The organism is Microbacterium sp., from assembly GCF_044508325.1.
Lineage (GTDB): Bacteria > Actinomycetota > Actinomycetes > Actinomycetales > Microbacteriaceae > Microbacterium.
Window position 1 is genome coordinate 48,375 of record NZ_JBIQHX010000004.1, and the last position, 54,149, is coordinate 102,523.

Sequence of the window (54,149 nt, forward strand, 5' to 3'; positions counted from 1 at the left end):
TCAACGTCATCCGGAGAGCGCTCGACCCGGAACGCCTGCGACCGGTGCAGCATCATCTGGTCACCGAAGGCGATTCGGTGCGATTGGAGCTCGCCCACCTCGACATCGACCTGGAGCGCTTCCTTCGGCTGGCGGAGCGGGACGACGACGAGAGCCGTCGTGCCGCGGCACGGCTGTACCACGGCGATGCGTTCTCCGACGAGCCCTATGCGGACTGGGCCCGTCACGTGCGGGAGGAGGCACTCCTCCTGCGCGCGCTGATCGACTGAGGCGCCCTAGGGCAGCACGTCCGCGCAGGCGAGCGTGCCGTTCGGGTACTCGATGACGCTGCCGTCGCCCTCGTTGAGAAGTTCCTGGAGCACGAGGCACTCGGTGGCTCCCGCGATCGTCGCGGTCGCATCGCCGTCGATCCGGAGCACGAGCGTGTCGCCGTCCCAGCGCGCCTCGCCGTTCTTCGACGCGAACGCCGCCGAGATCGAGGCGGCGATCTGATCGCGGTCGGTCCCGAACGCGTACTCGCCGTCACCGGGCGCTTCGACGGCGTCCGGCGCTGCGGCGTCGGGGGCCGGCTGCGGATCGGCCGACGGCGCCGGAGCCGCGCACGCCGCCACGGTGAACACCGCCGCGAGGGCGAGCGTGGCCACCGCGGACCGTGCGATCGTGTGGACTGTCATGAGACCTCCTCGATGCTGATCCTGCAGGCTATCCGCACGGATGAAAGTGTTCTGTGAGTCCGGCCACGGCGCCGGTGCCGGGATCCAGCCGCTAGCGTGACAAGCATGGACCTGCGCGTCGCCGCCTACGCCGTCGTCGTCGACGACGGCGGCCGGGTGCTCCTCGCGCACTGGAACGAGGGGCGCAAAGCAGCCTGGACCATGCCCGGCGGCGGCCTCGAGGAGGGTGAGGATCCGGAGCACGCGGCGCGCCGCGAAGTCCGCGAGGAGACCGGGTATCGGGTGCGCGTGGACGAGCTGCTCGGCATCCACTCCCGTGTGATCCCCGCAACCCGCAGGACCACCCCCGGCACGGCCGTCCCGCTGCACACCCTGCGGATCGTCTACCGTGCGACCATCATCGGCGGGCGGCTGCGCAACGAGGAGAACGGCTCGACCGATCGCGCCGAGTGGTTCACGCTCGAGCAGGTGCGCGGACTGCAGCGGGTGCGGCTGGTGGACATCTCGCTCAGGATGAGCGGGATGCTGTGAGATCCTTCGAGATGTCGGCCACCGTGGCCTGGAGGGAGGCGATGAGCGCGTCGGCGTCGACGAACAGGCTGTATCCGTGCGCGCCCGCACCCATCGCGACGCGCGTGCCGACGATGCGCTCGTCGGCGTAGACGGGCCAGGCGGTGGTGCTGCCGAGGGGGACGATCGTGCCCCGCTCGTACCCGGTCGCGGCGAGGGCCACGTCGCCCTCGGGGAGCTTCAGCCGGTTGACCCGCAGCAGCGCTCGCAGCTTCGGCCAGGAGATCGCCCGATCGCCGGGCACGAGCGCGAACACGAAGGTGTCGTCAGGCTTTTCGACCACCAGAGTCTTGACGATGTCGGCGGGCCGCAGGCCCAGCAGCTCCGCCGCCTCCGGCAGGCTCCTCGCGGCGGGCCGCTCGCGCAGCTCGATCTCGAGACCGAGGGCGGCGGCCGCCTCCCGCACCCGGGAGGTCGGGTCGGTCACGCGTCCGGCGCGCGCAGCGGGTCGTCGGCGACCCACAGCTCGTCGTCGGCGCGCAGCGTCTGCCACGCCGCGTAGAGCACGCCGACGGCGGCGGCGACGCCGAGGATGATCGCGATGACCCCGCCCGCGCCGATGCCCTTCTTCTCCGGGGCAGCCGCGGCCAGCTGGGCGGCGAGCCTCTTCGAGATCCCCTTCCCGCGCTTGTCCGCGCGCTTGGCGAGTGCCTCCAGATCCAGGTTGAGCTCGCGGCCGGCGGTCAGCCGCTGGCGTGTGTCGTTGGCGGCATCCCACACCGAGAGGGCGGAGCCGACGACCGCACCCGTCGCCGGGATGATGCGGTCGGTGAGCACCTGCTTGCCGACCTTAACGCCCTTGTCGACATAGGGTGCCGCGTACCGGTCGTACTTGGCCTGCACGGTCGGCATGATGTGCTCGCGGTTGTAGTTACCGAGCTGGCGGCCCGCCTCACGGGCGACGGCACCGGCCTCACCGACGAGCACCTGCTGGGATTCCCAGAGCTTGTTCGCCTGGTCCTGCAGCTTGCGGAGTTCCTTCTTGCGCTTGCGGCTGAGGCTCACGGGGCCCTCCCTATCCGTGGGATCGGTAGATCACCCATCTTGCCAGACCAGGCCCGACCCGCGAGGGGTTGCACGGAACTCTGAGACAATGTACCCATGCCAGTTCCCACTGCGGTCGCGACCCTGCACACCACCCACGGCGACATCGTCGTCAACCTCTTCGGAGACCACGCACCCCGCACGGTGCAGAACTTCACCGGTCTCGCCGACGGCAGCGCGGAGTGGACCGATCCGGCCACCGGCCGGCCCGGCGAGGGTCCGCTGTACAAGGACGTGATCTTCCACCGCATCATCCCCGGTTTCATGATCCAGGGCGGCGACCCGCTCGGCCAGGGAACGGGAGGACCGGGCTACACGTTCAACGACGAGATCCATCCCGAGCTGAACTTCGGCTCGCCGTACCTGCTCGCGATGGCCAATGCCGGACTGCGCCGCAACGCCATCACCGGTCAGGCCGAGGGCACGAACGGCTCGCAGTTCTTCATCACCACGGATCCGACGCCGTGGCTCAACGGCAAGCACACGATCTTCGGAGAAGTGGCCGACGCCGACTCGCGCGCAGTCGTCGATGCGATCAGCGCCGTCCCCACCGGGCCGGGCGATCGGCCGGTCGAGCCGGTCGTGATCAGCTCGATCGACATCGTCGCGGCCTGAGCGCCGACGCCGAGCCGCCGATGAGCTCTGCCGAGTTCTCGTCGAACCCCGACAACTTCTGCTACCGGCATCCCGACCGGCAGAGCTTCGCGCTGTGCCAGCGGTGCGGCCGGACCATCTGCGGCGAGTGCCAGACCCAGGCGCCGGTGGGCGTCATCTGCCCCGAGTGCATGCGCGAGCAGCAGAAGGCGATGCCCCGCGTGGCGCGCGCCGCCCGCCCGCGCGGAGCGAGCATGGCGCTCGTGCGCGACACCCGGCCCCTGGTGACCTACTGGATCATGGCCATCACCGCCGTCACCTACATCACGCAGCTGATCCCCGGCTCGCCCGTGCAGCAGTGGTTCGCGCTCAACAGCGCGCTGCTGATCCCCTCGATCGGCTTCGAGCCGTGGCGCCTGTTCACGGTGCTGCTCGTGCACGGCAGCTTCTGGCACATGGGCCTGAACATGCTCGCCCTCTACCTCATCGGCCGGAGCCTGGAGCCTCTGCTGGGGCGGTGGCGGTTCCTCGCCCTCTACCTGATCAGCGGTCTCGGCGGCTCGGTCGCCGTGGCCCTGCTGGCACCCGGGACCTGGGTGGTCGGGGCGTCCGGCGCCATCTTCGGGCTGTTCGGGGCCCTGCTGGTGATCGGCCGCCACATCGGCGCCAACGTCACCGGCATCGCGATCATCATCGGCATCAACTTCGCCCTGCCGTTCATCTTCGGCATCATCGGGGGCTCGCTGGCCGCGATCGCGATCTCGTGGCAGGCGCACCTGGGCGGATTCATCGTGGGTGCGGCTCTCGGCTTCATCTTCGCCCGCACGCGGGCGCTGCGGCAGCAGCGGCTCCAGCAGGGGCTGCTCGTCGGCGTGACGATCGTGCTGCTGGCCCTGCTCGTGATCCCGGCGACCCTGTACGTCTGACGCGGGGAATTACAGCGCTGTGATTCATCCCCAGCTGGGGATGAACCTGTGGATAACTCCTGCGGTCGGCCGCGACGCGCGTCGGCTACCGCCAGCGCGTGGTCATCAGGAAGCCGATGAACGCGATGCCGAAGCCGATCACGAGGTTCCACCCGCCGATTCCGGGGATGGGGTACGCCTGCAGGCTGAGGTAGAAGACGATGATCCAGAGCAGGCCGACGAGCATGAAGCCGACCATGAGCGGCTTGAACCACACGGGGTTGGGCGCGTCCTCGCGCTCACCCTCGACGATGGGCTCCTCGCCCTTGTTCGATCGTGCCATCCTCCCAGTCTAGGCCAACGGCCCGCTCAGGCCCGCTCAGTCCCGCGGGCTACACTCGCCGTGTGAACAGGGCGATCCGCGGCGTGACCGGCGTGCTGGGCGAGATCCTCATCACGGTCGGGGTCGTCGTCCTGCTCTACGTGTCCTGGCAGCTGTGGGTGGGCGACTGGATCATCGGCGCGCAGACCGACGCGCGGGGCCACGAGCTCGCGCAGGAGTGGGCCGCCGCCGACGATCCCGTGGTCGCGTCGTCCGAGCCCGCCGCGACGCCGGAGCCCGCGGAACCGGCCGCGGTCCCCGAGCCCGGGTTCGCCGACGAGTTCGCCCTGCTGCACGTGCCGCGTTTCGGCGACGGCTACGCCCGGACCATCGCCGCCGGGGTGGCGAAGGGCCGGATCCTCGACCAGGGGATGGTCGGCCACTACCCCGACACCCAGCTGCCCGGCGAGATCGGCAACTTCGCCATCGCGGCGCATCGCACCACCTACGGCGCTCCGTTCGCGCGGATCGCCGACCTGCGCATCGGCGACGCGATCGTGGTCGAAACACCCGACGGCTGGTACACCTACCGCTTCCGCACCCTCGAGTACGTGCGGCCGGATGCCGTCGAGGTGCTGCTCCCGGTGCCGCAGGCGCCCGAGGCCGTGGCCGCCGACCGCTACATCACGCTCACCAGCTGCTCGCCGCGGTACTCCAATGCCGAGCGCATCGTCGCCTACGGGCTGTTCGAGTCCTTTCAGCCGCGTGCCGCCGGCGCCCCCGCCTCGCTCGCCCCGGTGGGGGACGCCTGATGTACGCGGCACTGTGGCGGATCCTCCCCGGCCCGTGGTGGGTGCGGGTGCTCATCCTCCTCGCGCTGCTGGCGGCCGTGCTCTACGGCCTGTTCTGGTACGTCTTCCCCTGGGTGAGCCAGTTCGTGAACCCGCAGGAGGTCACGGTCGGATGACCCGCGTGCTCGTCGTCGACAACCGAGACAGCTTCGTGCACACCCTCATCGGGTATCTGCGCGAGCTGGGCGCTGACGTCGAGGTGGTCGAGGCCGACGAGATCGGGGATGGCCCATCCGGCGCCGGCGCCGTGATCGCCGGGTTCGACGCCGTCATGGTGTCGCCGGGGCCGGGCACCCCCGAGGGAGCGGGCGCCTCGGTCGACGTGGTGCGTGCCGCCGCAGAGGGCGGGATGCCGCTGCTGGGCGTGTGCCTGGGCCACCAGGCGATCGCCACGGCGTTCGGGGCGCGCGTCGGCCACGCGCCCGAGCTCATGCACGGCATGGTCTCGGCGGTGCACCACGACGGCTCGGCGCTGTACGACGGTCTGCCCGATCCGTTCTCCGCCGGACGATACCACTCGCTCGCGATCGCGCCCGAGACCGTGCCCGCCGACCTCATCGTGACCAGTCGCACGGACGGCGGCGTGATCATGGGCGTCGCCCACCGCACGCTGCCGATCGTCGGGGTGCAGTTCCATCCGGAGAGCGTGCTCACCGAGGGCGGGTACCGGCTGCTGGCGAACTGGCTGGCGAGCGTGGGGATGCCGGACGCCGTCGCCGCGGCGGAGGGACTGCGTCCCTAGCCCGGGTCAGCCCGAGCAGACGGTCAGCTGCACGGTCGCGTGCACGGGCGCCTCGCCGGGCGGGATCGACTGCGCGATCACCGTCGGCGGGTCCGTCGCGGCGCAGGACGGATCGTCGACGCGCTCCACGGTCAGACGCGACTGCGGGCCCTCGAGCTCTTCGGTGGCCGCCTGCAGGGTGAAGCCGGTGTAGTCCTTGATCACGACGCGGCCGGTCGCCACGACCAGGTCGACGGTGGCGCCCTTCTCCAGCTCGGTGCCCTCGGCGGGGTCGGTGGAGATCACGATGCCCGCCGCGAGGTCGGGGTCGTTGCGCTGGGCGACGACCCCGAGCGTCAGGCCCGCGGCCTCCAGCGCGGACACGGCGTCCGCCTGGGCAGAACCCACCACGCCGGGAACGGGGACGGTCTCCGCGCCCTCCGACACGTACACCGTGATGCGCTGCTCCGGAGTGACCGTCGCGCCCGCTTCGGGGTCGGTGCGGATGACCCTGCCGGCCTCGACCGTGGTGCTCGGCTGATCGACGCGGTACGGGATGAGGTCCTCGGCCTGCAGCATCTCGTTGGCGTCCTCGTAGGTGCGGTCGGAGACATCGGGCACGATGCGGGAATTGGCGGGCAGGCCGGAGTCCGGCTGGATGGAGATGACGAAGAAGACCACCGAGAGGATGAGCACGGCGAGCAGGGCGACGCCCGTCCAGATCCACGCCACCGGCGGGCCGGACTGCGTGCGCTTCATGGTGGTGTCGGTGCTCAGCTGCCGCAGGGTGCGGGCGGTCTCGGCGGCCTGCCGCGGATTCGGGCCGTACAGCTCGCTGGTCAGCGCACCCACCGCGCGCTTGGACGGCGACCGGCCGTCGACGGTCGCGTCGAGCGCCTCACGGAACTGCGCCGCGTCCTGGAAGCGCTGGAACGGGTCCTTGGCCAGCGCCCGCAGCACGAGCGCATCGAGGGCCCGCGGCACCTGGGGGTTCACCTCGGACGGCGGCACCGGGGTCTCGCTGACATGCTGATACGCCACCGCCACCGGCGACTCCCCGCGGAACGGCGGACGCCCGGTCAGCAGCTCGTAGAGGACCACCCCCGTCGAGTAGAGGTCCGCCCGCCCGTCGACCGGTTCGCCCTTGGCCTGCTCGGGCGAGAAGTACGACGCGGTGCCCAGGATCGCCGTGGTCTCGGCGACGGTCGACGACGAGTCGGACACGGCGCGGGCGATCCCGAAATCCATCACCTTGACCTGACCCGCCGACGTGATCATCACGTTCCCCGGCTTGATGTCGCGGTGCACGACGCCGGCGCGGTGCGAGTACTCGAGCGCCTCCAGGATTCCGTCGACGTACCGGACGGCATCCGCGACGGGGACCGGCCCGGCCGCGATCACGTCCTTCAGCAGGGACCCGTGGACGAGCTCCATCACGATGAACGGGACCGGGTGCGTCGAGCCGTCGGCATCCGTCTCGCTGTCCTCGCCCGCGTCGTACACCCGCACGATCGTGGGATTGGCCATCCGCGAGGCGGCCTGCGCCTCCAGCCGGAACCGGGTGCGGAACGTGCTGTCGCGCGCGAGGTCGCGTCGCAGCACCTTGATGGCGACCGGGCGGCCCAGCGTCAGATCGTAGCCGCGGTACACCGTGGCCATGCCGCCGCGGCCGATCAGCTCGTCGACGCGATAGCGCCCCGACAGCACGCGAGCCTCACTCGTCACGGACACTCCCCCTGAAACGGTGCCAGCCTAACGGACGGATCGTCTCGGCCCCGGCTCAGCCGTCGTCGCCGCCCTCATCGGCCGGAGCGACGATGGAGACATCCATCGGCGGCGACGAACCCGACTCGTTGCCGCCGCACGTGGCGGTGTAGGTGGCGCTCACCGTCGACCCGACTGCGCCGTTGACGACGATGTCGGCCTGACGCACGCTGGGCTCGAAGCTGCGCTCGCTGCCGCCGGCCGCGAACTGCGCGCCCGAGACGGTCACCGTGTAGGCGCTCAGGACGCCGGTGCCGGACGGGCAGGTGAAGTTCGCCCAGTTCAGCTGCACCGTCGCACCCGCCTCCACCTGGTTGGCGGGGTTGCCGCCGACGGTGATGTTCGGCGCGGTCTGCGGCGCGCCGATCGAGACCGGCGGACCGTAGTAGGTCACCGTGATCGTCGTGCCGGCCGGCACGCGGCCGGTCGGGTCGACGGAGTAGATCTGACCCTCCTGGTCGGAGGAGCCGGCGGCGTTGCCCTCGATGCACGAGGCGACGAGGTCGTTGTCCTCGAGCACGACGCGCGCCTCGTCGCAGGTCATGCCGATCAGGCCGAGCTCGCCGACGTTGACCCGGTCCTCGGTCGGGGTCGGCGTCGGAGTGGTCGAGGTCGGCGTGGGCGTGGGCGAAGTCGTGGTCGGCGCGGGACCGCCGCCCTGGTTGGCGAACAGGGCGAACAGGGTGCCGCCGAGCACCAGCAGGAGCAGCACGATCAGCGCGATGAGCGGCCAGGTCCACGGGCTGCGCTTGCGCTTGGCCGGAGTCTCGGTCGCTGTCGCCGTGGTCGCGGCGGTCGCCGCCGGCATGATCCGCGTCGCGTCCTCGGTGGCCAGGCCCGTTCCCAGCAGCTGGGTGACGTCGTCGCTGCCGGCGCCCCCGGCGATCGCCGGCACGGCGGCGGCCGCAGCGGCCACGTCGCCACGGCGCAGCGCGGTGGCGGCGCGGGCGACGGACGCGGCCGATGCCGGGCGGTCTTCGGGCTTCTTGGCGATCATCGCCATCACGAAGTTCTGCACGGGCTCCGCCACCGTCGGCGGCAGGGCGGGGGGCTGCTCGTTGATCTGCGCCATCGCGATGGCCACCTGCGACTCGCCGGTGAAGGGGCGCTTGCCCGCCAGGCACTCGTACGCGACGATCCCGAGGGAGTAGATGTCGGTGGAGGGGGATGCCGGGTGCCCCGACGCCTGCTCGGGCGACAGGTACTGCACCGTTCCCATCACCTGGCCGGTCGCCGTCAGCGGCACCTGGTCGGCGATGCGCGCGATGCCGAAGTCGGTGATCTTCACCCGCCCGTCCGGCGTGATGAGCAGGTTCCCGGGCTTGATGTCGCGGTGCACGAGCCCGGCCGCATGGGCCGCCTGCAGAGCGGCCGCGGTCTGGGCGACGACGTCGAGCGTCTTGTCCGTGGACAGCGAGCCGTCGCGCTCGAGGATCGTCGACAGCGCCTCGCCGGGCACGAGCTCCATGACCAGGAACGCCGAGCCGTTCTCCTCGCCGTAGTCGAAGACGCTGGCGATGCCCTCGTGGTTCACGAGGGCGGCGTGGCGGGCTTCGGCGCGGAAGCGCTCGAGGAACCCGGGGTCGCCCATGTACTCGTCTTTGAGGATCTTGATCGCGACCGTGCGTCCGATGACGTGATCGGTCGCCTCCCAGACCTCTCCCATGCCGCCGATCGCGATCCGCGACTGCAGCTCGTAGCGACCGCCGAAGGACACGCCCTGTGTTGGCCTCATCGGTTCAGCACCGCCTCCATGACCTTCTTCGCTATCGGGGCCGCGATGGTGTTGCCGAAGCCCGACTGACCCTGTCCCCCGCCATCCTCCACGACGACAGCGACCGCAACCTGCGGATCATCTGCGGGTGCGAACCCGGTGAACCACAGGGTGTAGGGGTCGGTGTCGCCGTTCTCTGCTGTGCCCGTCTTCCCCGCCACCTGGACGCCCTCTATTCTTGCATTCCCCGCCACGCCGTTTTCGACGTTGCTGACCATGAGCCCGGTCATCTCGGCGGCGAGGCGCTCGTCGAGGGCGCGGCCGAACTCGCTGGGGTCGAAGGTCTGCTGCACCGACAGGTCGGGACCGATCACCCGGTCGACCATCATCGGGTTCATCACGACGCCGCCGTTGGCGATCCCGGCCGACACCATGGCCATCTGCAGGGGCGTGGCCCTGACATCCCCCTGCCCGAATCCGGTGAGCGCCGTCTGGTCGTCCGACAGCGCCCTCGGGTAGGTCGACGGCGTCGATTCCAGGGGCATCGTGAACGACCGGTTGAAGCCGTACTTCTCCGCCTCGACGCGGATCGCGTCGTCGCCCAGCTCGACGGCGAGCTCGGCGAACGGGATGTTGCAGCTGAGCCGCAGCGCGTCGGCGATGGTCACGGTCGGCGCGCCGCCGCAGTCGCCGCCGCCGGAGTTCTGCACCTGCGTGTTCGTGCCCGGAAGGGTGTACCGGATCGGGTTGGGCAGTGTCGACTCGGGGGTCCACTCGCCGCTGGCGAACGCCGCCGAGGCGACGACGAGCTTGAAGGTGGACGCGGGCGGGTTGAGGTTGCCGCCGATCGCCCGGTTGTAGAGGGGATGCGTCGGGTCGGCGTCCAGCTCGTCGAACGCCGCATTGACCTCGGTCGTGTTGTGCGACGCGAGCAGGTTGGTGTCGTAGCTGGGGCTGGTCACCATCGCGAGGATGCGGCCGGTGTCGGGCTCGATCGCGATCACGGCGCCCTGCAGATCGCCCAGGGCCTCGAAGGCGACCTGCTGCACCGCCGGGTCGAGGCTCGTGACGACGTTCGAGCCGCGGGGCGGCTTGCCGGTGAGGATGCGCTCGATGCGCGAGAGGAACTGCGATCCGCCCGTGCCGCTGAGCTGCTGGCTCATCGCCTGCTCGAGTCCGGTCGCGGAGTTGAGGACGGGGTTGATGTACCCGGTCACCGGCGCCCACATCTCGGCGTCCGTGTACACCCGCTGCCAGCTGTACAGGTCGCCGGAGGGCACTGAGGTCGCGATCGGGATGCCGCCGGCGATGATCGCGCCGCGCTGCACCTCGTAGCTGTCGTAGAGAGCGCGCTTGTTGGCGGGGTTCGCCGAGAGCGCTTCGGCCTCGACCACCTGGATCCAGCTGGTCGCGCCGAACAGCGCGAGGAACATGATCAGCATGAGGATGCTGAGGCGTCGGAGCTCCTTCGTCACCGGTCCCGCCTCCTCTCCGGCGCGACAGCCGTCGGTCCCTGAGCCTGTCGAACGGTCATCAGCCGATCACCACCCGTGGGCGGCTGCGCACGGCGTCCGAGATCCGCAGCAGCAGCGCGACGATGATCCAGTTCGCCACCAGCGACGAGCCGCCTGCCGCGAGGAACGGGGTCGTGAGGCCGGTGAGCGGGATGAGGCGGGTGACGCCGCCGACCATGATGAACACCTGGAGCGCGATCGTGAACGAGAGGCCGGTGGCCAGCAGCTTGCCGAAGTCGTCCTGCCCTGCCAGTCCGATGCGGATGCCGCGGCTGGTGAACACCATGTACAGGCACAGGATCGCGAACACGCCGATGAGCCCGAGCTCCTCGCCGAGGCTCGGGAAGATGTAGTCGCTCTCCGCGAGCGGGGTCAGATACGGCCGGCCGCGCCCCAGTCCGGTGCCGATGAGCCCGCCCTGGGCGAGCCCGAAGATGCCGTTGACCAGCTGGAAGCTGCTGTCGTCCATGAGGTCGGGGTTGAACGCGTCCAGCCAGTTGGTGAAGCGCGCACCCACGTACGGGAGGATGCGGGATGCCGCGAAGGCCCCCGCCGCGGCGAGGATGACGCCGATCAGCACCCAGCCGGTCTTGCCGGTGGCCACGTACAGCATCGCGACGAACATGCCGAAGATGAGCACGCCGGTGCCCAGGTCGCGCTGCATCACGATGATGACCAGGGAGATCACCCACACGACCAGCAGCGGCGCGAACTCGCGCACGCGCGGCCACGTCATGCCCAGGAACCGGGTGCCGGTCGAGGTGAGGCTCTCGCGCGTGCGGACCAGGTAGCCCGCGAAGAACACCGCGAGGAAGAGCTTGGCCAGTTCGCCGGGCTGGAACGAGAAGATGCCGAAGTCGACCCAGATGTCGGCGTTGCCGCCGGCGCTCAGGCCGGGGATGATCGGCAGGACCAGCAGCACGATGCCCACGAGGCCGGACAGATACGTGTAGCGGAACAGCACGCGGTAGTTGACGAGGAAGTAGACGACGAGGATCGCGCCGACCAGGGCGATCAGCGACCAGGCGAGCTGTCGTGTCGAGTAGGCGGCCCAGCCGTGGTATCGATGGGCGATGTCGAGGCGGTAGATCATCGCGATCCCGAGCCCGGTCAGCAGGGTGGCGATGGGGAGCACGAACGGGTCGGCGGCACGCGCGCGCAGCCGCAGGAGGATGTGCAGCGCGATGGCGAGGGCAGCCGGTCCCCCGCAGTAGATGAGGAACTTCGCGTCGATCACGCCGGTGGCGCCCAGCTGCACGAGGGCCACGGCGCCGGCGTTGAGGATCAGCGCGAACACGAGCAGGGCGAGTTCGCGGTTGCGCTGGGTCTGCGGCACGCGGATCTTCTTCAGGGCCCGCACCACGGCGGTGTCGGCGGCCAGGTCGGGAGCGGTCATCCGGTCACCTCCCGTCCTTCGGGCGCAGGCGCTCGACGATCTCCCTGGCCTCGTCGAGCGAGCCGGCCGAGATCGTCTCCTCCACGGCGAGACGCTGGAAGTAGGTCAGGTCTTCGAGCGGGATCCCGGTGTCCTCGTAGGGACTGGACAGCGGGATGGGGCCGAGGTTCTGCTGGATGCCCTGGAACACCACCACCGTGTCGAGGTCCGCGCCGACGTAGAAGCGGGTCTGCGTCCAGTTGTAGGCGGCGATGAGGCCGCCGACGATGAGGGCGATGACGATGACGAACCCGACGATCCAGGTGATGCGCCGGCGCCGGGCGCGGCGCCGATCCTCTTCGATGAGCTCTTCGAGGAAGTCGGCGTCGGGCTCGTAGTGACTCGGCTCGTTCGCCGCCTGGCGGGCGGGGTGCAGCCAGCTCGGGCGGCCGGAACGGGCGGCCGGCACAGCGATGCCCTCGGGGTTGGAGGCGGAGCCGACGATCGTGGGGGTGCCCGTCAGGAGCGGATGCTGACCGCCCACGTCGACGATGACGACCGTGACGTTGTCGGGCGCGCCGGCATCCAGCGCCTGCTTGAGCAGGTTGTCGGCCGTGCGGGCCGGAGCCAGCCCCAGCCCCATGGTCTTGGCGGTGTGCGCATCGTCGACCACGCCCGACAGCCCGTCCGAGCAGAGCAGCCAGCGATCGCCCGGCTGGGTCGGCATGATGAACGTATCGATCTCGGGGTCGGTGTCCATGTCCCCGAGCACGCGCATGAGCACGGAGCGGCGAGGGTGGTAGCGCGCCTCCTCGGGTGTGATGCGCCCCGAGTCGACCAGGCGCTGCACGAACGTGTGGTCGGCGGTGATCTGGGTGAGCGCGCCGTCGCGATAGAGGTAGATGCGCGAGTCGCCGATGTGCGCGATCACCGCGTAGTCGTCGACCATGATCAGCGCCGAGACCGTCGTTCCCATGCCGGCCAGCTCGGGGCGGCGCGCGACCATGTCGATGAGGTCGGCCGCGGCGTCGGTGATCGCCTCCTGCAGCGTGCGCTCGGCCTCGGTGGTCGAGTCGAAGTGCCGGTCGAGATCCTCCAGGCGTGCGATCGCGATGCTCGACGCCACGTCGCCGCCGGCGTGGCCGCCCATGCCGTCGGCGACGACGAACAGGTTGGATCCGGCGTACCCGGAGTCCTGGTTGTTCGAGCGGACCTTGCCGGTGTGCGAGATCGCAGCGCTCGAGCCTTCGAAGACCATGCCGCCTTACTTCCGCAGCTCGAACGTCGTGGCGCCGACCTTGATCGGCGCGCCCACGAGCACGGGCACCGGGGTCGAGACGCGCTTGCCGTCGTGCCAGGTGCCGTTGGTCGAGTCGAGATCCTGCAGCATCCACTGGTCGCCCCAGAGCATGAGGCGCGCGTGCTGGGTCGAGGTGTAGTCGTCGCGGATCACCAGGCCCGACTCGCTCGAGCGGCCGATCGTCAGCGGCTCGGTGCCCAGCGGCAGCTCCATCCCGGCCTTGGGGCCCGACGTCACCACGATGCGCCCTGCGGTCGCCGTCGTCGCCTGGGTGGTGCTGTTCGAGCGCGGCGAAGGCTTCGCCGCGGGCGTGGGCGGCAGCGGGCCGGTGGCATCCACCCTTCCGGCGGCCGCGGGCTCGGGCATCTTCCGCACCCGGACGCCGAAGAGGTCGGCGCGCAGCGAGTAGACGACCGCGAACACGAAGAACCACAGCAGCAGCAGGAATCCGATGCGCAGCAGCAGAAGGGTCAGCTCGCTCACGAGGGGCGGCCCCTCTCGACGGTGGGAAGCGGCGGCTTCGGCGGGATGGGCGGCGTCGCCTGCGGCACGATCCGGAAGATCACGTCCGTGCGGCCGATGCGGACGACGGTGTCGGGCGCGAGCGGCGCTTCGCGGAACTTGCGGCCCTCGATCGTGGAGCCGTTGGTCGAGCCGAGGTCGCGGACCATGCCGCGCTCGCCGTCCCACAGGATCTCGATATGCTTGCGGCTCGTCCCGGCGTCGGCGACGGTGATGTCGGCGTCGCTGCCCCGGCCGATCACGGTGCGGGACTTGGTGAGGGGATGCCGCACGCCGTCGATCTCGACCACTGCGCGCCAGGAGACCTGGCCGGCGGCGGTGCCGGAGTCGACCTGGATCGTGCCGGTGGGCACCGTGTCGTCCTCGGTGATCGTGATCGACACGGGGCCGGCGAAGCTGTACCCCTGCGACTTCGCGTGCTTCTGGACCAGGGTGTCGAGCTCTTCGCCCAGGGTCGGGCCGAGGGCGCGCATCTTCTCGTCGTCGCTCGGCGAGAGCCGCACGGTCAGCGAGTTCGGGGCCAGGATGCGGTCCCGGCTGACCACTGCCGCCTTGGTGTCGAGTTCGCGGCGCAGCGCGGATGCGATCTCGACCGGCTGGATGCCGCTGCGGAAGGTCTTTGCGAACGCGCTGTTGACCGCGCGTTCGAGACCCTTCTCGAAGCTGTCAAGTAGTCCCACGGGGTTCCTCGTGCCGGGTTGGATGGTAGAGACATGCTAGTTGGCCTCGCTGAATCGTGCCGGGGTGCACGCCGGTCCGGGCCGGACCGGAGGGGACTGGATGCCGCCGCGCGCCGTGATATCCTCAGGAGGTTGATCCGCGGGCGACCGCGGTTCGCGCGAGTGGCGGAATAGGCAGACGCGCTGGCTTCAGGTGCCAGTGCCCGAAAGGGCGTGGGGGTTCAACTCCCCCCTCGCGCACACGACGCAGATGGCCCCGACCCGGGATACCCGGGCGGGGCCCTATCTGTTCCCGACGCGACGCTGGCTGCCGGTCTCAGCCGCTCACCGCCTGCCACAGCTCGGTGGCGGGAGCGAGGTACCGTTCGCGGGGACCGGCGACGTTCGGGGTGAACCAGGCCTGGAACTCGGTGTGCAGGATGTCCTGCACGTCCTCCGCCGACGTCGCTTGCGCCAGTCGCGGCGTGATCGTGCCTGCTTCCGGCTGGTACTCGTCGGCGGGGGCGCCGGCCTCGATCAGGCCGAGCGGGTCGTGCCGACGGAGGAGCACTGTCACGTCGGCGGCAGAGAAGTGGGTCATGCCCACACCATACGGCGGGATGCGGGCCGGTGAGCGTCCCGTCGGCACGCCGAGTTCACACCCCGTCGAGGGCGGGGGTCAGCACGTAGACGATCTCGTCGATCTCGCGGCCCAGTGCGGGCGCGTGCATCGGGGCCCGGGAGAGCTCGGTGAACCCGTTCCGCTCGAACACCGCGATGGCGCCGGCGTTGTGCGCGGCGACCCGTCCGAACAGGGGCCGCTCGGGCTCGCGGGCCACCAGCAGTCGCAGCGCCTCGGTCGCCACGCCGCGGCCCCAGGCGTGGCGGGCGAGCCAGAAGCTCACTTCGCGGTCGGCGCCCACCGCGAACGACGCCGCGGTGCCGGCGAAGCCGCCGTCCTCGGTGACCACGAGCAGGTCGACCTCGTCCGACGCGCGGCGTCGCGACATCCACTCGTCGAAAGCGTCGCGGTCGTCGGGGTCCTCGGCGCCGAAGGCGACCATCTCGGCGGCGTCGCGGTCGCGCATCATCCCGAAGATCGCGTCGAGGTCGTCGTCCTCGACGGCGCGCAGGTCGACGTGCCGCATGGACACACGATACCGAGGCGCGGTGTCAGGCGATGCCCTGCTGGCGGCGGACGATCGCCTCGGCGGCCGCACCGTCGCGCCGCGCGATCGCCTCGCGCAGCTGCCGAAGCAGGGCGGTCCGCTGTTCGGGGTCGCGCATGTACGGCGTCCACGACTCGACGCTGCGCTGGAAGAACAGCCCCGCCTCGCGCATGACCCGCAGATACACACGATTGCCCGAGGTCTTGCTCACCAGCTCGAACAGACCGGCGCTGGCCTGGGTGAGCGCCCGGTGGTCGTCGGCGATGGATGCCTCGATCATCCGATCCACCCAGTCCAGCTGCGTGGCCAGCTCGTCGTCGGTGCACCGGGTCAGCGACATCCGCAGGCCGAACCCGACCGCATAGACGAGGTACTCGTGGGCCTCGTGGATGAGAGCCTCGTCGTGCTGCGAGACGCGGGTGTAGCGGTTGGCGGAGACCTCCACGAGGCCGATGCGCTGCAGTCGCTGCAGGGCCTCGCGCACCGGTGTCCGCGAGACGCCCAGCGCCTCGGCCAGCTCGACGTCGCGCAGCCGCTGGCCGGGGGCCAGGCGACCGTCGCGGATGGCTGCGCCGAGCACGGCGTACACCTCGTCACCGAGGACTGCACCGCCGGGCTCCAGCGGCGAGAGGGGGAGCTCGGTACTCATCAGACGGTGCGATTGTATGCCTCCCACCTGGAAGCCCGTTTCGCCCTGTGCAAAGCCACAGAGGAATCTGCCGCCAGACTGATATATCGGCTAAAGTGGCAACGCCGCGCCACGCGCGGCCTATCCGGGGGGATCCGTCGACGCCCGGGCTGTGCGGCCGCAAGCCCCGCCCGGGCGTCGAATGGGCTTCAGGCGCCCCGTTGCGCGGCGTCCGATTCTCACATTTGTGTCACCATGTGCGGTCGATCCGCGTTCGTGTCGCCGTGTACGGCTAGCGTGGGACCATTCATCCCCTGCGGCCGTTCGCGGTCGCATACAACGAACGGCATGGAATGAGCACTACCGGCACCGTCAAGTGGTTCAACGCAGAGAAGGGCTTCGGCTTCATCGCACCAGACGACGGCGGCGCGGACGTCTTCGCGCACTACACCGCAATCGAGGCGAGCGGATACCGCTCGCTGGAAGAGAACCAGCGCGTCGAGTTCGAGACCGCTGAAGGCCCGAAGGGCCTGCAGGCGGCGAACATCCGACCGCTGTGAGCTAACCCCCGCGGACCAGCTCGATGCCGGCGCCGGCGAACTGTCGCAGCGTCGCATCGGGCAGGAACGCCTTGGTCAGCCCCACGCCGATGCGCGTGAGGTCGGCCTCGTCGCGGTAGACCAGATGCATGGTCTCGTACCGCGGATTGAACTTGCCCTTGAAGCGGTGCAAGGACTGGAAGCCGTAGACCGGCTCCAGCGCGGCGGCGAGCTTCTCGCTGAGCGCCGCGATCATGCCCGCGTCGGGCGGGTAGTCGTGCGTCAGCGGTGCGCCCGACAGCGACAGCAGCTGGGCACCCTCGTCGCGGAAGTGCGCCGCCGAGCTGCCGATCAGGAACTCCATCACCGGGCCGAACCCGCCCTCGCGGCGGCGCATGAGGTCGAGCGTCCAGCCGCGGACGACCCCGTCGCCGCCGTAGATCGGCAGCCAGGACAGGAACCCGTCGACATCGCCGTCCGGCGAGATCGCGAGCGCCAGCCGGACCTCCGGATCCTCGGCCTCGGCGAGTGTGCCGAGGGTGAAGCCCATCTCAGGCAGGCCCTTGTCGCCCACCCACATCTCCGAGATCGCCCGCAGCTGCGCCTGCACACCCCATGACTCGTCGTGCAGGTGCGTCATCCGGAAGGTCATCTCCTCGCGGCCGGCCCGGTTCAGCGACGTGCGCACCGTGGCCCACCGCTTCCCGGTGAACTCGAGTCCGGGCAGGTCGACGATGGTGTCGTCGGCGACGACCAGGCTGTGCCACCCCTCGGGAGCGGCATCCCTGGTGGCATCGCTGCAGCTGAAGAAGCAGGGGGTCAGCCCGGCGCGCTGGGCCATGTCGATGAACTCGCGCACCGACTGCGCGCGTCCCTCCTCCGGGCCGAGGGGGTCGGCGAGGGCGAGGGCGACGCCCGCGCGGCGCTGGTACGCCACGATCCCGGTCGATGTGCGAGCGTAGGTGTTCCCCTCCCACGTGGTCATCCACGACAGCGTCCCGCCGCCGTGGGCGCGCAGCATGTCCTTCACCTCGTCGAGGGACGGGGTCTCGCCCCGGCCGACCGTGCCCTTGCGCTTCCATCGGAATGCGTGGCGCACCCAGATGAGGTAGACGAGCATGAACAGCCACAGTGTCGAGGTCGCCAGCAGCAGCGACGGGTCGCCAGAGATGTCGACCTCGGCCTCCTGCCAGCGGACGACGGTGAGAACGAGCAGCAGCAGGGCGCCCGTGGCGATGTTGAAGATCGCGAGGATGATGCTGACCACCCACGCCCACCGGCGGGCGCGCCGCAGGCCCTCGGCGACGACGAGGATGACCACGACGTCGATCGCGATGTCGATCCACGACCCCGAGCCGGGCTCGGTCTCGCCGAACAGCCCGTCGGTCGGCACGAGCAGCACGATGACCTCGAGGGCGCCGAGCAGGATCAGGCCGAGGAACGCCACGAACCGCTGCTCGCGCACGGTCGCGCGCTGGACGTGGAGCGTGCGGTCCACCGCCAGCACCAGGAAGACCGCCAGGGCGTGCTCCAGTTCGGCGATCTCGCCCCAGAAGATGAGCGCGACGATGACGAAACCCAGCAGCACGAGCCACGCGCGCGCGCGCCACGGCGCCCGGAAGAGCCCGACCGACGCCGCGATGCAGGCGAAGGCCCCACCGCTGAAGCCGACATCGAGCAGCGTCGCCCCGTGCACCGCCCACGGCCAGCCCGTGAAGCTGAAGGCCCAGAAGATCAGCGCGGCGCCGAGGACGGCGAACAGCTGCCCGACCCAGAAGTAGGCGAACATGACCCGCCAGCCGCGCTTGTACTCCAGGAACACCATGCCCAGCATCGCGACCGCGACGATGGGGTAGACCCACGGATGGCCCTGGAAGAACGTGCCGGTGATCGGCGTCCACCATCGCCCTGCCTCGAGCGCCGGAAGACCGTAGGCGAAGGTCTCCCACGCCGGGCTGTCGGCGAACGGCGTCCACAGCGCTCCGCTGACCACGCCGACGATGAGGATCACGACGATGAACGCGATCGTCCCCGGCAGACGACGCACGACGGCGAGCACGGGGTTCCTCTTCTCTGCGGTCGCTTCGGCAGGGGGTGCGGTCATGGCTTGCCTCCGCTGGTCAGTCTGTCGTAATCGGCCAGGGCCTGGGAGTCCTCGGCATGCCGCATGGCGCGCCGAGCCGCATCCAGCGCCTCGACGGGATCGGCTGCCTGCCGGGCGGCGGCCAGCTCGCGCTGGGCGGCGGCCAGGCGCACGCGGGCGTCGGCGGCGGGGTGGGTGTGGGCGGCGGATGCCTCGGCCCGGGCGACTGCCCCGCGCGCCGCGGCGAGGGTTCCGGGCAGGGCGCTGCGCGCACCGCGCAGCCGCTGCTGGGCGGTGCGCGCGTCACCGAGCGCCATGTCGAGCCGGTCGCGCAGCCGCGCGATCCGGTCGACCGTCTCGGTGGGCCGGCGCGGCGCCGCCGGAAGCAGCGCGTCGAGCGACTGCTCGGCCTCGGCCACGGCGACGCCGAGCCGGTCGCTGTCGACCGGCTCGAGCGACTCGCGGGTGACCGTCGCCTGACGGATCGCGGATCGTGCGGCGGCGATCTCGTCGGGCACCGCCTGCGCGGCCTGCGTCACCAGCCGGTGCGACTCCTCGAGGGTGCGGGCCGCCTCCTGAGCGGCCCGCAGCGCCCGCTCCGCCTCGGCGAGGGTCGACAGGGCCGAGGCCGTGGGGTCGTCCGCCTGTTTCGCGGCGGTGCCCAGCAGCTGCTCGGCGCGCTCGGCCTCGGCGAGCGCCGTCGCCGCGGCGTGCGAGGCATCCGTCCACTCCGTCTCGTCGAACCGGGCCGACAGATCGGCGACGAGGGCCGACGGGTCGCCCATCGCATCGCGCAGCGCGTCGAGTCGGCGCCACGCCGCGGCGACCTGATCTCTGGCCGACACGTTGGCGCGCATCCAGGCGGTGTGCTCGGCGCGTGCGGCCGCCACCTGCGCGAGAGCCTTGTCCGCGGCGGCGGAGATGCGGTCGGAGGTGTGCGAGATCTCGCGCGGGAGCAGATCGGCCGAGAGCAGGGTGCGGTACTCCTCGAAGAGGGCGTCGCGGGTGTGCTGGGTCGACATGCGGGCCCGGCGCAGCGACGGCGGGGCGTCGCCCCCGTACAGGGCGCCGGACAGACCCACCTCGAGCTCGAGATCGTCGACGGCGTCGTCGAGGGCCACCAGCTTGGCCCCGGCTACCTGGCGTCGCGCATCGGCGGCGGAGCGCGCCTTCGGTCCGCGCGCGGCGCGCCGCAGCCCCCAGATCAGCGCCGCGACGGCGATGGCGGTGACACCGAACACGACCGCGGCCGGGATCGCCCAGCCGAGGATCGCGGCGACCGCCTCAGGCATCCAGCCCCTCCCGCAGGAGCAGGGCGCGCAGCTGGTCGACGTCGTCGACGGATGCCTGCGCCCCCTCGGCCTCGTGCGGCCAGCTGAACCCCCATCGCACGAAGATGACGGGCACGCCGTGCACGGCGCCGCCGTCGATGTCGTGGTGGCGATCGCCGACGAGCACGGCGCGGTCGACCGGGGCCCCGGCCGCCTCGAGCCGGCGCAGCGCCTCCCCCACGACCTCGGCCTTCGAGCTGCGGGTGCTCTCGTCGGCCGCGGCCCCCACCACCGCGCTGAAGTACGGCGTCAGGTCGAAGTGGTCCAGGAGCGCCTCGACCTGCACCTCGGGCTTCGAGCTCGCGATCGACTGCGGCACCCCGGCGGCGTGCAGCTCGTGCAGCAGCTCGGCCATGCCCGGCATCAGCCGCACGTCGGTGGTGTACCCGTCCTTCAGGGCGAGCTCGCGGTAGTAGATCAGCGCCTCGGCCGCCTCGGCGGGGCTCATGCCCAGCTGCACCTGGAACGACTCGAACATCGGCGGCCCGATCCAGTGCGCCAGCTCGGCGCGGGTGATCTCGGGGCGCCCGAAGCGCTGCAGCGTGATGCCGAGCCGGCGCAGGATGCCGTCCGAGGCATCCACGAGCGTGCCGTCCAGGTCCCACAGGACGCATGAGAACGGTGAGCGCAGCGCCATGTCACCACCTTATGGGGCAGTGCGGCCGCTGTTCAGAAAAGGCGCGGGGCGCCGGATTCCACGCCCTTCATCTGGTCGTAGTCGAGCGTGACGCAGCGGATGCCGCGGTCGGTCGCCAGCACGCGCGCCTGGGGCTTGATCTCCTGAGCGGCGAACACGCCGGTCACCGGGGCGAGGTGCGGATCGCGGCCGAGCAGCTCGAGGTAGCGGGTCAGCTGCTCGACGCCGTCGATGTCGCCGCGGCGCTTTACCTCGACCGCGACGGTGCCGCCGGCCGGGTCGCGCAGCAGCAGGTCGACCGGCCCGATCGCGGTCGGGAACTCACGGCGCACGAGGGTGAGTCCCTCGCCGACGAGGTCGACCTGCTCGGCGAGCAGGCGCTGCAGGTCGGACTCGACACCGTCCTTCTGCAGCCCCGGGTCCACGCCCAGCTCGTGCGAGGTGTCGTGCACGATCTCGTGGATGCGCACCAGCAGCGCATCGCCCGTCTTGGTGTGGGTGACCCGCCACACCTCGACGACTCCCGATTCGGATGCCTCGGCATCCGGCTCCTCGACCGTCAGCACGCACGGCGGGCTCATCCAGTTGAGCGGCTTGTAGCTGCCCCCGTCGGAGTGGACGAGGAGGCTGCCGTCACCCTTGTGGACCAGCAGGCGGGTGGCCAGCGGCAGGTGCGCGTTGAGCCGGCCGGAGTAGTCCACCGAGCAGCGGGCGATCACGAGGCGCACCCGACGAGCCTACCCGGGGCGTCGGGGGTGGGAGGATCGAGGGATGGCGGAGCGCGGGGCGGGCGGGGCGGCGCGGCGACGCGCCAGCCTCACCATCACCGCGCTCACGGTCGGCACCGCGCTGAACCCGCTGAACTCGTCGATGATCGCCGTTGCGCTGCTGTCGCTGCAGAGCGACTTCGGTCTCGATCTGGCCACGGTGACCTGGGTCATCACCGTCTTCTACATCGCCGCGATCATCGGCCAGCCGCTGATGGGGCGCATCATCGACGCCCTGGGGGCGCGCCGCATCTTCCTGGTCGGCATGGTCGTGGTGGCGATCGCCGCGGTGCTCGCGCCGCTCGGCGGCTCGTTCGTGCTGGTGTGCGTCTCGCGGGTGCTGCTCGCGATCGGCACATCGGTCGCGTTCCCTGCCGCCGTCGCGCTGGTCGGCCAGCTCTCGGCGGCCGGAGGCATCCCGGTCCCGCGGCTGCTGGCCCGCATCCAGGTGACCAACACCGCGGGCGCCGCGGTGGGGCCCGTGCTGGGCGGGGTGCTCGTGCTGCTGGCGGGATGGCAGGCGGTGTTCCTCGTGAACGTCCCGCTCGCGGTGGTGGCGTTCGCGGGAGTCGCCGTGCTCGCTCCGCGCGATTCCCCGCGCGAAGGGGTGTCGCCGGGGCGGCTGTTCGTCAACCTCGATCCGGCGGGCGTGCTGGCATTCGCCGTGGGGATGTCGGCGCTCGTGGTGTTCGCCCTCGACACCTCCGCGGGCCTGGACTGGTGGCTCCTGGCGGTGGGCATCGTCGTGCTCGCCCTGTTCGTCTGGCGGGAGTGGCGCGCGAAGCTGCCGTTCATCGATGTCCGGATGCTGGCGCGCAGCGCGACCCTGCGCACGGTGTATCTGGCCTTCACGCTGTTCAGCGCCCTGTTCTACCTCGCGTTCTTCGGGCTGCCGCAGCTGCTCGAGGACCGCGGCGGGTACTCCACGGCCATCGTGGGCGTGCTGATGCTGCCGCTGGCGGCGTTCACGGTCGTGCTCGCGCCGCTGGTCGCCCGGATCGTCGAGCGGCGCGGCGCACGGGCGGTGTTCATCGGCGGCGCGGTGATCCTCGTGCCCGCCGCGGCGAGCCTGGGGCTGGGGGTGGTGACCACCGACGCGATCTGGATGCTGGCAGCCGCCGCCGCCATGGGGATCCCGTACTGCGTGATCGGGCTGGCGGCCACGCAGACCATGCAGCAGGCGGCCCCGGCCGGGCAGATCGGCGCGGCGTCGGGCCTGCTGCAGTCGACCCGCTACCTGGGGGCGATCATCGCGACGGTGGTGCTGGGGCAGGCCATCGGCACCGGCATCACGCCCGAGGGGTGGGCGGTGGTGGCCGTGGCGGCGACGGTGCTCGGGCTCGCCCATCTCGCTATCGTGGTGATCGGAACGCGGCGGATGCCGCGGACGGCGGAGTGATGGACGCACTGGGATGGTTCGTCGCCGCCATCGTGGCGGCGACCGTCGTGCTGCCCTTCGTGTGCATCGTCGGGTTCGTGTCCGCGCGGCGCAGGGCGCGGCGCGGCGCGGCGCCTTCGGGAGCCGCCGTGCTGGGCGGCGCGTTCGACGAGTTCTTCCACCCGTCCGCCGCCGACGCCCGCCTGATCATCGAGGAGCAGCGGCGCGCGCGGGTCGCCGTCCCGGCACCCGGCGATCCCCCCGGCGAGGTCTTCGACGGCCGAGTGGTGATCGAGGTCCCCGAGCCCTGACCTTCCCGCCGGGCGACACCGGGCGCACTGTGACGAAATGTGTACCCGGATGACGCTGTGTGCAGCCGTGTGTCGGCGTGTGTCCGCGGCGGTGCGTCCGGCTGCTGCTGCTGGCTACCTTCGCGGCATGACCAGCACAAACGACACCATCGCCACCCCCGACACCGCCCTCGACCCCCAGCTCGACGCCGAGCTCGACGCCGCCGCGGAGCGCGCCCAGCGCCTCGCGGCCGCGGGAGCCGCGTGGAGCGAGCGCATCGACGCCGACCGGTCGGTCGCGCAGCTCACCTACCGGGTTCGCGGGGTGGGTCAAGGGGCGGTGGCGACCCGCGTCACTGCGGGCAGCCACGAGTTCGTCGTCGACGAGCCGGCAGCCCTCGCCGGTGACGACGTCGCCGCGAGCCCGGTCGAGTACGCGCTCGGCGCCCTGATCTCATGTCAGGTCGTGGTGTACCGGCTCTACGCGGAGGCCCTCGGCATCCCCTTCGACGAGATCAGCATCACCGCCGAGGGCGACCTCGACGCGGCGCGGCTGTTCGGCAAGGACGACACGGTGCGCGCCGGATTCAGCGACGTCCGTCTCGCGGTCGAGGTGACCGGGGGCGAGGCGCAGGAGCGCTATGAAGAGCTGCTCGAGGTCGTCGAGCGGCACTGCCCGGTGCTCGACCTGTTCGCCAACCCGACTCCGGTGACCGCGACGCTCACGACGAGGCAGCCCGCCTAGTCCTCGAGGTCGGCGCGGACATGGCCCGCCCCGACCTTCGAGCCGGCGATCGGCCTTGCCGCGCCGGAGGCGAACCCGGACAGCGCGGTGAGTCCGACGATGATCCACAGGGTGCTCAGGATGCCGACCTGGTGGCTGATCCAGCCCAGCACCGGGGGACCGAGCAGGAACGCGAGATAGCCGATCGTCGCCGCAGCCGACACCGAGGCGGCCGCCTTCGTCGGGTCGTCGGCGGCCGCCGACATCCCCACCGGGAATCCGAGCGAGGCGCCCGCGCCCCACAGCGCCACCCCGACGAACGCGAGCGGCATGTTCGGGGCCAGGATGAACAGCACCAGGCCGGCCCCGGCGGTCACGGCGAGCACCCGCAGCGTCCACACCCGTCCCATGCGGTCGACCAGCGGCCCGCCGAGGATGCGGAACACCGTCATCGCCACCGAGAAGACGGTGAGCGCGATCGCGCCCATCGCCTCGGTCTGGGCGTGCCCGTCGACCACGGCGATCGCGAGCCAGTCGTTCGCGCTTCCCTCCGCGAACGCCATGCCCAGCATGATCGCGCCGAGCGCGTAGGTGCGCGGATCGCGCCACACGGCCACCACCTCGGCGAAGCGCTGGCGGCGCGTCGGGGCCGGCGCCTGGTCGTCGTAGGCGATCTCACGGTCCGGCACGAAGACGAGCGAGACGAAGCCGACCGCCACCACCACCAGGCCCGCCGCCGACAGGTGCCAGCCGAGCCCGACCCCCCACGCGGTCATCGCGACGCCCACGCCGGCCCCGGCGACCGTGCCGATGCTGAAGAACGCGTGGAACAGCGGCATGAGCGTCTTGCCGAACGAGCGCTCGACCGCCGCCGCCTCCACGTTCATCAGCACATCGGTCGAACTCATGCCGAGGCCGAACAGCACGAGGCCGGCCGCCGTCAGCGCGAACGATTCCGCGAGCTGGGTGCCGAGTCCGATGACCACCAGCGCCGCTCCGATGACCGAGAACGTCAAGATCATGCCGCGGCGTGCGCCCCAGCGCGCGACGATGACGTTGGCCAGCGACAGGCCGACGATGGCGGCCGCCCCCGCCACGAACAGCAGCACGCCGATCCCGAAGTCGTCCACGTCCAGGGCGGTCTTCACCGCCGGCAGCCGCGAGGCCCACGAGACCAGTGCGATCCCGTTCGCCAGGAAGATCGCGAAGATCGCGGTGCGCCAGCGGACGAGCTGCGCGCGGGTGAGCACGGGATCCATGGCGGCGAGTCTATCGAATCGATTCGATCGCTGTCACCGTGCGGGCTACCATCAGGGAGGAGGAGGTGCCGATGACCCGCAGGCCGACGCTCGCCGACGTCGCCGCGGCGGCGGGCGTGTCGCCGTCGACGGCATCCGTGGTCTTCAGCAGGAAGGCGCCGGTGGCGGATGCCACGCGCGCCCGCGTGCTCGTGGCGGCGGCCGAGCTCGGCTACACCGGGCCGGACCCGTTCGCAGCCTCGCTGCGCACGGGCCGCAGCGGCATCGTCGGGGTCGTGCTCGAGGAGCATCTCGGCGTCGCCTTCCTCGATCCGGTCATGACGCTCACGATGGACGGGCTCGCCGACGCGGTCGCGCCGCTGGGCGCAGGGCTGCTGCTCCTGCCGCGCGGCAGCGGACTGGCCACGGCGCCCATCGACGCCGCCGTGCTCATCGGGGTGGGCGAGGCGACGCGCGGCTCGGTCGAGACGCTGCGGGCGCGCGGCATCCCTCTCGTCGCCATCGAGGGCGACGCGGGAGAGGGCGTCCCCCGCATCGAGCTCGACAACCGCGATGCCCAGCGCCGCGCCGCCGAGCACCTCCGCGATCTCGGCCATGCGCACGTGGCGATCGTGACCCTTCCGCCGCACCTCGATCTCACCCGAGACCGACTCGCAGGCGCCCGTGAGGTCTACCCCGACGCCCCCGTCCACGCGGCCGGCGGCAGCCTCATCGACGAGGGCCTGGCCGCCGGCCGCGCGATCCTGGCCGATCCGCGCGATCGCCCGACCGCGGTCATCGCGCAGAGCGACCTGCTGGCGGCGGGCGTCATCCGCGCGGCCGAGGAGCGCGGTCTGCGGGTGCCCGCCGACCTCAGCGTCACCGGGTTCGACGGCATCACCGTCGACGGCCTCGCACCCTACGAGCTCACCACCCTCGTGCAGCCCGCTGCCGAGAAGGGCAGGGCGGCGGGGGCGGCAGTGGCGGCGCTGCTGGAGGGGAGGGATGCCGCGGGCATCCGCTTCACCTGCGCCTTCCGGGCCGGTGGCACGACCGCGCCGCCGGCGGCGCGCCGGTAGACTTCACCCGTACCCGCCGCCCGCCGCCACGCCAGGCCGTCGAGCCCCTGAGGAGCCGCCGATGCTGATCCTCCTCGCGGCGTTCGCGGGGGTTCCGCTCGTTCTTCCGTGGCTCGTCCACCGCATCGGCACGCGGGCTTTCCACGTCGCGGCGGCGCTGTCGGCCATCGCCTTCGTCCACACGCTCGTGCTCACGCCCGCCGTGCTCAGCGGCGCGACGCCGTTCGAGACGTTCGCGTGGATCCCGGAGCTGGGCATCGAGCTGTCCATGCGCATGGACACCCTCTCGTGGCTGCTGACCCTCATCGTCACCGGTGTCGGCGCGCTGGTGATGCTGTACTGCCGGTGGTACTTCCACCGCAAGGACGAGGGCCTGGGCCAGTTCTCGGCCGTGCTGCTCGCCTTCGCCGGGGCGATGTACGGGCTCGTGCTCACCGATGACCTCGTCGTGCTGGTGATGTTCTGGGAGGTCACGAGCATCCTCTCGTACCTGCTCATCGGCTATTACCATCGCCGCGGGGCGAGCCGGCGTGCCGCGCTGCAGGCGCTGCTGGTGACCACGATCGGCGGGCTGGTCATGCTCATCGGGGTCGTGCTCCTGGTCGTCGAAGCCGGCACCTCGAGCCTGTCCGGCATCCTCGCCCTGGCTCCGCAGGGGCCCGCCGTCGACACGGCGCTCGTCCTGATCCTCGTCGGGGCGCTGAGCAAATCGGCGATCTTCCCGTTCCACTTCTGGCTGCCCGGCGCGATGGCCGCGCCCACCCCGGTCAGCGCATACCTGCACGCGGCGGCGATGGTGAAGGCGGGCATCTACCTCATCGCGCGCTTCGCCCCGGTGTACGCGATCGCCGCGCCGTGGCGTCCGATCGTCATCTCGCTCGGGGTGTTCACGATGCTCCTGGGCGGCCTCCAGGCGATGCGCGAGTCCGACCTCAAGCGCCTCCTCGCGTTCGGGACGGTGAGCCAGCTCGGCTTCCTGACCGTGGTGCTCGGCTTCGGCACCCGTGACGCCGCCCTCGCCGGGCTCGCGCTGCTGCTCGGTCACGCGCTGTTCAAGTCGAGCCTGTTCCTCGTGGTGGGCGTCATCGACCGGCAGCTGTCCACCCGTGATCTCGGCGAGCTGTCGGGCCTGGGCCGTCAGGCACCCGCGCTCGCGACGTTCTCGATCATCGCCGTGGCCTGCATGGCCGGCATCATCCCGACGATCGGGTTCGTCGCCAAGGAGGGTGCGCTGGCGGCGCTGCTGCACGAGGCGGTGGGCGGCTCGCCGTGGGGCATCGTCGCGCTCATCGGCGTCCTCCTCGGGTCCGTGCTGACCGTGGCATACGGCCTGAGGTTCGTCTGGGGCGCGTTCTGGACGAAGAAGGATGCCTCGGGCGCACCGAAGCCGGTCACGGAGTGGCCCCGCCCCCCGCTCGGCTTCGTCTCGGCGCCGATCGTGCTGTCGGCGCTCACCGTGGCCGCCGGCTTCGCGGCCCCGGCGCTGGACGCCGCGTTCGCGCGGTACGCCGACACGGCGCCGGAGGCGACGCCCGGGGTTCCCGCACCGGCGCATCCGGCGCATCTGGCGCTGTGGCACGGGCTCGAGCCGGCGCTGTGGCTGTCGCTGGGCACCATCGCGCTCGGCTTCGCCGTGTTCGTCGGGGCGCTCGCGATCTCGTGGGCGAGGTGGCGCCGCGTGCTGCCGTTCACCGCGCCCGAGGCGTACAACCTCACGCTGCGCACCGTCGCGCGCATCGCGGTGACCGTCACCAGTCTCACCCAGCGCGGCTCGCTGCCGGTGTACGTCGGCACGATCTTCCTGGTCTTCGTGGCCGCCGAGGGCAGCGTCCTGCTCGCCGACCCGGACTGGCGCGCCCAGCTGGACGCGTGGCAGTCGCCGACGCAGCTGTTCGCCGCACCGCTCATGATCGTCGCGGGCCTCATCGCGGTGCGGGCGCGCAAGCGCTACACCGGCGTCGTGCTCGTCTCGGTGACGGGCCTCGGCATGGTGATGCTGTTCGCCACCAGCGGCGCCCCCGACCTCGCCCTCACCCAGATCCTCATCGAGACGGTCACGATGGTGGCGTTCGCGCTCGTGCTGCGCCGGCTCCCGTCGCGCCTGGGCGAGCACAACGCATCGGTCGCGCCGGTCGCGCGTGCGGTGCTGGGGGCCGCCGTCGGACTCACCATGGCGATCGTGGTGATCATCGCCAGCGGCGCACGGGTGACCAGACCCATCTCCGAGGGCTTCCCGTCCCTCGCGTACGAACTCGGCCACGGCCGCAACGTCGTCAACGTGGCGCTGGTCGACCTGCGCGGCTGGGACACGATGGGCGAGCTGTCGGTGCTCATCCTGGCGGCCACGGGCGTGGCATCCCTCGTGTTCGTCACCCACCGCGCCGACCTGCTCTCGTCGACGTCGGCGCTGCCGGACCTGCGCACCCGGCGTCCGCTGGTGGAGACCGCGGAGGGTCTGCGCCCGCAGACCGGAAGCACCGGCCGCCGTGCGTGGCTCGTGGGCGGCCAGCGGGTGCTTCCAGAGAACCGCTCGATCATGCTCGAGGTGATCGTGCGGGTGCTGTTCCACACGATCATCGTCGTGTCGCTGTACGTGCTGTTCGCCGGGCACAACCTGCCCGGCGGCGGGTTCGCGGGCGGACTCATCGCGGGGATGGCGCTGGTGATGCGCTACATCGCGGGCGGGCGATACGAGCTGGGCGCGGCGGCACCGACCGATGCCGGCTGGTTCCTGGGGACGGGGATGGCGGTGTCCATCCTGTGCGCGATCGTGCCGCTCGCCTTCGGCCAGGCGCCGCTGACGAGTTCGTTCTTCGAGATCGAGCTTCCGCTGCTGGGCCACCTCGAGTTCGTGACCTCGACGATCTTCGACATCGGCGTGTACCTCGTGGTGATCGGCCTCGTGCTCGATGTGCTGCGCAGCCTCGGCGCCGAGGTCGATCGTCAGATCCAGGCCCTCCGTCCCGCGCACGGGCGCGCCGGGGGGGTGCGCGCGTGACCGTCTCCGGAGTGCTCGTGGTCATCATGGCCGTGCTGTTCGCGTGCGGCGTGTATGCGATGCTCGAGCGCAGCCTCACCCGCGTGCTCATCGGCTTCCTCCTGCTGGGCAACGCCGCGAACCTGCTGCTGCTCATCGTCATGGGCCAGCCGGGAGCGGCGCCGTTCTTCGGCGACGCCCAGCCCGACGAGATGACCGACCCGCTCCCCCAGGCGCTGACCCTCACCGCCATCGTGATCACGTTCGGCGTCTCCGCGTTCCTGCTGGCCCTCATCTACCGCTCGTGGCAGCTGGGTCAGGCCGACACCGTCACCGACGACGTCGAGGACATCGCGGTCCGCGAGCGCGGCGCCGACGAGGAGGACGAGCTCGACGAAGAGGTGGAGGTCGAGGACGAGGACGACGACGCCACCACCGACTTCGTGGGCCTGGAGACCTCGCCCATCACGATCGTGAGCAGCCGCGAGGTGCCCGGCATCGACGACGAGGCGCCCATCGACCGGCCCGACCCCCGCCGAGGGGGTGACCGCTGATGGACGCCCTCGTCCCGCTGCTGGTGACCCTCCCCCTCCTGGGAGCGGGAGTGAACCTCATCGCCAACCGCCGCCCGCGCGTGCAGGTGACGGTGTCGATCGTCACGCTGACGCTCGTGCTCGCGATCGCCGCGGTGCTGCTGGGCGTCGTCGACGCGGCCGACACCCCGCTGGCGGTCTCGGTCGGCGGCTGGCCGATCCCCTTCGGCATCGTTCTGTACGTCGATCGGCTGGCGGCCCTTCTGGTCGTCGTCTCGAGCGTCGTGCTGCTGGCCGTGCTGCTCTTCTCGGTCGGGCAGGGCGCGGCCGACGGCGACGAGGACACGCCGGTGTCGATCTTCCACCCGTCGTACCTGATCCTGGCGGCGGGGATCTTCACCGCGTTCATCGCCGGCGACCTGTTCAACCTCTACGTCGGGTTCGAGATCCTGCTCGTGGCGTCGTTCGTGCTCATCACGCTCGGATCGACCGAGTCGCGCATCCGCACCGGGGTCGTCTACATCGTCGTCTCGCTCGTGTCGTCGATCCTGTTCCTCGCGGCGATCGCGATGATCTACGCCGCCCTGGGCACGGTGAACATCGCGCAGATCGCCGAGCGCATGACCGAGCTGCCCCAGGACACGCAGCTGGTGCTGCACCTGCTGCTGCTGCTCGCCTTCAGCATCAAGGCGGCCGTCTTCCCGCTGTCGTTCTGGCTGCCCGACTCGTACCCGACCGCGCCCGCCCCGGTCACGGCGGTGTTCGCGGGCCTGCTGACCAAGGTCGGCGTGTACGCCATGATCCGCACCGAGACCCAGATCTTCCGCGACAACGACGTGAACCTGCTGCTGCTGATCGTGGCGCTGGCCACCCTCATCGTGGGCGTGCTCGGCGCCATCGCCCAGGCCGAGCTCAAGCGCATCCTGTCGTTCACGCTCGTCAGCCACGTGGGCTACATGGTGTTCGGGCTCGCGATCGCCACGCCGGTCGCGATCGGCGCGACGATCTACTACATGGTCCACCACATCGTGGTGCAGACGACCCTGTTCCTCGCGGTCGGTCTCGTGGAGCGCCGGGCGGGCTCCACATCGATCCTGCGGGTCAAGGGCCTCATGAAGGCCGCGCCGGTGATCGCCGTGCTCTACTTCATCCCGGCGATCAACCTCGGCGGCCTGCCGCCTTTCTCGGGCTTCATCGGCAAGTACGCGCTCTTCGACGCCGCCGCGCAGGTGGGCACGCCGATCATGATGGTGCTCATGGTCGGCGGCATCGTCACGTCGCTGCTCACGCTGTACGCGCTCATGCGCGCCTGGAACCTGGCCTTCTGGCGCGAGGACGACGACGACCTCGCCGAGACCGAGGTCGAGGCGCGGGTCGGCTACCTCGGCGGGGCGCCGGCGGCCGGCATCCAGACCGAGCGCCGCGTGATCCCCCGCATCATGACCTCGGCCACGGCGGGGATGGTCGCCGTCACCGTCGCGCTGACGATCTTCGCCGGCCCGCTCTACGACGTGTGCGCCCGGATCGGCGACGGTCTGCTGCGGCCGGTCCACCTCGAGCAGCTGATCCAGGCGGAGGTGGACGAATGAGTCCCAACGTCCCCGCCCAGAACCGCTGGCAGCGCCTGTGGCGCCAGCTTCCGTTCTTCCTGTGGCTGATCGCGCTGTGGATGCTGCTGTGGGGCCAGTTCACGGTGCTCGCCTTCGTCACCGGCGTGATCGTGGCCGTCGTGGTCACCAGCGCGTTCCGGCTGCCGCCGGCCGAGCTGTCCGGCCGGGTGAACCTGTGGTGGGGGCTGGTGTACGTCGTCGAGTTCCTGTGGGCGGTGCTGCGCAGCTCGCTGATCGTGGCCTGGCAGGTGTTCGACTGGCGCCGCCAGCCGGGGGCCGCGGTCATCGCCGTGCAGCTGCGCACCGACGACGATCTGATCCAGACGCACGTGGGCATCACGGCATCCCTCATCCCGGGCTCGCTCATCCTCGAGGCGGATCGCGACCGGCGCATCCTCTACCTGCACGTGATCGGCGTCCACACCGACGAGCAGCTGGCGGCGCAGCACCGCAGCGTCCTGCACTGGGAGGAGCGGATCGTGCGGGCCGTCGGCTCGCGTGCCCAGCTGGAACTCGTGGGGGGTGGGCGCCGATGACCGTGCTGACGATCGTGATCTTCGTCGTGTTCGCCGTCGCGGCGCTGCTGGCGCTCGTGCGGATCGTGATCGGGCCGTCGATCCTCGACCGCGCGGTGGCCTCGGACGTGCTGCTGACCGAGGTGCTGTGCATCCTCGGGGCGGACATGGTGATCAATCACCACATCCGCACTCTGCCGATCGTGCTGATCATCGCCGCGGTCGGCGTGTTCGGGTCCATCGCCATCGCGCGCTTCGTCGCGAGGAAGGACAACACGCCGCGATGAACGGAGGGATGCCGTGAACTGGGACGCCGTCTGGGACGTGACCGCCCTGGTGCTGGTGCTGTGCGGGGCGCTGCTGTGCCTGACCGCCTCGGCGGGACTGCTGCGCTTCCGCGACGTGCCCACGCGCCTGCACGCCGCGACGAAGCCGCAGGTGCTGGGACTGATCCTCATCTGCCTGGCGATCGCGCTCGCCATGCGGTCGTGGACCGTGGTCGCGTTCCTCGTGCCGATCATCCTCATCCAGTTCGCGACCGCGCCCCTGTCGGCCCACATGATCGGCCGTGCCGCCTACCGCAACGGAACCATCGACGAGCGGGGCCTCTACGCCGACGAGCTGCGCGACGCGCACGAGACCCCGCCCGCGGCGGGCGGCTGAGCGAGCGGACGTGCGGGTCAGTCCGCCGGCGCGAGCACGAGCGTGTGCGCCGCGGCGGCCTTCACGGCCGCGCGTGAGAAGGGCCACGGCGACAGCCGCACGTGCGCCCAGTCCTCGGCCTGGTCGACGTAGTTCGGGTGGAACGCGTGGCCGCTGTTGCCGGTGAGGTGATTCCACAGCGACAGGTCGAAGTCCGACAGGTCGACGATCATGCGCATCGAGGGCACCGTCACGGTCTCGAAGGATTCGCCGACGACCCAGCCGGTGGCATCCACCACCGATGAGCCGCCGCCGACCGGGAACGGACCCCGGTTGAACAGCCACTCGATCGGCGCGATGCCCGAAGAGCCGAACGTGCTGCTGGTGAGCCGCAGCGCGTGCAGGCTCCCCCAGTTCCAGTTCCTCGTGTTCTCGCCCTGCAGCTCGACCATCCGCGCGTAGGCGTCGACCGCGACGTCGGCGAGCACCGCATCGCGCGGGCCGCCGGCAGCCTGCCACCACGGCGAATCCGGGTCGTCGAGCAGCGTGTCGACGACGAGGAACAGACGGCTCTGACTCGTCAGCGGCGCGCCGGCGTCGGCGAACAGCCGCACCGCCAGGGTGTCCCAGAGCACGTTCGCGTAGGCGGCCGCGGGCGAGTCGGCGTCGTTCTGTCCGTCCCAGGCACGCAGCAGCTGGACCGCCGCGGCGGCCTTCTCATCGGCGATCGGCACATCCTTGTAGGCGGCGGCCAGCTGCAGACCCATCCAGAACTCCTTGTCGGCCTGGATCTCCTGCATGCCCTCGGCCGTGAGCTTCCCGGTCGCGACCTGACGCTGGATGAGCGTGGCGATGCGTGCGGCGCGCCAGCCGTAGTCCCAGTCGTTCGTGAGGAAGTACGGGTACTCGGCGCCCACGACGGCGTTGTTGGCGGTGACGATGTAGCCCTGCGACGGATTGGTCACCGACGGCAGCTCCTCGAACGGGATGAAGCCCGTCCAGTCGTAGGCGCTGTCCCACCCGGGCTGCGGGAGCGACCCGTCGCCGGCGCCGCGGATCGGCAGCTTCCCCGGAGTCTGGTACCCGATGTTCCCGGCGGTGTCGGCGTAGATGAGGTTCTGCGCGGGCACGTCGAACAGGGCGGCCGCGGCCTGGAACCCCTCCCAGTCCTTGGCGACGTCCAGCGCGAAGATGGATGCCCCCGTCGTTCCCGGCTGCAGAGCGGTCCACTGCAGCGCGACCGCGTACTCCGATCCCTCCGGGGCGCCGCCGGGGATGTCGCCGTCGGCGACGGCGGTGAAGTCGTCGGTGAGCCCGGACACGATCGGGCCGTGCACGGTGGAGCGGATCTCGAGGTCCACGTCGTCGCCGCCGGCGACCGAGATCGTCTCGTGGCGGATCTCCAGCGGCACGAGCACGCCGTCCCGCCAGTACTGGTCGCCCTGGACCGCCTCGATGTAGAGATCGACGACATCCGTCGTCAGGTTCGTGAAGCCCCACGCGATGTGCGCGTTGTGGCCGATGATCACGCCCGGAACACCCGAGAACCCGAACCCGGCGACGTCGAACGGGCACGTCTCGGTCACGACCCGGCACTTGAGGTCGACCTGGTGCCAGATCGAGGGCATCGAGGCGCCGAGGTGCGGGTCGTTGGCCAGCAGCGGCAGTCCGCTCTCGGTGAGGTCGCCGGAGACGACCCACGAGTTCGACCCGATGCCCTCTCCGGCGCCGCCCAGCAGCGTGCTCGCGGCCTCGACGACCGAGCCCACCTCGGTCCAGGCGATCGATGCGGTGCGGACGCCGGCATCCTCTCCGGAGCCTGCGCTCGCAGCGCGCGCGGTCGTGGGCACGGGCACGATCGTCGGATTGCGGTCGTACGGATACGCCGGGTACAGCTCGGCGATCTGTTCGGGCGTGTGCTCCTGCGCCAGCAGCGCGCGCTCGGTCTCGGCCTCGATGTTCTCGCGGAGGTCCCAGGCCATCGCCTTCAGCCACGCCAGCGAGTCGGCGACGGTCCACGGCTCGATCTCGTAGCCCGGGTTCTGAAGATCGAGGATCGCGTACTCGAGGGATGCCTCGGCGCCCCGGTGCTCGGCGAGGTAGGCGTTCACGCCGTCCGCGTAGGCCTGGTAATACCCGCGCACGGTGTCGTCCAGCAGCTCGACCTCCTGCTCGGCGACCGCGCGCCAGCCGAGCGTGCGCAGGAACATGTCGGTCTCCAGCTGCGACTCGCCGAACAGCTCGGAGAGCCGGCCGCTGGTGACGTGCCGGCGGAAGTCCATCTCCCAGAAGCGATCCTGCGCGTGCACGTACCCCTGCGCGAAGAACAGGTCGCCGGTGGTGTTGGCGACGATGGTGGCCGCGCCCTGCTCGGTGCGCATCACCTCGATCTGGGCGTTGAGGCCCGGCGTCTGCACGGTGCCGTCGAGGGTGGGGAACGAGCGCTGCACGGTCCAGGCGACGAAGCCGGCGGCGACCAGCGCGAGCACGACGATCCCTGCGATCAGCCCGAACACGCTGATGCCGATGATGCGGCCGACGGAGCGGCGGCGTGGCGGGGCGTCATCGAACGAGATGTCGATCGGCGAGGTCTGGGTCGTCATCAGGGCACTCTCGAGTCAATCGGGCACGACGAGCCGCACGCGGTCGGGTCGGCGCGTGGGCTCCCGGCATCGTATCCCGTGCCGGGGAGGATGCCGAACGGCGTTCGGAATCCTCAGTCGGCGCCGAAGTCGAACGACGCGGATTCCGAGGCGCCGTCCACCGCCTCGGCCAGCTGCTCGCCCTCGGCCGAGGTCTTCTCGACGTGATCGGTGATCTCGTCGGCCTCGCCCTTCTCCAGCCGGCCGACGAGGTCGCCGGTCGCCCCGCCGATGAGGCCGAGTCCGGCGTAGTGCTCCAGGCGGGTGCGCGAGTCGGCGATGTCGAGGTTGCGCATGGTGAGCTGGCCGATGCGGTCAGTGGGGCCGAAAGCGGCGTCGCCCACCCGTTCCATCGAGAGCTTCTCGGGTGCGTACGACAGCCCCGGGCCGTCGGTGTCGAGGATCGTGTAGTCGTCGCCGCGGCGCAGCCGCAGCGTCACGGTGCCCGAGATCGCCGAGCCCACCCACTTCTGGATCGACTCGCGCAGCATGAGCGACTGGGGCTCGAGCCACCGCCCCTCGTACATGAGGCGGCCCAGGCGCCGGCCCTGCTCGTGATAGGTCGCCAGAGTGTCCTCGTTGAGGATCGCGTTGACCAGACGCTCGTAGGCGATGAACAGCAGCGCCATGCCGGGCGCCTCGTAGATGCCGCGGGATTTCGCCTCGATGATGCGGTTCTCGATCTGGTCGCTCATGCCCAGGCCGTGCCGGCCGCCGATGCGGTTGGCTTCGATGACCAGCTCGACGGGGTCATCGAAGTCGCGATCGTTCAGGGCCACCGGCCGGCCGCGGTCGAAGGTCACCGAGACATCCTCGGTCCGGATCTCGACCTCCGGGTCCCAGAACCGCACGCCCATGATCGGATCCACGGTCTCCAGCGACACGTCCAGGTGCTCGAGGGTCTTGGCCTCGTGGGTGGCACCCCAGATGTTCGCGTCGGTGGAGTACGCCTTCTCGGCCGAGTCGCGATACGGGAACCCGTGCTCGACGAGCCACGCGCTCATCTCGGCGCGGCCGCCCAGCTCGGTGACGAACTCGGCATCCAGCCACGGCTTGTAGATGCGCAGCGCGGGGTTGGCCAGCAGCCCGTAGCGGTAGAAGCGCTCGATGTCGTTGCCCTTGTACGTCGACCCGTCGCCCCAGATGTCGACTCCGTCCTCCTTCATCGCGCGCACCAGCAGCGTGCCGGTGACGGCGCGGCCGATGGGGGTGGTGTTGAAGTAGGTGCGTCCCCCGGAGCGGATGTGGAACGCACCGCACGCGAGCGCCCCGAAGCCCTCCTCCACGAGGGCGCGCCGGCAGTCCACCAGGCGCGAGACCTCGGCGCCGTACTCCAGCGCGCGGTCCGGGATCGCGGCGATGTCGTCTTCGTCGGGCTGGCCGAGATCTCCCGTGTAGGTGCAGGGCACGGCGCCCTTGTGACGCATCCACGCGACCGCGACGGAGGTGTCCAGACCCCCCGAGAAGGCGATGCCGACGCGCTCGCCGACGGGCAGGGACTGGAGGACCTTCGACATGGTGCTCAAGTCTAGTGAGCGGATGTCCGCGGCTAGACTCCGGCCATGACGGGCGTGCGCTACCTCGACCTCTCTGATCCTGCGTTCGACGTGACCTCGGCCGAGGTGCACGAGGCGCGGGAGGAGGACTGGTTCGCCGAGACCCCGTACGGGTGGGCGATCCTGCGCTACGACGAGGGCACGGCACTGCTGAAGGACAAGCGGTTCCGGCAGGGCAATGCCCGGTGGCCCGACCAGAACGGCATCCATGACGGCCCGTGGCGCCAGTGGTGGCAGGAGACCCTGCTGAGCCTGGAGGGTCAGGATCACCTGCGCCTGCGGCGGCTGCTCGGCCCCGCCTTCCGCAGCAGGACGATCGAGGCGATGCGGCCGCGGTTCCAGGAGCTGGCGAACGACCTCATCGACGCGTTCCCCGGACCGGATGCCGACGGCTGGCGTCGGGTCGAGTTCGTCACCGCGTTCGCCGAGCCGTACTCCGCGCGCATCCTGTGCTTCCTGCTGGGGCTGCCCGACGACGAGTGGCCGCAGGTCGCGCACTGGGCCGACGACCTCGGCAAGTCGTTCGGCATCAATGTGCGCAGCGACCTGCCGCGCATCGAGGCCGCGCTGGAGGGACTCACCGGCTACATCGAGGAGGTCGTCGCAGACCGGCAGGCCCACCCCCGCGACGACCTGGTCACCACGCTGATCGCCGCGCACGAGGAGGGGGACCAGCTCAGCCGCCGCGAACTGAGCGTGGCCCTCGTCTTCCTCGCCTTCGCCGGAATGGAGACCACTCGCAACCAGCTCGGACTCGCGCTGCAGACCCTGCTCGCGCACCCCGGCCAATGGCGGCTGCTCGCCGAGCGGCCAGAGCTGGGCGCCCGAGCGGTCGAAGAGGTCATGCGGGTGAACCCGACCGTGACCTGGGTGACCCGCGAGGCCGTCGAAGACGTCGACCTGCACGGCCTGCACATCCCGCAGGGCGGCATCGTGCAGGTGCTCTCCCATGCGATGGGCACCGACCCGCGCGCGATGGGCGACCATGTGCCGTTCGACATCGGCTGCGACGACCGGCCGCTGCACAGCGGTTTCGGAGGAGGCATCCACCACTGCCTCGGCCACTTCGTCGCCCGCACCGACATGTCGGTGGCCCTGCCGCTGCTGGCCGGACGCATGCCGGAGGCCGAGCCCGACGGCGAAGGGACCTGGCTGCCCGTGTCGGGCAATACGGGGCCGGTGCGCTACCCCATCCGGTTCCGGCCTGCTTGGATGGACGAATGAGCGTGCACGTGAACACGGACAATTTCGTCCGGGCAGAGACCGACCGGATGCTCCACGGGATCCAGCGCGATGCGGGCGGTGTGAACGTCTTCCGGCACAATCGGACCCCCGCCCCCATCGACGAGCAGACCGTCATCCGCCTGAACCGCGACACGCTGTACAGCTTCGCCGTGGTGGACCTGAGCGGCGGCGCGCACGTGACGGTTCCGGAGGCGGCCGGCCGATACCTCTCGGTGATGATCCTCGATCGCGACCACTACGTGCGTGCGGTGCTGCACGACCCCGGCTCGTACGACCTGGCTGCGCTGGCGCCGGGCACCGACTACGCCCTCGTCGCGGTGCGGACGCTCGTCGATCCCGGCGACCCGGCCGACCTCGCCGCGGTCGCATCCGTGCAGGACGGACTGGCGCTCGCAGCCGGCTCGGCTCGGTCCTTCGAGCTGCCGGACTACGACACCGCGTCGTTCGACGCCACCCGCGCGGCACTGCTGCAGCTGGCGGCCGGCCTGCGCGGGTTCGACCGCATGTTCGGGCGGCGGGACGAGGTCGACCCGGTGCGCCATCTCATCGGAACCGCCGCAGGGTGGGGCGGCCTGCCGCAGAGCGAGGCATCCTACGTCGGCGTCGATCCGCAGCTGCCGGTGGGCCACTACGAGCTCACGCTCCGCGACGTGCCGGTCGATGCCTTCTGGTCGGTGTCGGTGTACAACGCCGCCGGCTTCTTCGAGCCCAACTCGGAGGACAGGTACACGGTGAACAGCATCACCGGCGTACCCGACGCCGACGGCGCGATCACGGTCCGGTTCACACCGCCCGGCGAGGCGGGCGAGGCCAACAGCATCCCGCTGCCGGAGGGGTGGAACTACCTCGTGCGGTTCTACCGGCCGCGCGCTGCGCTCCTCGACGGCACCTGGTCGCTGCCGGATCTCGTGGCCCGCTGACGTCCGACGCCCACCACGAACCAGGCGACGAGGGCGATCACGATCGCGATGGCGGCGATGTACAGGGCGACGCCGCCGTAGCCCCAGGGCTGCAGGTGCGGGTCGAGGAACGGATACGGATACCACCACGGATCGCCCGTCACGGGGTTCACGGTGAGCGGACCCCGCACGAGTGTGTACAGGGCCCACGCGAGGGGGACCGCGATGACGATGAGGATGCGGTTCCAGGCGAGCCTGCGCCGGCCCGGTCCCACCAGCACGTCCAGCAGCAGGAAGATCGGGCCGACCAGGTGCAGGATCTCGTTCGACCAGGGGATCGGCTCGCTCCCCTGCGGAAGCGGGATGCCGCGCAGGAGCGTGTTGTAGACGATCCCCGTCACGATCATGTACGTCGACACGCACGCCAGCGCGACGCCGAGCGCCGGCGGCTCGGTCGCCTCGGCGCCGCGCGCCCGACGGGCGAACCACCGCACGGCGGCCCAGGCGAGGACGAGGGCCGCCGCCGTGTTGGACAGGATCGTGAAGAAGCTGAAGAAGTTGACGATCGTCGTGGTGACGTCCCGGCCGAGCTCTGCGGCGGTGGCGACGGACTTCATGAACTGCGCGACGACGGCGGCCGCGATGGCCGCGGCCATCAGCAGCCGCAGCGCGCTCCACACGACGGGCATGGGATCACACTAGAGGCGCCTCGATAGGATGGGGTGCAACCCGTCCCGAGTGACCCGGAGGGCCCCTCATGCCAGGAATCGTGATCGTCGGCGTCCAATGGGGCGATGAGGGCAAGGGCAAGGCGACCGACCTGCTCGGCGACCGTACCGACTGGGTCGTGAAGTTCAACGGCGGGAACAACGCCGGCCACACGGTGGTGATCGGCGACGAGAAGTACGCGCTGCACCTGCTGCCCTCGGGCATCCTCTCGCCCGGCGTCAACGCGGTCATCGGCAACGGCGTCGTCGTCGACCTGGAGGTGCTGTTCGCCGAGCTCGAGGCTCTGCACGCCCGCGGCGTCGACACGTCGCGGCTGCGGATCAGCGCCAATGCGCACATCATCACGCACTACCACCGGACGCTCGACAAGGTCACCGAGCGCTTCCTCGGCAAGCGCCAGATCGGCACGACCGGACGCGGCATCGGGCCGGCGTACGCCGACAAGATCAACCGCGTCGGCATCCGCGTGCAGGACCTGTTCGACGAGAACATCCTGCGGCAGAAGGTCGAGGGCGCGCTCGACCAGAAGAACCACCTGCTGCTGAAGGTCTACAACCGCCGCGCGATCACGTGCGACGAGATCGTCGACGACCTGCTGTCGTACGCGGAGCGTCTGCGGCCGATGGTCGCCGACACGTCGCTCCTGCTCAACGACGCCCTGGACGCCGGCGAGGTCGTCGTCTTCGAGGGCGGCCAGGCGACGATGCTCGACGTCGACCACGGCACGTACCCCTTCGTGACCTCGTCGTCGGCCACGGCCGGCGGCGCGGCCACCGGGTCGGGCGTCGGACCCAACCGACTCGACCGGCTGGTGGGCATCGTGAAGGCCTACACGACCCGGGTCGGCGCAGGACCTTTCCCGACCGAGCTGTTCGACGAGAGCGGGGAGTGGCTGCGTTCCCGCGGGTTCGAGTTCGGCACCACCACCGGCCGCCCGCGCCGCGTGGGCTGGTACGACGCGCCGATCACCCGCTATGCGACGCGGATCAACGGCCTCACCGACCTGGTGCTGACCAAGCTCGACATCCTCACCGGTCTCGAGGAGATCCCGGTCTGCGTCGCCTATGACGTCGACGGGGAGCGGTTCGACGAGATGCCGGTCAACCAGACCGACTTCCACCATGCCCGGCCGATCTACGAGCGCTTCCCGGGCTGGCAGGAGGACATCTCGGGCGTGCGCACGTTCGACGACCTGCCCGGCACCGCGCGCGACTATGTGCTCGCACTCGAGGAGATGAGCGGCAGCCACATCTCGGTGATCGGCGTGGGCGCCTCGCGCGACGCGGTGGTCGTGCGGCGCGATCTGATCTGATGCTCCTGCTGGTCGGGGCCTACACCGCCGAGATGGGCGGGCGCGCCACCGGCGTCGGCGTGCTCCGGGCCGAGCGCGCCCTCGCTTTCGAGGGCGACGCTGCCGCGGTGCAGGGCTCGCCGTCGTGGCTCGCCCACCACCCCGGCGGCGGTGTCGTCTACGCGGCCCTCGAAGGTGCGGGGACCGTCCAGGCCTTCCGCCGCAGCGGTGAGGCAGCATATGCCGCCATCGGAATGCCGGCGGAGGCGGGCGAGCTCGTCTGCCACGTGGCGGTGGCACCGGACGGAGGGTCACTGGTCGCCTCGTGCTGGGGCGACGGGCGGGTGGTGCGGATGACGCTGGATGCCGCAGGCATCCCGGCCGACCCGGTCATCGCCGCCGCGGCGACCGATCCGTACCCGCTCCCCGAGCGCACCCCGCTCCCCGAGCGCACCCCGCTCCCCGGGCGCACCGCGCTTCCCGAGCGCACCGCGCTTCCCGAGCGCACCCCGCTCCCCGAGCGCACCCCGCTTCCCGAGCGCACCCCGCTTCCCGAGCTCGTCGAGGGGCGCACCTCCCGCGCCCACGCCGCCGCCTTCCTCCCCGAGGGGCGCGTGGCCACGACGGACGCCGGCTTCGACCTGGTGCGCATCTGGCGCCCGGCGCCGGACGGCCTGCGCCACGACCACGACGTCGTGCTGCCCCGCGGCTGCGGACCGCGACACCTGCTCGTCCACCCGAGCGGCCATCTCTGCGTGATCACCGAGCACTCGGGCGAGGTCTTCGTCCTGGCCCGTGCGGCGTCGGGCCGTTGGGGCGTCGTGTCCGGCACGCCGGTCTCGCCGGCCGCGCTGCCGGGCGACGCCGCAGCCGAGCTGGCCGCATCGCGCGACGGCGTGTTCCTCTACGCGGGGCTGCGCGGCTCCGACACGATCGCGACCCTGCGCGTGCGCGGTGCGGGCGAGCGCGTGGAGCCCGTCGCCCTCGTCGAGTCGGGCGTGCGCTGGCCGCGTCACCACCTGGTCGCGGACGACACGCTGCTGGTTGCCGGCGAGCGCTCCGATGCGGTCGCCGCACTCACGCTCGACGAGCGCACCGGCGTTCCCGGCCGGGTGCGGCAGCGCGCCCAGGCCCCGTCGCCGGCGTGCCTCCTCCCGATCGGCTGAGGGCGCGCTCAGCCCGCGTGTGCGGCGAGCTCGGCATCGAGAGCACGTGCCAGCACGCCGATGACCGGCCAGGCGCCCTCGGAGCTGTTGCCGAGCACGCTCACCGTCGTCTGCGTGCCGATCACGTGCCCCGACCAGAACGACGCACCCGCGTCGTAGCCCTCGAGCACGAGCACGGGGTGGCTCTCGTGCAGCCAGAATCCCATGCCGTAGCGCTTGCGCTCGGCGGGCACGTGGTGACGCGGGCGGATCATGTCGTCGACGGTGCTGGGCGACACGATCCGCCCGTCGAGCAGAGCCAGCCAGAACCGGTGCAGGTCGGCTGCGGTCGTGAAGGCCCCTCCGTCGCCGTTGCCCAGCACCGGCAGGTGCAGCGTGTTGACGAGGTCGCCCTCGTCGTGCACGTACCCCGAGGCCGCGTCGGCGGGCAGGTCGTTCAGCGGCAGGAAGCCGGTGCGCTCCAGCCCGGCCGGTTCGAGCACGACCCGCCGCACCAGGTCGTGGTAGGTCTGGCCGGTGACCCGTTCGAGCAGCACAGCCAGCACCATGTACCCGCCGTTGCAGTAGGCGAACCGGTCGCCCGGTCGGAACGTCTGCGGATGCCCGTCCAGCAGCGGCAGGAACGCCTGCGATGTCGTCAGCGTGTGCACGGGCAGCGTGAGCACGTAGTCGGCCGGATCCCAGTCCGCCTCCTCGTCGAGATAGTCGCCGATCCCCGAGGTGTGGGTCAGCAGGTGCTCGATCGTGACCGCCCCGTCGATGAGCGGAAGGTCGTCGCCGAGCAGCGCGCGCACGGGCTGATCCAGGCGCAGGGCGCCGTCCTCGACGAGGCGCATCACCGCGAGGGCGGTGAACGACTTGCTGCCGCTTGCGATGGCGATGCGCGTGTCGGCGGTCATCGGCGCGCGCAGGGCACGATGCGCGAAGCCCTCGCAGCGTTCCAGCACCCGCCGGTCGGCGATGTCGATCGCGGCCACCCCGGTGAAGGCGTTCTTCGCGACCGCGTCGTCGAGCGCCCCGGCGTCGATGTCCATGACGGGATGCTACGCGCCGCCCTCACTGTGCGGGAACACGGGCTGTCGCGTCGATTGCTCGCGGTGTCTCCATGAGCCGTTCCACCACGTGCGCGGCGTCGGTGGGGATGCCGATGAGCGACAGCGATGCGGCCGAGTGCTGCGCCGGCAGCCCCACGAAGCCCAGACCGGGGACCGCCGTCGCCACGCCGCGTTCGTGCAGCACCGGCCAGGCGAGCCGCCCGCGACCGGGCGGGAACACCGCGGGGATGTCGGTCCAGTCCAGCTTCGGCAGCGATCCGGTGCACCACACGACGGTCGTGGCGGAGAGAATCGAGCCGTCTTCGAGCTGCGGCGCACCGCCTGTCGCTGCCACGACGCGCCCGACGCGGCGGATGCCCGCGGCATCCAGATCCTTGAGCTTGTTGCGCACGAGACGCACGCCGTGACCCGCATGCTCTTCGAGGAAGGCGCGCCCCTTCGGGGTGTCCCAGGTGGTGGCGGCGAGACGGCGCAGCACGAAGCCGCTCATGAGGTTGCCGAACCAGGTGTCGATGTCGACCGGCACCTGGCCGGGGTGGCGGCCGGCGAGGATCGTGGGATGCCCCGCGGCGGCCGCTTCGAGGGCGATGTCTGTGCCCGCGTTTCCCGCCCCGACGACGAGCACCGTCCCGGACGCGAGGTCTTCAGGGCCGGCGTAGTCGTTCGAGTGCAGCTGCCGCGTGCCCGGGTCGAGCCGCTCGGCGAACGGCGGCACCACGGGCAGGCGATGTCCACCGGCGGCGACGATCACCCGGTCGGCCGTGATGGACTCCCCTCCGGCGAACTCGAGGATGAAGCGGCCCGCCTCGCGCGCCAGGCGCGTCACCTTCCATCCGGTGCGCACGGGCAGGGAGAGCTCACGCGCGTACTCCTCGAGGTAGTCGGCGAGCTGTGCGCCGGTCGGGTACTCGAACCGGCCCAGCCGCATGGGCATGCCCCCCAGGCTCGCCAGGCGCGCGGCCGTGAACAGGCGCAGCGACCGATAGCGCTCGCGCCAGGCATCCCCGATCCGGGGGTGCTCGTCGAAGATCGTGAACTCCTCGCCGCGCTCGGCCAGGAGACGGCCGGTGACCAGTCCGGCGGCGCCGGCGCCGATGATGGCGGTGTGGGTGTGCATAGCGGACATGAGAACCTCCTGCTCGCACGGTAGGAGCAGGCGGCGCGGCGCCGCATCGGCAGAAATGACCAATCAGGATGCCGCGGCGAGCCCATGCCGGAAGGCGTAGGCTGTTGCGCCGGCGCGGTTGGCGGCGCCCACCTTCGCGAGGATGTTGCTGACGTGGCGGGCCACCGTGCGCTCGCTGAGGAAGAGGTGCTCGGCGATCCGGCGGTTCGACCAGCCGCGTGCGACGAGGGCGATCACCTCTCTCTCGCGACCGCTGAGCCCGGCCTCGTCTGCCGCCGGTGCGGCGATGCGTTCGAGGCGCGCCAGATCGGGCAGCGCCCCGAGCGACTCCAGGGCGCGTCGGGCGGCGTCGAACTCGAGCTGAGCGCCCTCCTCGTCCCCGGCCGCCCGGCTCGCGCGACCGAGCGCGATGCGGGTCAGCGCGGCGTGATGCGGAGCGTCGAGGCGCTGCCAGTCCGACCAGGCTGCGCGCAGCAGCGGCAGCGCGCCCCCCGCCCGTTCGGCCAGTGCGACCTCGCCCGTCGTGTGCGCGGCGAGCGCCCGCAGGAAGATGGTGCCGAAGGCGGCGGCGATGCGCTCCAGCTCGCCCGCGGCGGCTCGCGCGGCCGGCAGATCGCCGTCCTCGAGCGCAACGAGCGCTGACGCGGCGAGCAGATCGGCTCGCTCGGCGGGCGCACCCCCTGTGGCGAGCGCTCGCGCCAGCCCCGCGCGGGCGCGGTCGAGCTCCCCGGCATCGCGATGCAGGAGGGCCAGGCCCGGCTGCACCTCCCGGCCCAGCGCCGCCGCCTCGTGGTAGGCCTGCTCGGCGCGGTCGCGCCGACCGGCGACGCGGTGCAGCTCGGCGAGCCGGTACCAGGCGTCGGCGCGGACGGAAGTCTGCCGCTCGGTGTCGCACACCGCGGCCGCCGCCTCGGCGGCGTCGCCCCACTCGCCGCCCAATTGCAGGATGGCGGCCCGATGCAGCGTGCACTCCCCGCGGAACGGCTCGAGCCCGCGCTGCGCATCGCACCACTCGTCGAGCTCACGGGTCCACACGCGGGCCCGCTCGAGGTCCCACCGCGCCAGCAGACTGGCGATCGCGGCGCAGTAGGCGGGTCCGGCTGCGCGGTCGCTGGGGCGGCCCTGTCCGATCATCAGCATCACGCGATCCAGCAGCGCGAAACCCTCGGGGTCGCCGGTCTCCGCGAGCGAGCGGCCCAGCCCCATCGTGGCGATCACCTCGAGGTCGGGCTCACCGCATGCGCCCGCCGCCTCGCGTGCCGAGCGCAGCAGCGGGATGGATGCCCGTGCGTCGCCGTGGTCGTAGGCCCCGGCCCCCAGGGCGAGCGCGCGGATCGTCGTCTGCAGCGGTGTCGCCGGCGGATCTCCGCACAGCTCGACCACGCGGTCCATCCAGGCGCGCGCCTTGAGCACACGACCGGCGTGGCCGAGCACGAAGCACAGCCAGAAGCCGCAGCGCACGGCGTCGTCGAGGCGGCCCGCGCTCAGGTACTCCTCGTGGGCGCGCGCCCAGGCGTGCTCGCAGGCATCCTCTCGGCCCAGGAACCACAGGGCCTGGCCCCACTCGTCCCACCCATCGGCGTCGAGTGTGCCCTGCCTGGCCTCCAGCTCGGCGCTGCGCGCCGGCCAGTCGACGACCGTCGCCTCGCGGATCGCCATGCGCTCATGCTAGATCTTGGCGTCCTGCCGCGGTATCACGACCTGTTTGATGATGAGGAGGATCGACGCGGTGACCGGGATGGCCACCAGGGCCCCGAGCAGCCCGAGCAGGGTGCCGCCGACGAGGGCGCCGATCACCACGAGGGACCCGGGCACCGAGATCGCGCGGTTCATGACCCGTGGGGTCAGCACGTACGCCTCCAGCTGCATGTACACGAGGTACAGCACGGCGAACAGGAGCGCCGGGACCCAGCCGGTGAACAGGGCGATGCCGGTGGCGATGCCCCAGTAGAGCACCGATCCGATGAGCGGGATGAGGGTGATGCAGAACGCCACGACGGCCATCAGCGCCGCGAACGGCAGCCCGAGCACCAGATGCAGGATCAGCGCCACGATCGAGTTGAAGAAGGCGAGGATGACCATGCCCATGAGATAGGCGCCGATCGAGTCGGTGATCTCGTCGGTCATGCCGCTGATCTTGGTGCGGTGCCGAGCCGGCGCGAGACGGTTGAACGCCTGCTTCATGGCCGGCAGCGACGCGAGGAAGTACAGGCTCAGCACCAGCACGATGATCAGGCCCGAGATGGTCGTCGCGACGGTGACGCCGAACTGGAAGATGCCCCCGCCGATCGCGGCGATGTTCGAGGGGTCGGTGAGGAACTGCTGCACCTCGCTGAGCAGCTTGCCGACCTCGTCGCCGAAGTTCTGCTGCAGCCAGAGATAGAACGGCGACGTCTGGAAGTTCGCGATGATCGAGGGGATGTCGCGCACGAACTGCGCGATCTGCGAGACCACAGCGGGGATGACCAGCAGCAGCACCGCAGTGAGCACGACCGCGAACCCCAGGTAGACGATGACGATCGCCCACCCGCGTTTCACGCCGCGGCGCTCGAGAAGGCGCACGATCGGGTCGAGCCCCAGGGCCGCGAACAGCGCGAACACGATGTAGATGATGATCGTCGAGAGGTTCACGAACGCCACGCCCAGCGCGAACGCGATGAGGCCGCCGAGGGTGAGCGCGAAGCCGGCGGCGAACGGGTGGTTGAGATTCGCCCAGAAAGTGCGCTCCTCCGGCACGACGATCGGCTCCGCTGCCGCCGCCGCATCATTGTCGACGTCTGTCATGGTCACACTCTAGGGGGCGGGAGGGCCGGGAAAGATAGGGTTTCAGCGAGGAGGAGCCATGAGCGACATCGCAAGCGACCATGCCGAAGCCGAGCTGCGGCGGCTGCGGGGCAGCATCGACAACATCGACGCGGCGCTGATCCATCTCCTCGCCGAGCGCTTCAAGGCGACCCAGCGCGTCGGCGTCCTCAAGGCCGAGCACGGGATGCCGCCCTCCGACCCGGCCCGCGAAGAGCAGCAGATCGCACGTCTGCGGCGTCTTGCCGAGGAGGCCGACCTCGACCCCGAGTTCGCCCAGAAGTGGTTCACCTTCGTCGTGGCGGAAGTCATCCGCCATCACACCGCCGCTGCCGGCGGCTAGTCTGCGGGTATGGCTCGCGAGCTCCCGATCGGAACCCTGCTCGACTCCGCCGATCCGACCCCGGCCCGCATCGTCGCCCCCCGGCTGAATCGGCACACCTTCTGGTGCGGGCAGAGCGGATCCGGGAAGACGTATGCGCTCGGCGTCCTGCTCGAGCAGGTGCTGCTGCACACGCGCCTGCCGCTGATCGTGCTGGATCCCAACTCCGATTTCGTGCGGCTCGGCGACCTGCGCGAGGATGCGCCCGAAGAGGATGCCGCCGCGCTCGCCGAGCGCGACATCCGGGTGTTCCGCCGCGACGACGAGAAGCATCCGCTTCATGTCCGGCTGCTCGGCATGCCGCTGATCTCGCGGGCGGCGATCCTCGGGATCGATCCGATGCACGACGCCGAGATCTACAACGCGATGCTGCACATCGAGCCGGAGGCGCAGTCCATCGGGCAGGGACAGCTGCTGCCGTACCTGCGCGGGGCGGAGCGCGACGTGCTGCGGCGTTTCGCGGTGCGGCTGGAGAACCTCGGCGTGGCCGAGTGGTCGCTGTGGGCGTGGGGAGGCCGATCGGTCACCGACGACATCGACGAGGAGCCGGATGCCACGGTCGTCGACCTCGGGTCGTTCGACACCCACGCCGAGTTCCGCGCCGCGGCGCTCGGGGTGCTCGACCACCTCTGGGAGAACCGCGTCTCGCGCCGGCCGCGTCTGATCGTCATCGACGAGGCCCACAATCTCTGCTCGCCGGATCCCGTCGACGCGGTGCACGCCCTGCTCACGGAGCGCATCGTGCAGATCGCGGCGGAGGGGCGCAAGTTCGGGCTCTGGCTGCTGCTGTCCACGCAACGTCCGTCGAAGGTGCACCCGAACGCGCTGTCGCAGTGCGACAATCTCGCCCTCATGCGCATGAACTCCGCCCGCGACCTGGAGGAGCTCGCGAACGTCTTCGGGTTCGCCCCCGAGAGCCTGCTGGCCCGCTCGCCGGAGTTCGGCCAGGGGCAGGCGCTGTTCGCCGGCGGATTCGTCCCCACGCCCGCGGTCGTGCAGCTGGCCTCGCGCCTGACCCATGAGGGGGGCATCGACGTCCCGGTGCCGCTGCGGTGAGCACGGCCCAGCGGGGCCGTTTGGCTTTCCCCTAGGCCCGTACTAGCGTGGATAGAGGGCCTGAGGGCCCTGCGACGACCAGTCCGCGGTCGTCCGCGGCGTCTGGGGATGTCCGACGGATGAACGTATGGTCGGCGGTCTGGGCTGTGCGTCGGAAACGCACGGCCGGCGATCGTCACCCGGACGCGACCGATGCGGCGCGCACCGCCGCCGAGGCAATCCACGTGACCACCGCTGTACCCGCCGTCGAGGCGAAGAACCTGTTCAAGGTGTTCGGACGCAACCCGCAGCAGGCCGTGCGCCGGCTCAAGGCCGGCGAGACCCGCGAGCAGGTGAGCGACGTCGGCACCGCCGCCGTGATCGACGCCGGCTTCACCGTCCAGCCCGGCGAGATCTTCGTGATCATGGGACTGTCCGGCTCGGGCAAGTCCACGATCATCCGCATGCTCAACGGCCTGCTGCAGCCCACCGCCGGCGAAGTGCTGGTCCAGGGCGCGAACGTCACCACCGCGCGCGCCGGAGAGCTGCGCGCGATCCGGCGCCGGTCGATGTCGATGGTGTTCCAGCACTTCGCTCTGCTGCCGCATCTGACCGTGCTCGACAACGCCGCGTATGCACTCGAGATCCAGGGCGTCGGCAAGACCGAGCGACGCGAGCGGGCGCGCGAGATCCTCGACAAGGTCGGCCTCGGCGACCGCGTGGACGCGATGCCGGATGAGCTCTCCGGCGGGATGCGCCAGCGTGTCGGCCTCGCCCGGGCGCTGACGGCGGGCACCGACATCCTGCTCATGGACGAGGCCTTCTCGGCGCTGGATCCGCTCATCCGCCGCGAGATGCAGGAGCAGCTCGTCGAGCTGCAGCAGGAGCTCGGCCGCACGATCGTGTTCATCACCCACGACCTCAACGAGGCGATGTTCCTCGGCGACCGCATCGCGGTGATGCGCGACGGGCGCATCGTGCAGAACGGCACACCGGAGGAGATCCTGACCGACCCCGCGAACGACTATGTCGCGCAGTTCGTGCAGGATGTCGATCGGGCGCGGGTGCTCACCGCCTCGGCCGTCATGGAGCCGCCGTATCTCACCGTGCCGCTGTCGGCGGGGGTGCGCGGGGCCCTGCGCGTGCTGCGCGAGCATCAGGCCAGCGCGGTGTTCGCGGTCGAGGGCCGGCGCCTGGTCGGTGTGGTCACCGACCGCGCGGTCATCCGTGCCGTGAAGGCCGGCGGCACCGACCTGCGGGCGATCGTCGAGAAGACGCGGTTCGTGCGCCCCGACGACCTGCTCACCGACATCGTCGAGGATGCCATCGGCTCGGCCCACGCGCTCCCGGTGGTGGATGCGGACCACCGCCTCGTGGGCGTGATCCCCCGGGTCACGCTGCTGGCCGCGCTCGGCAACGTGCCGGCCACCACGCGTGAGATCCCGATCGTGCCTTCGGCGGCGCTCGAGATCGCCGACGAGTACGACGTGCTCGAATCGACTTCGACGGAAGGGGCGCAGAGCTGATGGGCGGCGACGACGCGATCCGCATCCCGCTCGGTCAGTGGGTCTCCGACCTGATCGACTGGGTGATCGACACCTTCGGCGGCTTCTTCGACGTGATCGCCACGATCTTCGGCGGGCTGTACACCAGCGTCGCGTGGCTGTTCCTCACCCCGCCGTTCTGGGTCATCATCATCGCCATCACGGCGATCGCCTGGCTTGCGAAAGGCTACAAGCTCGCGATCGGCACCGTCATCGGGCTGCTGCTCATCGGCGCGGTCGGACAATGGACCCACGCGATGCAGACGATCGCACTCACCCTGGTGGCGGTGGTCATCGCCGTGGTCGTCGCGATACCGGTCGGCATCTGGGCCGCCAGATCGCAGACCGTCTCGGCCATCGTGCGGCCGATTCTGGACTTCCTGCAGACGATGCCCGCCTTCGTCTACCTGATCCCCGCGATCTTCCTGTTCGGCGTGGGGGTCGTCCCCGGCATCGTCGCGACGATCCTGTTCGCGATCGCCCCCGGTGTCCGCCTCACCGAGCTGGGCATCCGCGGTGTCGACAAGGAGGTCGTCGAGGCGGGCAACGCGTTCGGCGCCACCCCCGGCCGCATCCTGCGTCAGATCCAGCTGCCGCTCGCGCGCCCGTCGATCATGGCCGGCGTCAACCAGGTCATCATGCTGTCGCTGTCGATGGCGGTCATCGCGAGCATGGTCGGGGCGCCGGGGCTCGGCCGGGACATCATCCAGGCGCTCAGCCGGGTCGACATCGCGCTCGGCTTCGAGGCGGGCCTCGCCGTCGTGATCATCGCGATGATCCTCGATCGCATCACGGGGGCCTTCGCGGCCACAGGCCCCGCGCGGCGCCCGCGAAGGCGGGCCGTCACCGGCGAGAGCCCGGCGACCGCCGAGAAGGAACCCGCGGGCGCATGATGGCACATTCTTCGACGCCCCTGCGTCGAATCACCCGCGGTCTCCGCGGGCATCCCCAACACCCGTGACCACAGCACACGGGAGAAAAGGAAAGAGAACATGAGGAAGCGACACCTGCTGACCACGATCGCCTTCGGCGCCGTGGCCGCGGTCGCGCTGGCGGGCTGCGCGAGCGGCTCGACCGGCACGGAAGGAAATGACGGAACAGACGCCGGCGGCGACGCCAAGGGCGATATCACGATCGGCGTCTTCAACGGCTGGCCCGAGGGCGAGGCGGCGTCGTACATCTGGAAGCTCGTGCTCGAGGACCAGGGCTACACGGTCAACCTCGAGTACGCCGACGCAGGGCCGGTCTTCGCCGGCGTCGCCAACGGCGACTACGACTTCGCGCTCGACGGATGGCTTCCGCTGACGCACGCCGACTACTTCGCGCAGTACGAGGGTGACATCGTCGACCTCGGCTCGTGGAACGACGACGCCAAGCTGACGATGACGGTGAACGACAGTGCCCCGATCACCTCGCTCACCGAGCTCGCCGACAACGCCGCCGCGTTCGGCGACCGCATCGTCGGCATCGAGCCCGGCGCCGGCCTGACCAAGGCCACCCAGGAAGCGGTCATCCCGACCTACGGGCTCGAGGGCATGGAGTTCATCACCTCGTCGACCCCGGCGATGCTCGCCGAGCTGTCCAAGGCGATCGACGCCGGGGATGACATCGTGGTGACGCTGTGGCGCCCGCACTGGGCCTACGACGCGTTCCCGATCCGCGACCTCGAAGACCCCGAGGGCACCCTGGGCGACGCCGAGTCGATCCACACCTTCACGACGACCACGTTCGCCGAGGAGTTCCCCGAGGTCAACGAGTGGCTGACGAACTTCACGATGGACTCGGACACGCTGTACTCGCTCGAGAACGTCATGTACAACCGTGACGACACTCCCTCCGACTACACGAACATCGTCCGCGAGTGGATGGACGGCAACGCCGACTACATCAGCGGTCTCACCAGCTGACAAGCTGGCGCGCGAACGGATGCCGCGGTTCCCGTCCCGGGGGCCGCGGCATCCGCTTCCTGCCGGACGCTACGGCGTGGCCCGCCGCAGCGTCCCGTAGGACGAGATGCCGAGCGCCACGGTGAGCGCCAGCATCCACAGCGCCATCGTCAGCGGGGTCTGCGCGGCGAACCAGGCGCCCACGTTCCCCCACCACCCCTGCCAGGTGACGAGTGCGATCAGCGCGACGATCGCCAGGGCGAGGCCCATGAGCAGTGTCGTGAGCACCGTCGATCCGAACCGCTTGTAGATCGTGGCCACCCAGAAGCCGAGCACGAACACGAGCAGGGTCACGGCGAAGAAGAAGAGCCAGCCCTCGTACCACGCGCCGTCGGTGACCCACGGCACTGCGAACATGTACGAGCCCACGCCCCATCCGCCGGTGGCCAGCTCGGGGACGGCCAGGAGGGTGTAGAGGGTCGCGAGGACCGCTCCCGTGCCGGCGGCGAGGAGGCCGGTGCCGAGGTAGAACGTGCGCCTCGTGACGCTCATCGCCTGCGAGAACGGGAACGTGAGGCTCATGGCCTGCACGCCGATGACGAGGAAGTACCACAGGGCCGCCTGCGAGGCGCCGTTGAATCCCTGCCCGCGCGCCGGGGCGTCCCCCATCGCGGACGTGATGATGAAGTAGATCAGCCAGCTCACCACGAAGGCGCCGGCGATGATCAGCAGCGGAACCCAGATGAAGGTCTGCTTGTTGACCAGCTGCATGCGGGCGACGGCGAGGGTGCGGTTCATCGGACGACCTCCCGGGTCTCGGTGTCGGCGGCGTGCAGGGTGAGGCGCACGACGAGCTGCTGAAGGGGGACGGCGGCGAGCTCGAGCCCGGCGTCGGCCAGTTCGCGTCGCTCGAGCGGCGACAGCGCGCCGAGCACGGTCGCGCTGGTGACCCGGCCGAGGCTCTCGCGATGGATGACGTCGCGGCCGGAGAGGAACCGGTCCACGGTCGCGGTGTCGCCGAGGACCGTCGTCGCGCGTTCGCGCAGCTCCTCGGCGGACTCGTCGAGGAGCACGCGACCCCGGTCGACCACGATGACGTGCCCGAGCAGCGCGGCGACCTCGTCGATCAGGTGAGAGCTCAGCACGATGGTGCGGGGGTGCTCGGAGTAGTCGGCGATCAGGCGGTCGTAGAAGAGCTGCCGTGCCACCGCATCCAGGCCGAGGTACGGCTCGTCGAAGAACGTGATCTCGGCGCGCGAGGCCAGCCCGATGATCACTCCGACCGCTGACAGCTGCCCGCGGGAGAGCTTCTTGATGCGGCGTGTGAGCGGAAGCTGGAAGTCCTCGACGAGCCGGTCGGCGAGGTCCTGGTCCCAGTTCGGGTAGAACAGCCGCGCGATGCGCAGCGCGTGCGCCGCGGTGGCGTCGTCGGGGTACTTCTGACTCTCGCGGACGAAGCACATGCGCGAGAGCACGTGCGCGTTCTCGTACGGCGACTCGCCGAACACGCGCACCTCGCCGCTGGTGGCGAAGTTCTGCGCCGTCAGGATCGACATGATGGTGGTCTTGCCGGCGCCGTTGCGTCCGAGCAGTCCGTAGATCGTGTCCTTCTCGACCACGAAGCTCACGTCTTCGACGGCGACGGTCTCTCGGTAGCGCTTGGTGAGGTGTGCGACCTCGATGACGGGGCTCACGGGCTGGTCCCTTCGATGGTGGTGGATGCGGCGGCGGCGTGTTCGCGCAGCAGCGCCGTCAGGTCGTCGGCGTCGAGGTCGAGCTTGCGGGCCTCGGCCAGCAGCGGAGCGATGAATCGCTCGGCGAACGCGGCGCGCCGCTCGGCGAGCAGCTGGGCGCGCGCCCCGGCGGCGACGAACATGCCGATGCCGCGCCGCTTGTACAGGATGCCTTTCTCGACGAGCATGTTCACTCCCTTCGCGGCGGTGGCCGGGTTGATGCGGTAGAAGGCGGCGAGCTCGTTGGTCGAGGGCGCCCGCTCCTGTTCGGCGAGAGTGCCGCCGACGATCGAGTCCTCGACGCTCTCGGCGATCTGCAGGAAGAGGGCGCGTCCTTCGTCCATCGCCGACGCCTCCTCGTTGGTTAGTTACTCAACTAACTAACCAGG

56 protein-coding genes and 1 tRNA gene are annotated in these 54,149 nt (G+C 70.8%); 28 read left to right on the top strand and 29 right to left on the bottom strand.

Annotated elements, in window-relative coordinates:
* Window positions 1-269, top strand: a 269-nt coding sequence (locus ACIWQI_RS04565; protein WP_396655928.1) for a hypothetical protein, incomplete at its 5' end; no start/stop codon positions are given.
* A gap of 6 nt (window positions 270-275) precedes the next feature.
* On the opposite strand, the gene ACIWQI_RS04570 is transcribed toward ACIWQI_RS04565, so the two are convergent.
* Window positions 276-674: a hypothetical protein gene (locus ACIWQI_RS04570; RefSeq protein ID WP_396655929.1), complete on the bottom strand. Its 399-nt coding sequence runs from the start codon at window positions 672-674 to the stop codon at window positions 276-278.
* 105 nt (window positions 675-779) lie between these two features.
* On the opposite strand from ACIWQI_RS04570, the gene ACIWQI_RS04575 reads away from it, so the two are divergent.
* Window positions 780-1,205 carry an NUDIX hydrolase gene (locus ACIWQI_RS04575; protein ID WP_396655930.1) on the top strand — a complete coding sequence of 142 codons (426 nt, stop codon included), beginning with the start codon at window positions 780-782 and terminating at the stop codon, window positions 1,203-1,205.
* Here the strand turns inward: ACIWQI_RS04575 and ACIWQI_RS04580 are convergent.
* Window positions 1,183-1,671: an aminoacyl-tRNA deacylase gene (locus ACIWQI_RS04580; protein WP_396655931.1), complete on the bottom strand. Its 489-nt coding sequence runs from the start codon at window positions 1,669-1,671 to the stop codon at window positions 1,183-1,185. The two genes, ACIWQI_RS04575 and ACIWQI_RS04580, sit on opposite strands and share 23 nt — an antisense overlap.
* Window positions 1,668-2,249: a DNA helicase gene (locus ACIWQI_RS04585; protein WP_396655932.1), complete on the bottom strand. Its 582-nt coding sequence runs from the start codon at window positions 2,247-2,249 to the stop codon at window positions 1,668-1,670. The genes ACIWQI_RS04580 and ACIWQI_RS04585 overlap by 4 nt, the downstream gene beginning before the upstream one ends.
* A 96-nt stretch (window positions 2,250-2,345) precedes the next feature.
* On the opposite strand from ACIWQI_RS04585, the gene ACIWQI_RS04590 reads away from it, so the two are divergent.
* Window positions 2,346-2,903: a peptidylprolyl isomerase gene (locus ACIWQI_RS04590; protein WP_396655933.1), complete on the top strand. Its 558-nt coding sequence runs from the start codon at window positions 2,346-2,348 to the stop codon at window positions 2,901-2,903.
* A 20-nt stretch (window positions 2,904-2,923) separates the two neighbouring features.
* Window positions 2,924-3,808, top strand: a complete 885-nt coding sequence (locus tag ACIWQI_RS04595; protein WP_396655934.1) for a rhomboid family intramembrane serine protease — start codon at window positions 2,924-2,926, stop codon at window positions 3,806-3,808.
* An 85-nt stretch (window positions 3,809-3,893) separates the two neighbouring features.
* Here the strand turns inward: ACIWQI_RS04595 and ACIWQI_RS04600 are convergent, their stop codons facing one another.
* A complete protein-coding gene (locus tag ACIWQI_RS04600; RefSeq protein ID WP_396655935.1) occupies window positions 3,894-4,130 on the bottom strand; it encodes a cell division protein CrgA in 237 nt (78 codons plus the stop codon).
* A 62-nt stretch (window positions 4,131-4,192) separates the two neighbouring features.
* Here ACIWQI_RS04600 and ACIWQI_RS04605 point away from each other — a divergent pair, with 62 nt between their 5' ends.
* The 3 genes from ACIWQI_RS04605 to ACIWQI_RS04615 are packed head-to-tail and all read left to right on the top strand — an operon-like array spanning window position 4,193 to window position 5,702.
* Window positions 4,193-4,921, top strand: a complete 729-nt coding sequence (locus tag ACIWQI_RS04605; protein ID WP_396655936.1) for a class E sortase — start codon at window positions 4,193-4,195, stop codon at window positions 4,919-4,921.
* Window positions 4,921-5,076 carry a hypothetical protein gene (locus ACIWQI_RS04610; protein WP_396655937.1) on the top strand — a complete coding sequence of 52 codons (156 nt, stop codon included), beginning with the start codon at window positions 4,921-4,923 and terminating at the stop codon, window positions 5,074-5,076. The genes ACIWQI_RS04605 and ACIWQI_RS04610 overlap by 1 nt, the downstream gene beginning before the upstream one ends.
* Window positions 5,073-5,702, top strand: a complete 630-nt coding sequence (locus tag ACIWQI_RS04615) for an anthranilate synthase component II (RefSeq protein WP_396655938.1) — start codon at window positions 5,073-5,075, stop codon at window positions 5,700-5,702. The genes ACIWQI_RS04610 and ACIWQI_RS04615 overlap by 4 nt, the downstream gene beginning before the upstream one ends.
* A gap of 6 nt (window positions 5,703-5,708) precedes the next feature.
* On the opposite strand, the gene pknB is transcribed toward ACIWQI_RS04615, so the two are convergent.
* The 7 genes from pknB to ACIWQI_RS04650 are packed head-to-tail and all read right to left on the bottom strand — an operon-like array spanning window position 5,709 to window position 14,550.
* The gene (gene pknB, locus ACIWQI_RS04620; protein WP_396655939.1) at window positions 5,709-7,406 is read right to left on the bottom strand and encodes a Stk1 family PASTA domain-containing Ser/Thr kinase; all 1,698 of its coding nucleotides are present in this window, start codon (window positions 7,404-7,406) and stop codon (window positions 5,709-5,711) included.
* Window positions 7,407-7,461: 55 nt separating this feature from the next.
* Window positions 7,462-9,180 carry a serine/threonine protein kinase gene (locus ACIWQI_RS04625; RefSeq protein WP_396655940.1) on the bottom strand — a complete coding sequence of 573 codons (1,719 nt, stop codon included), beginning with the start codon at window positions 9,178-9,180 and terminating at the stop codon, window positions 7,462-7,464.
* Window positions 9,177-10,634: a peptidoglycan D,D-transpeptidase FtsI family protein gene (locus tag ACIWQI_RS04630; RefSeq protein ID WP_396655941.1), complete on the bottom strand. Its 1,458-nt coding sequence runs from the start codon at window positions 10,632-10,634 to the stop codon at window positions 9,177-9,179. Before ACIWQI_RS04630 ends, ACIWQI_RS04625 begins: the two co-directional genes overlap by 4 nt.
* A gap of 58 nt (window positions 10,635-10,692) precedes the next feature.
* Entirely contained in the window at window positions 10,693-12,069 is a 1,377-nt protein-coding gene (locus ACIWQI_RS04635; RefSeq protein WP_396655942.1) for an FtsW/RodA/SpoVE family cell cycle protein, read from the bottom strand.
* A gap of 4 nt (window positions 12,070-12,073) precedes the next feature.
* Window positions 12,074-13,306, bottom strand: coding sequence for a Stp1/IreP family PP2C-type Ser/Thr phosphatase (locus tag ACIWQI_RS04640; RefSeq protein WP_396655943.1), 1,233 nt, complete (start codon window positions 13,304-13,306; stop codon window positions 12,074-12,076).
* Window positions 13,307-13,312: 6 nt separating this feature from the next.
* A complete protein-coding gene (locus ACIWQI_RS04645; protein ID WP_396655944.1) occupies window positions 13,313-13,831 on the bottom strand; it encodes an FHA domain-containing protein in 519 nt (172 codons plus the stop codon).
* A complete protein-coding gene (locus tag ACIWQI_RS04650) occupies window positions 13,828-14,550 on the bottom strand; it encodes an FhaA domain-containing protein (RefSeq protein WP_396655945.1) in 723 nt (240 codons plus the stop codon). Before ACIWQI_RS04650 ends, ACIWQI_RS04645 begins: the two co-directional genes overlap by 4 nt.
* A gap of 156 nt (window positions 14,551-14,706) precedes the next feature.
* On the opposite strand from ACIWQI_RS04650, the gene ACIWQI_RS04655 reads away from it, so the two are divergent.
* A tRNA-Leu gene (locus ACIWQI_RS04655) sits at window positions 14,707-14,790 on the top strand.
* Window positions 14,791-14,866: 76 nt separating this feature from the next.
* On the opposite strand, the gene ACIWQI_RS04660 is transcribed toward ACIWQI_RS04655, so the two are convergent.
* From ACIWQI_RS04660 to ACIWQI_RS04670, 3 genes are read right to left on the bottom strand one after another with little or no spacing between them, the layout of a single operon-like run.
* Entirely contained in the window at window positions 14,867-15,130 is a 264-nt protein-coding gene (locus ACIWQI_RS04660) for a hypothetical protein (protein ID WP_396655946.1), read from the bottom strand.
* 55 nt (window positions 15,131-15,185) lie between these two features.
* Window positions 15,186-15,677: a GNAT family N-acetyltransferase gene (locus ACIWQI_RS04665; protein WP_396655947.1), complete on the bottom strand. Its 492-nt coding sequence runs from the start codon at window positions 15,675-15,677 to the stop codon at window positions 15,186-15,188.
* 25 nt (window positions 15,678-15,702) lie between these two features.
* The gene (locus ACIWQI_RS04670) at window positions 15,703-16,347 is read right to left on the bottom strand and encodes a GntR family transcriptional regulator (protein WP_396655949.1); all 645 of its coding nucleotides are present in this window, start codon (window positions 16,345-16,347) and stop codon (window positions 15,703-15,705) included.
* A gap of 332 nt (window positions 16,348-16,679) precedes the next feature.
* Between ACIWQI_RS04670 and ACIWQI_RS04675 the strand changes: the two genes are divergently transcribed.
* On the top strand, window positions 16,680-16,886 hold the full coding sequence (locus tag ACIWQI_RS04675) for a cold-shock protein (protein ID WP_396655950.1): 207 nt from the start codon (window positions 16,680-16,682) through the stop codon (window positions 16,884-16,886).
* Between the two features lies 1 nt (window position 16,887).
* Here ACIWQI_RS04675 and ACIWQI_RS04680 read toward each other — a convergent pair whose 3' ends face one another.
* From ACIWQI_RS04680 to nucS, 4 genes are read right to left on the bottom strand one after another with little or no spacing between them, the layout of a single operon-like run.
* Window positions 16,888-18,969, bottom strand: a complete 2,082-nt coding sequence (locus ACIWQI_RS04680) for a bifunctional lysylphosphatidylglycerol flippase/synthetase MprF (RefSeq protein ID WP_396655951.1) — start codon at window positions 18,967-18,969, stop codon at window positions 16,888-16,890.
* Complete coding sequence (locus ACIWQI_RS04685) at window positions 18,966-20,240, bottom strand: hypothetical protein (protein WP_396655952.1); 1,275 nt, start codon at window positions 20,238-20,240, stop codon at window positions 18,966-18,968. The genes ACIWQI_RS04680 and ACIWQI_RS04685 overlap by 4 nt, the downstream gene beginning before the upstream one ends.
* A complete protein-coding gene (locus tag ACIWQI_RS04690) occupies window positions 20,233-20,916 on the bottom strand; it encodes an HAD hydrolase-like protein (RefSeq protein ID WP_396655953.1) in 684 nt (227 codons plus the stop codon). Before ACIWQI_RS04690 ends, ACIWQI_RS04685 begins: the two co-directional genes overlap by 8 nt.
* Window positions 20,917-20,948: 32 nt before the next feature.
* Complete coding sequence (gene nucS / locus ACIWQI_RS04695) at window positions 20,949-21,644, bottom strand: endonuclease NucS (RefSeq protein WP_396655954.1); 696 nt, start codon at window positions 21,642-21,644, stop codon at window positions 20,949-20,951.
* Window positions 21,645-21,687: 43 nt separating this feature from the next.
* Here nucS and ACIWQI_RS04700 point away from each other — a divergent pair, with 43 nt between their 5' ends.
* From ACIWQI_RS04700 to ACIWQI_RS04710, 3 genes are all read left to right on the top strand, one after another.
* Complete coding sequence (locus ACIWQI_RS04700; protein WP_396655955.1) at window positions 21,688-23,082, top strand: MFS transporter; 1,395 nt, start codon at window positions 21,688-21,690, stop codon at window positions 23,080-23,082.
* Window positions 23,082-23,372 (top strand): hypothetical protein, encoded by a 291-nt coding sequence (locus ACIWQI_RS04705; protein ID WP_396655956.1) that lies wholly within the window; start codon window positions 23,082-23,084, stop codon window positions 23,370-23,372. The genes ACIWQI_RS04700 and ACIWQI_RS04705 overlap by 1 nt, the downstream gene beginning before the upstream one ends.
* Before the next feature lie 127 nt (window positions 23,373-23,499).
* A complete protein-coding gene (locus ACIWQI_RS04710; RefSeq protein WP_396655957.1) occupies window positions 23,500-24,096 on the top strand; it encodes an OsmC family protein in 597 nt (198 codons plus the stop codon).
* Here the strand turns inward: ACIWQI_RS04710 and ACIWQI_RS04715 are convergent.
* Window positions 24,093-25,334 (bottom strand): MFS transporter, encoded by a 1,242-nt coding sequence (locus ACIWQI_RS04715; protein ID WP_396655958.1) that lies wholly within the window; start codon window positions 25,332-25,334, stop codon window positions 24,093-24,095. The genes ACIWQI_RS04710 and ACIWQI_RS04715 overlap by 4 nt on opposite strands.
* A 71-nt stretch (window positions 25,335-25,405) precedes the next feature.
* Here ACIWQI_RS04715 and ACIWQI_RS04720 point away from each other — a divergent pair, with 71 nt between their 5' ends.
* The 7 genes from ACIWQI_RS04720 to mnhG all read left to right on the top strand — a co-directional run bounded on the left by ACIWQI_RS04720 (window position 25,406) and on the right by mnhG (window position 32,690).
* A complete protein-coding gene (locus tag ACIWQI_RS04720; protein ID WP_396655959.1) occupies window positions 25,406-26,392 on the top strand; it encodes a LacI family DNA-binding transcriptional regulator in 987 nt (328 codons plus the stop codon).
* Between the two features lie 61 nt (window positions 26,393-26,453).
* A complete protein-coding gene (locus ACIWQI_RS04725; protein WP_396655960.1) occupies window positions 26,454-29,390 on the top strand; it encodes a Na+/H+ antiporter subunit A in 2,937 nt (978 codons plus the stop codon).
* Window positions 29,387-29,923 (top strand): Na(+)/H(+) antiporter subunit C, encoded by a 537-nt coding sequence (locus tag ACIWQI_RS04730; RefSeq protein WP_396655961.1) that lies wholly within the window; start codon window positions 29,387-29,389, stop codon window positions 29,921-29,923. The genes ACIWQI_RS04725 and ACIWQI_RS04730 overlap by 4 nt, the downstream gene beginning before the upstream one ends.
* On the top strand, window positions 29,923-31,491 hold the full coding sequence (locus ACIWQI_RS04735; RefSeq protein WP_396655962.1) for a Na+/H+ antiporter subunit D: 1,569 nt from the start codon (window positions 29,923-29,925) through the stop codon (window positions 31,489-31,491). The genes ACIWQI_RS04730 and ACIWQI_RS04735 overlap by 1 nt, the downstream gene beginning before the upstream one ends.
* The gene (locus ACIWQI_RS04740) at window positions 31,488-32,048 is read left to right on the top strand and encodes a Na+/H+ antiporter subunit E (RefSeq protein WP_396655963.1); all 561 of its coding nucleotides are present in this window, start codon (window positions 31,488-31,490) and stop codon (window positions 32,046-32,048) included. Before ACIWQI_RS04735 ends, ACIWQI_RS04740 begins: the two co-directional genes overlap by 4 nt.
* A complete protein-coding gene (locus tag ACIWQI_RS04745) occupies window positions 32,045-32,314 on the top strand; it encodes a monovalent cation/H+ antiporter complex subunit F (protein WP_396655964.1) in 270 nt (89 codons plus the stop codon). The genes ACIWQI_RS04740 and ACIWQI_RS04745 overlap by 4 nt, the downstream gene beginning before the upstream one ends.
* A gap of 13 nt (window positions 32,315-32,327) precedes the next feature.
* Window positions 32,328-32,690, top strand: coding sequence for a monovalent cation/H(+) antiporter subunit G (gene mnhG / locus ACIWQI_RS04750; RefSeq protein ID WP_396655966.1), 363 nt, complete (start codon window positions 32,328-32,330; stop codon window positions 32,688-32,690).
* A gap of 17 nt (window positions 32,691-32,707) precedes the next feature.
* Here the strand turns inward: mnhG and ACIWQI_RS04755 are convergent, their stop codons facing one another.
* Together ACIWQI_RS04755 and argG are read right to left on the bottom strand one after the other, a co-directional pair.
* Complete coding sequence (locus tag ACIWQI_RS04755; protein WP_396655967.1) at window positions 32,708-35,272, bottom strand: penicillin acylase family protein; 2,565 nt, start codon at window positions 35,270-35,272, stop codon at window positions 32,708-32,710.
* A gap of 113 nt (window positions 35,273-35,385) precedes the next feature.
* Complete coding sequence (argG, locus tag ACIWQI_RS04760; protein ID WP_396655968.1) at window positions 35,386-36,828, bottom strand: argininosuccinate synthase; 1,443 nt, start codon at window positions 36,826-36,828, stop codon at window positions 35,386-35,388.
* A gap of 45 nt (window positions 36,829-36,873) precedes the next feature.
* On the opposite strand from argG, the gene ACIWQI_RS04765 reads away from it, so the two are divergent.
* Complete coding sequence (locus ACIWQI_RS04765) at window positions 36,874-38,091, top strand: cytochrome P450 (protein WP_396655969.1); 1,218 nt, start codon at window positions 36,874-36,876, stop codon at window positions 38,089-38,091.
* An 8-nt stretch (window positions 38,092-38,099) separates the two neighbouring features.
* Window positions 38,100-39,032, top strand: coding sequence for a DUF1254 domain-containing protein (locus ACIWQI_RS04770; RefSeq protein ID WP_396655970.1), 933 nt, complete (start codon window positions 38,100-38,102; stop codon window positions 39,030-39,032).
* On the opposite strand, the gene ACIWQI_RS04775 is transcribed toward ACIWQI_RS04770, so the two are convergent.
* Window positions 38,969-39,700 carry a Pr6Pr family membrane protein gene (locus tag ACIWQI_RS04775; RefSeq protein ID WP_396655971.1) on the bottom strand — a complete coding sequence of 244 codons (732 nt, stop codon included), beginning with the start codon at window positions 39,698-39,700 and terminating at the stop codon, window positions 38,969-38,971. The genes ACIWQI_RS04770 and ACIWQI_RS04775 overlap by 64 nt on opposite strands.
* A 68-nt stretch (window positions 39,701-39,768) precedes the next feature.
* Between ACIWQI_RS04775 and ACIWQI_RS04780 the strand changes: the two genes are divergently transcribed.
* Both ACIWQI_RS04780 and ACIWQI_RS04785 read left to right on the top strand, forming a co-directional pair.
* On the top strand, window positions 39,769-41,052 hold the full coding sequence (locus ACIWQI_RS04780; RefSeq protein ID WP_396655972.1) for an adenylosuccinate synthase: 1,284 nt from the start codon (window positions 39,769-39,771) through the stop codon (window positions 41,050-41,052).
* On the top strand, window positions 41,052-42,197 hold the full coding sequence (locus ACIWQI_RS04785) for a lactonase family protein (protein WP_396655973.1): 1,146 nt from the start codon (window positions 41,052-41,054) through the stop codon (window positions 42,195-42,197). The genes ACIWQI_RS04780 and ACIWQI_RS04785 overlap by 1 nt, the downstream gene beginning before the upstream one ends.
* A gap of 8 nt (window positions 42,198-42,205) precedes the next feature.
* Here the strand turns inward: ACIWQI_RS04785 and ACIWQI_RS04790 are convergent, their stop codons facing one another.
* From ACIWQI_RS04790 to ACIWQI_RS04805, 4 genes are all read right to left on the bottom strand, one after another.
* The gene (locus ACIWQI_RS04790; RefSeq protein ID WP_396655974.1) at window positions 42,206-43,231 is read right to left on the bottom strand and encodes a serine hydrolase domain-containing protein; all 1,026 of its coding nucleotides are present in this window, start codon (window positions 43,229-43,231) and stop codon (window positions 42,206-42,208) included.
* A gap of 22 nt (window positions 43,232-43,253) precedes the next feature.
* Complete coding sequence (locus ACIWQI_RS04795; protein ID WP_396655975.1) at window positions 43,254-44,378, bottom strand: flavin-containing monooxygenase; 1,125 nt, start codon at window positions 44,376-44,378, stop codon at window positions 43,254-43,256.
* Between the two features lie 63 nt (window positions 44,379-44,441).
* Entirely contained in the window at window positions 44,442-46,037 is a 1,596-nt protein-coding gene (locus ACIWQI_RS04800) for a LuxR C-terminal-related transcriptional regulator (RefSeq protein ID WP_396655976.1), read from the bottom strand.
* A 9-nt stretch (window positions 46,038-46,046) separates the two neighbouring features.
* Window positions 46,047-47,162, bottom strand: coding sequence for an AI-2E family transporter (locus ACIWQI_RS04805; RefSeq protein ID WP_396655977.1), 1,116 nt, complete (start codon window positions 47,160-47,162; stop codon window positions 46,047-46,049).
* A gap of 58 nt (window positions 47,163-47,220) precedes the next feature.
* On the opposite strand from ACIWQI_RS04805, the gene ACIWQI_RS04810 reads away from it, so the two are divergent.
* The 5 genes from ACIWQI_RS04810 to ACIWQI_RS04830 all read left to right on the top strand — a co-directional run bounded on the left by ACIWQI_RS04810 (window position 47,221) and on the right by ACIWQI_RS04830 (window position 52,048).
* Window positions 47,221-47,523 carry a chorismate mutase gene (locus ACIWQI_RS04810; RefSeq protein ID WP_396655978.1) on the top strand — a complete coding sequence of 101 codons (303 nt, stop codon included), beginning with the start codon at window positions 47,221-47,223 and terminating at the stop codon, window positions 47,521-47,523.
* Between the two features lie 9 nt (window positions 47,524-47,532).
* Window positions 47,533-48,618 (top strand): ATP-binding protein, encoded by a 1,086-nt coding sequence (locus ACIWQI_RS04815; RefSeq protein ID WP_396655979.1) that lies wholly within the window; start codon window positions 47,533-47,535, stop codon window positions 48,616-48,618.
* A 224-nt stretch (window positions 48,619-48,842) separates the two neighbouring features.
* On the top strand, window positions 48,843-50,123 hold the full coding sequence (locus tag ACIWQI_RS04820; protein ID WP_396655980.1) for a glycine betaine/L-proline ABC transporter ATP-binding protein: 1,281 nt from the start codon (window positions 48,843-48,845) through the stop codon (window positions 50,121-50,123).
* Window positions 50,123-51,034 (top strand): ABC transporter permease, encoded by a 912-nt coding sequence (locus tag ACIWQI_RS04825; protein ID WP_396655981.1) that lies wholly within the window; start codon window positions 50,123-50,125, stop codon window positions 51,032-51,034. The genes ACIWQI_RS04820 and ACIWQI_RS04825 overlap by 1 nt, the downstream gene beginning before the upstream one ends.
* Before the next feature lie 99 nt (window positions 51,035-51,133).
* Window positions 51,134-52,048, top strand: coding sequence for a glycine betaine ABC transporter substrate-binding protein (locus tag ACIWQI_RS04830; RefSeq protein WP_396655982.1), 915 nt, complete (start codon window positions 51,134-51,136; stop codon window positions 52,046-52,048).
* Window positions 52,049-52,117: 69 nt separating this feature from the next.
* On the opposite strand, the gene ACIWQI_RS04835 is transcribed toward ACIWQI_RS04830, so the two are convergent.
* The 3 genes from ACIWQI_RS04835 to ACIWQI_RS04845 are packed head-to-tail and all read right to left on the bottom strand — an operon-like array spanning window position 52,118 to window position 54,104.
* Window positions 52,118-52,825, bottom strand: coding sequence for a hypothetical protein (locus tag ACIWQI_RS04835; RefSeq protein WP_396655983.1), 708 nt, complete (start codon window positions 52,823-52,825; stop codon window positions 52,118-52,120).
* The gene (locus tag ACIWQI_RS04840; protein WP_396655984.1) at window positions 52,822-53,721 is read right to left on the bottom strand and encodes an ABC transporter ATP-binding protein; all 900 of its coding nucleotides are present in this window, start codon (window positions 53,719-53,721) and stop codon (window positions 52,822-52,824) included. Before ACIWQI_RS04840 ends, ACIWQI_RS04835 begins: the two co-directional genes overlap by 4 nt.
* Window positions 53,718-54,104, bottom strand: coding sequence for a GntR family transcriptional regulator (locus tag ACIWQI_RS04845; RefSeq protein ID WP_396655985.1), 387 nt, complete (start codon window positions 54,102-54,104; stop codon window positions 53,718-53,720). Before ACIWQI_RS04845 ends, ACIWQI_RS04840 begins: the two co-directional genes overlap by 4 nt.
* Window positions 54,105-54,149: the final 45 nt, after the last annotated feature.

Excerpts from the sequence above, each read along its gene's own strand:
- ACIWQI_RS04725 (WP_396655960.1), top strand. The coding sequence starts at position 26,454 with ATGCTGATCCTCCTCGCGGCGTTCGCGGGGGTTCCGCTCGTTCTTCCG.
- ACIWQI_RS04735 (WP_396655962.1), top strand. The coding sequence starts at position 29,923 with ATGGACGCCCTCGTCCCGCTGCTGGTGACCCTCCCCCTCCTGGGAGCG.
- ACIWQI_RS04635 (WP_396655942.1), bottom strand. The coding sequence starts at position 12,069 with ATGACCGCTCCCGACCTGGCCGCCGACACCGCCGTGGTGCGGGCCCTG.
- ACIWQI_RS04815 (WP_396655979.1), top strand. The coding sequence starts at position 47,533 with ATGGCTCGCGAGCTCCCGATCGGAACCCTGCTCGACTCCGCCGATCCG.
- ACIWQI_RS04700 (WP_396655955.1), top strand. The coding sequence starts at position 21,688 with ATGGCGGAGCGCGGGGCGGGCGGGGCGGCGCGGCGACGCGCCAGCCTC.
- ACIWQI_RS04715 (WP_396655958.1), bottom strand. The coding sequence starts at position 25,334 with ATGGATCCCGTGCTCACCCGCGCGCAGCTCGTCCGCTGGCGCACCGCG.
- ACIWQI_RS04785 (WP_396655973.1), top strand. The coding sequence starts at position 41,052 with ATGCTCCTGCTGGTCGGGGCCTACACCGCCGAGATGGGCGGGCGCGCC.
- ACIWQI_RS04720 (WP_396655959.1), top strand. The coding sequence starts at position 25,406 with ATGACCCGCAGGCCGACGCTCGCCGACGTCGCCGCGGCGGCGGGCGTG.
- ACIWQI_RS04835 (WP_396655983.1), bottom strand. The coding sequence starts at position 52,825 with ATGAACCGCACCCTCGCCGTCGCCCGCATGCAGCTGGTCAACAAGCAG.
- ACIWQI_RS04740 (WP_396655963.1), top strand. The coding sequence starts at position 31,488 with ATGAGTCCCAACGTCCCCGCCCAGAACCGCTGGCAGCGCCTGTGGCGC.
- ACIWQI_RS04765 (WP_396655969.1), top strand. The coding sequence starts at position 36,874 with ATGACGGGCGTGCGCTACCTCGACCTCTCTGATCCTGCGTTCGACGTG.
- ACIWQI_RS04615 (WP_396655938.1), top strand. The coding sequence starts at position 5,073 with ATGACCCGCGTGCTCGTCGTCGACAACCGAGACAGCTTCGTGCACACC.
- ACIWQI_RS04570 (WP_396655929.1), bottom strand. The coding sequence starts at position 674 with ATGACAGTCCACACGATCGCACGGTCCGCGGTGGCCACGCTCGCCCTC.
- ACIWQI_RS04575 (WP_396655930.1), top strand. The coding sequence starts at position 780 with ATGGACCTGCGCGTCGCCGCCTACGCCGTCGTCGTCGACGACGGCGGC.
- ACIWQI_RS04780 (WP_396655972.1), top strand. The coding sequence starts at position 39,769 with ATGCCAGGAATCGTGATCGTCGGCGTCCAATGGGGCGATGAGGGCAAG.
- ACIWQI_RS04625 (WP_396655940.1), bottom strand. The coding sequence starts at position 9,180 with ATGAGGCCAACACAGGGCGTGTCCTTCGGCGGTCGCTACGAGCTGCAG.
- ACIWQI_RS04640 (WP_396655943.1), bottom strand. The coding sequence starts at position 13,306 with ATGGTCTTCGAAGGCTCGAGCGCTGCGATCTCGCACACCGGCAAGGTC.
- ACIWQI_RS04680 (WP_396655951.1), bottom strand. The coding sequence starts at position 18,969 with ATGACCGCACCCCCTGCCGAAGCGACCGCAGAGAAGAGGAACCCCGTG.
- ACIWQI_RS04590 (WP_396655933.1), top strand. The coding sequence starts at position 2,346 with ATGCCAGTTCCCACTGCGGTCGCGACCCTGCACACCACCCACGGCGAC.
- ACIWQI_RS04690 (WP_396655953.1), bottom strand. The coding sequence starts at position 20,916 with ATGGCGCTGCGCTCACCGTTCTCATGCGTCCTGTGGGACCTGGACGGC.
- ACIWQI_RS04790 (WP_396655974.1), bottom strand. The coding sequence starts at position 43,231 with ATGGACATCGACGCCGGGGCGCTCGACGACGCGGTCGCGAAGAACGCC.
- ACIWQI_RS04810 (WP_396655978.1), top strand. The coding sequence starts at position 47,221 with ATGAGCGACATCGCAAGCGACCATGCCGAAGCCGAGCTGCGGCGGCTG.
- ACIWQI_RS04825 (WP_396655981.1), top strand. The coding sequence starts at position 50,123 with ATGGGCGGCGACGACGCGATCCGCATCCCGCTCGGTCAGTGGGTCTCC.
- ACIWQI_RS04830 (WP_396655982.1), top strand. The coding sequence starts at position 51,134 with ATGAGGAAGCGACACCTGCTGACCACGATCGCCTTCGGCGCCGTGGCC.
- ACIWQI_RS04670 (WP_396655949.1), bottom strand. The coding sequence starts at position 16,347 with ATGAGTACCGAGCTCCCCCTCTCGCCGCTGGAGCCCGGCGGTGCAGTC.
- ACIWQI_RS04705 (WP_396655956.1), top strand. The coding sequence starts at position 23,082 with ATGGACGCACTGGGATGGTTCGTCGCCGCCATCGTGGCGGCGACCGTC.
- ACIWQI_RS04795 (WP_396655975.1), bottom strand. The coding sequence starts at position 44,378 with ATGTCCGCTATGCACACCCACACCGCCATCATCGGCGCCGGCGCCGCC.
- ACIWQI_RS04800 (WP_396655976.1), bottom strand. The coding sequence starts at position 46,037 with ATGGCGATCCGCGAGGCGACGGTCGTCGACTGGCCGGCGCGCAGCGCC.
- ACIWQI_RS04685 (WP_396655952.1), bottom strand. The coding sequence starts at position 20,240 with ATGCCTGAGGCGGTCGCCGCGATCCTCGGCTGGGCGATCCCGGCCGCG.
- ACIWQI_RS04660 (WP_396655946.1), bottom strand. The coding sequence starts at position 15,130 with ATGACCCACTTCTCTGCCGCCGACGTGACAGTGCTCCTCCGTCGGCAC.
- ACIWQI_RS04775 (WP_396655971.1), bottom strand. The coding sequence starts at position 39,700 with ATGCCCGTCGTGTGGAGCGCGCTGCGGCTGCTGATGGCCGCGGCCATC.
- ACIWQI_RS04600 (WP_396655935.1), bottom strand. The coding sequence starts at position 4,130 with ATGGCACGATCGAACAAGGGCGAGGAGCCCATCGTCGAGGGTGAGCGC.
- ACIWQI_RS04805 (WP_396655977.1), bottom strand. The coding sequence starts at position 47,162 with ATGACAGACGTCGACAATGATGCGGCGGCGGCAGCGGAGCCGATCGTC.
- ACIWQI_RS04665 (WP_396655947.1), bottom strand. The coding sequence starts at position 15,677 with ATGCGGCACGTCGACCTGCGCGCCGTCGAGGACGACGACCTCGACGCG.
- ACIWQI_RS04595 (WP_396655934.1), top strand. The coding sequence starts at position 2,924 with ATGAGCTCTGCCGAGTTCTCGTCGAACCCCGACAACTTCTGCTACCGG.
- ACIWQI_RS04745 (WP_396655964.1), top strand. The coding sequence starts at position 32,045 with ATGACCGTGCTGACGATCGTGATCTTCGTCGTGTTCGCCGTCGCGGCG.
- ACIWQI_RS04845 (WP_396655985.1), bottom strand. The coding sequence starts at position 54,104 with ATGGACGAAGGACGCGCCCTCTTCCTGCAGATCGCCGAGAGCGTCGAG.
- ACIWQI_RS04710 (WP_396655957.1), top strand. The coding sequence starts at position 23,500 with ATGACCAGCACAAACGACACCATCGCCACCCCCGACACCGCCCTCGAC.
- ACIWQI_RS04675 (WP_396655950.1), top strand. The coding sequence starts at position 16,680 with ATGAGCACTACCGGCACCGTCAAGTGGTTCAACGCAGAGAAGGGCTTC.
- ACIWQI_RS04610 (WP_396655937.1), top strand. The coding sequence starts at position 4,921 with ATGTACGCGGCACTGTGGCGGATCCTCCCCGGCCCGTGGTGGGTGCGG.
- ACIWQI_RS04755 (WP_396655967.1), bottom strand. The coding sequence starts at position 35,272 with ATGACGACCCAGACCTCGCCGATCGACATCTCGTTCGATGACGCCCCG.
- argG (WP_396655968.1), bottom strand. The coding sequence starts at position 36,828 with ATGTCGAAGGTCCTCCAGTCCCTGCCCGTCGGCGAGCGCGTCGGCATC.